The following is a 57,671-nucleotide window of genomic DNA, read 5'->3' on the forward strand; positions in this document are numbered from 1 at the left end:
GGCTGTTATGCGAGACGGGTGGTTGCTAACAGGTGATGTTGGCTATATGGATGATAAAGGTTATTTTTATGTAGTAGATCGAAAGAAAGATATTATTATTGCCGGGGGATATAATATCTATCCTCGAGAAGTTGAAGAAGTATTATATGAGCATGAAAAAATTCAAGAAGCTGTAGTGGTAGGTGTTCCTGACCCATATAGAGGAGAAACAGTGAAGGCTTACATTGTATTAAAAAATGGTGTAAGATGTACTGAAGAAGAGTTAAATGAGTTTTCTAGAAAGTATTTAGCTGCTTATAAAGTTCCGCGCCTTTATGAATTTCGAAATGAGCTTCCAAAAACAGCGGTCGGGAAGATTCTGCGACGAGCGCTGATTGAAGAAGAAAATGAAAAGCATAAAAAGGCGACGTAATCGATCGTCGCCTTTGATTTTTTTGCTGAAACATAATTGACAGATACTTGCGGTTTCTTTATTATAAAGATATGAATGAATAATCATTCATATTTTAAAGGAGCGTATAAGATTGAGAAGAAATAAACCAAAGTATAAGCAGATTATCGATGCAGCTGTAGTAGTAATAGCAGAAAACGGATACCACAATGCTCAGGTTTCTAAAATTGCTAAGCAGGCTGGAGTTGCAGACGGTACGATATATTTATATTTTAAAAACAAAGAAGATGTCTTGATTTCCTTATTTCAAGAGAAGATGGGACAGTTTGTAGAAAAAATTTATGAAGAACTGGCGGGAATTGAAACTGCGGCAGAAAAACTTCACGTATTAATTGACAAGCATTTTTCGTTTCTAGCGGAGGATCATCATTTAGCTACAGTGACACAGCTTGAACTGCGTCAATCGAACAAAGATTTAAGATTGAAAATTAACGATGTATTAAAAGATTATCTGACTCTCATTGATTCTATTTTACAGACAGGAATCGAAACGGGTGAGTTTTCTGAAAATATAGATATTCGTCTTGCGCGACAGATGATTTTTGGAACGATTGATGAAACTGTCACAACATGGGTAATGAACGATCATCGATATGGTCTAATAGAATCGGTAGATAAAGTCCATTCCCTGCTGTTAAACGGCTGCAGCGGCTCATAATCGTAAGTGAGCCTGCTGCTCCCTTGCGAGGGGAGAAGCGCAAGGTAATGAAAATAGAAAGAAAGGGTGGGGGAAACAAATGGAGATTATCCAGGTTGAAACTGTTGATGCAATAAGCTTCATTACGTTGAATAGACAACCTGCTAACGCTTTGTCTCAAGATTTATTAAAAGATCTTTCAAGTGTTTTAAAACATTTAGAAGATAGCAAAGAGACAAGGGTTATCGTCATTAAAGGCGAAGGGAAATTCTTTTGTGCTGGAGCTGATATAAAAGAGTTTACATCACTGCAGCAGGAAAAAGATTACGAGAAACTTGCTGTTAACGGCCAAGAGCTCTTTGAGTATATTGAAAATTACCCAAAACCAGTTATTGCAGCTATTCATGGAGCTGCTTTAGGCGGAGGATTAGAGCTTGCTATGAGCTGCCATATCCGTTTGGTAACAGAAAATGCTAAGCTGGGCTTGCCTGAACTTCAGTTAGGAATTATACCAGGGTTTGGAGGAACTCAGCGATTGCCTCGTTATGTAGGGGTTCATAAGGCTTGTGAGATGATGCTGACAAGTGATCCAATATCGGGCAGCGAGGCAGTGGAGTTAGGATTGGCAAACGCAGCTTTTGAAGAAAGTCAGCTTATCAATGAAACATTTTTACTTGCTAGAAAAATTGCCAAAAAAAGCCCAATCTCTGTTAAAGCTACCTTGCAGCTGCTTCAACATGTAAAAACAGATGCTTATTACAGCGGCATCAAAAAAGAAGCACAGTTTTTTGAAAGCGTATTCAAAAGCCGTGATGCTCAAGAAGGCGTAGCCGCTTTTATTGAAAAGCGCCAGCCTAAATTTTTAGGAAAATAAGCTTAGGAGGGGAATTGAATGAATATTTATGTGTTAGTAAAAAGAACGTTCGATACAGAGGAGAAACTTTCACTAAAAAATGGTCAAATTGTTGAAGATGGAGCTGAATTTATTATTAATCCTTACGATGAGTATGCAGTTGAAGAGGCTATTCAGCTAAAGGAAAAGCATGGCGGAGAGATTACGGTCGTGAGTGTAGGAGGGGAAGAATCAGAAAAAGAACTCCGAACAGCTTTGGCTATGGGAGCAGATAAAGCGGTTTTAATCAATACGGAAGATGACATAGAAGATGGCGATCAGTACACGACTTCTAGGCTGCTGGCACAGTACTTAAAAGAGCAATCTCCTGATTTAATCTTAGCAGGAAACGTAGCGATTGACGGAGGTTCAGGCCAGGTGGGACCGCGCGTAGCAGAACAGTTAGAAATCCCTTATATTACAACGATTACAAAGCTGGATATTGAAGGTGAAAAAGTGACGGTTGTACGCGATGTGGAAGGAGATTCGGAAGTTATTGAAACGTCGCTTCCTCTTTTAGTAACAGCTCAGCAGGGACTTAATGAGCCTCGCTATCCATCTCTTCCAGGGATTATGAAAGCGAAGAAGAAACCGTTGGTTGAAGTGGAATTAGACGATTTAGATTTAGATGAAGATGATGTAGAAGCAAAAACAAAGACAATTGAAATTTATTTACCTCCGAAAAAAGACGCGGGGCGCGTATTACAAGGAGATATAAAAGATCAAGTAACAGAGCTGGTCAATTTACTGCATAAGGAAGCAAAAGTCATTTAATAAGTCAAAAGTCAAAACAATGGGGGTATTGTAATGGGACGCAAAGTGTTAGTTCTTGGAGAAGCACGTGATGGGGGATTACGAAACGTATCGTTTGAAGCGATTTCCGCAGCGTCTACTGTAGCTGACGGGGGAGAAATTATTGCAGCGTTAGTAGGAAAGGACGTAAAATCTTTAAGTGAAGAACTTATTGCATACGGAGCAGATAAAGTTGTTGTGACGGAGCATGAAGATTTAGCTGCTTACACATCGGATGGTTACGCTCAGGCATTATTAGCCATCATTGAAAGTGAACAGCCTGAAGCTATCGTATTTGGGCATACGGCTCTTGGCAAAGATCTAGCGCCAAAACTGGCAGCTCGCTTAGATAAAGGACTTATCTCGGATGTGACGGATGTAGAAGTGGGAGGGGATCAAGTAGTCTTCACTCGCCCAATTTATTCTGGTAAAGCATTTGAGAAGAAAATCATGACCGATGCTTTTACGTTTGTCACGATTCGTCCAAATAATATTTCACCGCTTGCAAAAGATGAGGGGCGTACAGGTGATGTAGAGGATTTAAATGTTGAAATCAAAAACCTGCGTACTGTTGTAAAAGAAGTCGTACGCAAAGCAACGCAAGGGGTTGATTTGTCCGAAGCAAAAGTCGTGATTGCAGGTGGTCGAGGTGTAAAAAGCACGGAAGGTTTTGGACCTCTCCAAGAACTAGCGGACGTGTTAAATGGAGCTGTTGGAGCGTCTCGCGGAGCGTGCGATGCAGATTACTGCGACTATTCTCTTCAAATCGGTCAGACGGGCAAAGTAGTCACACCAGATTTATACATTGCCTGCGGAATTTCAGGTGCTATTCAGCATTTGGCAGGTATGTCAAATTCAAAAATTATTGTTGCAATCAATAAAGATCCTGAAGCGAATATTTTTAAAGTAGCTGACTACGGAATCGTTGGAGATTTATTTGAAGTAGTGCCTCTGCTAACGGAAGAATTTAAAAAGCTGAAAGTACAGTCTGCGTAAGATTCTCGGACAAAAGTATTTGAGACGAAGTGAAGAACGAACCGTTGATCAAGATTTTTGATTAGTGGTTCGTTTTTTTGTTAGGGTAAACGCAGGGTAGGTCTTTCTAGCAGGTGATTGGAGGGCAAGGCGAAGACTCCTGCTAGAAAAGCGAAGTCTTGCATGGAAATCAACTGCGGTGTCGCAAGCGGTTCAACCCATGTATACTATTTGTTCGTCTTTGGATTCATTTAGTCAGGTCTCAGCCTCATGGGAAACGAAATTTTCTACGCATATTTTTAGGCAAATTGTACAAACTAGAGCGGAGAATAAACAGTATAAATGTAAGCAAAAAGTTAGCAAACCTTATTTGAAGGTGATATACTGTGAGTAGAATTTGGATATTGCATATATTTAGGAGGAATTAAAATGGCTATTGCACATGCTACAGATAAAAACTTTACAGATGAAATTAAATCAGGCCTAGTGCTTGTTGACTTTTGGGCACCATGGTGTGGCCCTTGTAAAATGATTGCTCCAGTTCTTGAAGAAATTGATGGCGAACTTAACGATAAAGTTAAAATCGTAAAAGTAGACGTTGATGAAAATCAAGAAACAGCTGGAAAATTTGGTGTTATGAGTATCCCAACTTTAGTATTATTCAAAGATGGAGAGAAAGTTGATCAAGTAGTTGGTTTCCAACCAAAAGAAGCATTAACAGAATTAATTAATAAACACGCGTAAGTCAAAACCTAGCTCAGGCTAGGTTTTTTTCTTTTTCTCCACTTTTTCTCTTTTGGGAATACTTTTATTTAGCGAATATGCGTTCGTTTGTTTTATACTAGATGTAAGGAACACCGCCATAAATTCAGCTTATGTACATGTATTAAGACAGGAAAGAATGTAGGTTACGCTTCATAAGCGATTGTATAGATGGACAGAGTAAGAGAAGAGGAAGGAGAAAAGTATGAACGATTATTTAAAAGAAAAGCTGGCTATTTTACCGGATCAGCCCGGCTGTTACTTGATGAAAGATAAATATGGAACGGTCATTTACGTAGGAAAAGCAAAAGTATTAAAAAATCGAGTACGTTCCTACTTTACCGGATCTCATGACGGAAAGACGCTTCGACTTGTAAACGACATTGTCGACTTTGAATATATCGTCACATCTTCTAATTTAGAAGCGCTTATTTTAGAAATGAATTTAATTAAAAAGCATGACCCAAAATACAATATTATGCTTAAAGATGATAAGGGCTATCCGTTTATTAAGATTACAGCTGAAAAACAGCCCCGACTTGTTATTACAAGAAAAATAAAAAAAGATAAAGGGAAATACTTCGGTCCTTATCCTAATGTTCAAGCAGCAAATGAAACAAAGCGGCTTCTTGATCGCATTTATCCGTTAAGAAAGTGCTCCACTATGCCAGATAGGCCTTGTTTGTATTACCATATCGGGCAATGTCTAGCTCCTTGCGTAAAAGAGGTAAAAGAAGAGCAAAACAAACAAATTATTGAAAACATCACGCGGTTTTTAAATGGTGGATATGAGCATGTCAAAACAGAGTTAACTGAAAAAATGTTAAAAGCTTCAGAAGAACTTGACTTTGAACGGGCTAAAGAATACCGAGATCAAATTGCTCATATCGAAGCGACAATGGAAAAGCAAAAAGTAACGTTTAATGATTTTGTTAATCGAGATGTGTTTGGCTATTCTTACGATAAAGGCTGGATGTGTGTTCAAGTTTTCTTTATTCGCCAAGGGAAATTAATTGAGCGAGAAGTTTCTATGTTTCCTTTTTATAAAGAGCCAGAAGAAGATTTCTTAACTTTTATCGGTCAGTTTTATGCCAAAAATATTAAGCCAAAAGAAGTGATGGTTCCAGCAACGATTGATGCAGAGTTAGCTGAGAAGTTAGTAGAAGTAGAGGTTCAGCATCCAAAGCGAGGCAAAAAGAAAGAATTAGTAGAACTTGCGTGTAAAAATGCAAAAATTGCGCTCGGTGAAAAATTCTACTTAATTGAACGAGATGAAGAGCGTACAGTTGGCGCAGTTGAACGGTTAGGAGAAGAGCTTGGAATTGCCGCTCCTTATCGGATTGAAGCATTTGATAACTCAAATATTCAAGGAACAGACCCAGTTTCTGCGATGATTGTTTTTGTTGATGGGAAACCGGAAAAGAAAGAATATCGCAAATATAAAATTAAGACCGTAAAGGGACCAGATGATTACAGTTCCATGAGGGAAGTCGTTCGCAGACGGTATTCCAGAGCGTTAAAAGAAGGCCTTCCGCTTCCGGATTTAATTGTTGTAGATGGAGGCAAAGGGCATTTAGCTGCAGTCCAGGACGTTCTCGAAAATGAATTGGGACTTTTAGTGCCTACAGCAGGTCTTGTTAAAGATGATAAACACAGAACCTCCAACCTGATGATTGGTGAGCCTCCTCAAATCATACCGCTTGAACGCAATAGTCAAGAATTTTATTTGCTTCAGCGAATTCAAGATGAAGTTCACCGCTTTGCAATCACCTTCCACCGTCAAGTGCGCTCTAAGTCCGCTTTTCAGTCAGTTCTAGACGACATTCCGGGAGTGGGAGAAAAGCGTAAGAAAGCTTTGTTAAAGCATTTTGGTTCGGTGAAAAAATTGAAAGAAGCAACGGTTGAAGATATACGAAATTCAGGTGTTCCTCAAAACATTGCTGAAAAAATTTATGAAACATTACAAAAATAGTCTTGAAATAATAGAAAATATTTGATAAGCTATTAACTAATTTCATACGACACTTCATCAAATGAAGTGAAGATAGAGGTGCAAATTTAATCAGTACGCATCAGGAAGGGTATGAGCCCTTATGAACGATGCGGAAAGGGAAATTTGCCGAAGTGAACATTACCTCATAGTAATGATTGCTGGTTCTGCGTTGAATAAACGTAGGATTGTCAAGATGTAGATTCTTGGAGAGCTATCTCACGGCAGTGGACGGTTATGTTTTATAATTTTCGTTCGTTAAGCAATGAGAGCTCATCTCATTGCTTTTTTTATTGTCTGAGTAAAAAAATTTAGCTTCTCATCATCCTGCATATGCAAATTTATTGAAAAGGAATGAACAAAATTATGGCATTAATCGTTCAAAAATTTGGTGGAACATCTGTTGGTTCTGTTGAACGTATTCAACATGTAGCAAACCGTGTTATTCAAGAAGCAGAGCGCGGTAACCAAGTAGTAGTTGTTGTATCGGCAATGGGCAAAACCACAGATGCACTGGTGAAATTAGCAAGTGATATTACGGACAGTCCAAGTAAACGCGAAATGGATATGCTTCTTACAACTGGAGAACAAGTAACGATTTCCCTGTTAACAATGGCTCTTCAATGCAAAGGTCATGAAGCCACTTCGCTAACAGGTTGGCAAGCTGGTATCCAGACGGAAGCAGTTCACAGCAATGCACGAATCCAGCACATTGACACGACTCGTATTCAAAGCCAATTAGATAGAGGTCGAATCGTAGTAGTAGCTGGATTCCAAGGCTGTTCAGAAGATGGAAGCATTACAACATTAGGTCGAGGCGGCTCTGACACGACGGCAGTAGCTCTTGCCGCGGCACTAAAAGCTGCAAAATGTGATATTTATACAGACGTAACAGGAGTGTTTACGACGGATCCGCGCTACGTAGAAGATGCTCGTAAACTTCATTCTATTTCATATGACGAAATGTTAGAATTAGCCAATTTAGGAGCAGGGGTGCTGCATCCGCGCGCTGTTGAGTTTGCAAAAAATTATCAGGTACCGCTAGAAGTGCGTTCAAGCTTAGAAAACGAGAATGGAACGATTGTTGAGGAGGAAGTTTCAATGGAACAAAACTTAGTCGTAAGAGGAATTGCGTTTGAAGATAATATTTCACGGGTGACAATTGAAGGGTTAAACAACGAGTTACAAACTCTTTCTACTATTTTTACAGCATTAGCAAAAGAACAGTTAAATGTGGATATTATTATTCAAAACGTAACGGCTAATAATCGCCTCTCTATCTCATTTTCTATTAAAACTGTAGATGTAGAAGCTGCTCTTGCCGTCTTAAAAGAGTATAAATCTACCTTGGGGTATACGCGTATTGAACATGAAAGCAGTCTGGCTAAAGTATCGATTGTGGGATCTGGCATGATATCTAATCCAGGTGTTGCAGCCGAAATGTTTGAAGTGCTGGCAGGAGAGAAAATTGAAGTGAAGATGGTCAGCACGTCTGAAATTAAAGTATCTACAGTTGTACCGCATGCTGATATGGTAAAAGCTGTTGAGACGCTTCACGTAGCATTTGAATTAGAAGAGCAGCAGGCAGTGCAAGTATAAAGAAAAGAAAAAAGACGTGGTATCTCCACGTCTTTTATATATACGTATTTCTTACTTTTTATAACGCTCCGCACGGGTTTCGGTAGGTAAGATATCTTTTCGGTCCCACTGCACGGAAATCAGCACTTTTCCGTTCTTTTCTTTAGGTGTTAAGTAGGCTTCTGTTAGGCAGTTGTTTTGACGCTGAATCTGTTCAGCCACAAACCCTGACTCAAGATGAAATGAACAAGTTTCCTGCTGAAATCTTTTGCTGACCACATCACCTGATAACTCAAGCTCTAGTGAATATTTATCTTTTTTGGCAAGCGTCAGTGTTCCCCAGGAAGCTGCTTTAAAAAATGCGACGATTTCATCCATTGTATTTAATGGATATTTACGCGCAAGGTGTTTTCCTGCCCAGTATGAGATGGTATTCGTTTCGTCTCCAAGAAGCTCTGGAATTAACACGTCACGCAAAAGGCTGTATCCGAAATATGGAACGTGATCAAGAGCTCTCTCTGTTTCAGCTGCGGCATTAGGTTCTAATGTTTCCATCGTCTCTTCAAGTTCTTGCTGTGATTCTGTTTGTAAATTGCTCATGCTTTCCCCTCTTTCTTTACTACTATTATATACAAATCTAAAAAACCTCTCACGCATTTTTTTAATAAAATGTAAGAGGATCTTTATTATGGTAAAAAGAGTTAGATGTAAAGATAAAAAATCCATAAAATTACTTTTAAAAGGGTACTTTTACCTGTGTAAATGTTTTGTGAACTTGTTTACAATAAAAGTATAAAGTAAACGCTTACTTAACTGTGGCAAGCGATATTATAATAGAAAGAAAAAATCTTTAACATCAATGCAGTAAGCGTTAACAAATATAAAATTTTATAAATTTATATTTTATAGAAGATTTAAACATCTTGCCTTGACGCTCTTAATCGATGGGAGTAAAATTAACCTGTCACATACTTTATTAGGAAATGCAAAGGTTTTCATTTCCTGTATTCACGATTAATCTATTTGTCTAGTGGGAGTAAGAAAGTTCTTCACAAACTATGTTCATTTAACTAAGGGGGGTCTACGCAGATGGCGGCAAACAGAGAGTTTCAATATCGGAGAATCCATTCACTACTTGGAGTAATACCAATCGGGATTTTCTTAACACAGCATTTAGTTGTGAATCATTTCGCGACAAAGGGAGAAGAATCATTTAATCAAGCAGCTCACTTCATGGAGAGCTTACCTTTCCGCTATGCTCTAGAAATTTTCATTATTTTCTTACCAATCGTTTTTCACGCAATATACGGTCTTTACATCGCATTCACTGCTAAAACAAACGTTAACAACTATGGATTTTTCCGTAACTGGATGTTTATCCTTCAGCGTGTTTCAGGTGTAATCACACTTATCTTCATCACATGGCACGTATGGGAAACCAGAATACAAGCTGCGCTTGGAAAAGAAGTAGATTTTCAAATGATGGAACGAATTTTAAGCAACCCAGCAATGTTTGCATTCTACATAGTTGGTGTTGTATCTACAATCTTCCACTTTGCAAACGGTCTATGGTCATTTGGAGTTAGCTGGGGGTTAACTGTAACACCACGTTCTCAAAGAATTTCAACTTATGTGACATTAGCAATCTTCTTAGCACTTACATTCGTAGGTGTTCGTACATTATTCGCATTTGCATAAAATTAAGGTTTTGAAGGAGTGGGGTTCCGATGAGTAACGGAAAAATCATCGTAGTCGGTGGCGGTTTAGCTGGCTTGATGGCAACAATAAAAATTGCTGAGTCTGGCAAGCAAGTAGATTTATTTTCACTAGTTCCGGTAAAAAGATCTCACTCAGTTTGCGCGCAAGGTGGAATCAACGGAGCCGTAAATACGAAAGGTGAAGGAGATTCACCATGGGAACACTTTGATGACACAGTGTATGGCGGAGACTTTTTAGCCAACCAGCCACCTGTAAAAGCAATGTGTGAAGCAGCTCCTGGTATTATTCACTTACTTGACCGTATGGGTGTTATGTTTAACCGTACTCCTGAGGGTTTGTTAGACTTCAGACGATTTGGCGGAACGCAGCATCACCGTACGGCTTTTGCTGGAGCAACAACGGGTCAACAGTTATTGTACGCATTAGATGAGCAGGTTCGTCGCTATGAAGTTGCCGGACTTGTGACAAAGTACGAAGGATGGGAATTCTTAGGTGCTGTTCTTGATGATGAGCGCAGCTGTCGCGGAATTTCTGCACAGAATTTAAAATCAATGGAAATTAAAACGTTCCCAGCTGATGCGGTTATTATGGCTACAGGTGGACCTGGTATTGTCTTTGGAAAATCGACGAACTCAGTTATTAATACAGGTTCAGCGGCATCTATCGTGTATCAGCAAGGTGCATACTATTCAAACGGAGAGTTTATTCAAATTCATCCAACTGCTATCCCGGGAGATGATAAGCTTCGTCTTATGAGTGAATCTGCTCGTGGAGAAGGCGGACGCGTTTGGACATATAAAGACGGTAAACCTTGGTATTTCTTAGAGGAAAAATATCCGGCATACGGTAACTTAGTACCTCGTGATATTGCAACTCGTGAAATTTTTGACGTCTGCGTAGCGCAGAAGTTAGGAATTAACGGAGAGAACATGGTTTATCTGGACCTTTCACATAAAGATCCAAAAGAGCTAGACATTAAACTTGGAGGTATCATCGAAATCTATGAAAAATTCATGGGCGATGATCCGCGCAAAGTACCAATGAAGATTTTCCCAGCCGTACACTATTCAATGGGCGGTTTATGGGTGGATTACGATCAAATGACAAATATCCCTGGCTTGTTCGCAGCTGGTGAGTGTGATTATTCGCAGCACGGAGCGAACCGTTTAGGAGCAAACTCATTATTGTCAGCTATTTATGGCGGTATGGTTGCTGGTCCTAAAGCCGTTGAATACATCAATGGTTTAGAAAAGAGCGCAGATGCTATTTCTTCAAGCGTATATGATCGTCATGTGAAAGAAGAAGAAGAGAAATGGAACAATATCATGAATCTTCAAGGTACAGAAAATGCATACGTTCTTCATAAAGAGCTAGGGGAATGGATGACTGACAACGTGACAGTCGTACGATACAATGACAAACTGTTAAAAACAGATGAAAAGATTCAAGAATTAATTGAACGCTATGATCGTATTAACATTAATGACACGGCTAAATGGAGTAATCAAGCGGCAACATTTACTCGTCAGCTTCAAAACATGCTCCAGCTTTCACGTGTTGTAACGCTTGGAGCTTACAACCGTAACGAAAGTCGCGGTGCTCATTATAAGCCGGATTTCCCAGGTCGTAACGATGAAGAATTCTTAAAAACAACAATGGCATCTTTCGTTGATAAGAAAACGGCTCCTTCTTTCCATTATGAAGAGGTAGACGTATCGTTAATCAAACCGCGTAAGCGCGACTACACAAAGAAAAAAGATGAAAAACCAAAAAAACAACAAGAGGGGGTTCGTTAATCAATGAGTGAACAACAAACAGTCCAAAAGACAGTGCGCTTCATTATTACACGTCAAGATTCAGCTGAATCTGCTCCTTACAATCAGGAGTTTGAAATTCCGTATCGTCCGAATATGAACGTTATTTCAGCACTGATGGAAATCAGACGTAACCCTGTTGATGCTTCAGGTAAAGAGGTTGCTCCGATAAACTGGGAAATGAACTGTTTAGAGGAAGTATGCGGAGCCTGTTCAATGGTTATCAACGGTAAACCTCGTCAGTCATGTACAGCTCTTGTTGATAAACTAGAACAGCCGATTCGCTTGCAGCCAATGAAAACATTCCCTGTTGTTCGTGACTTGCAGGTAGACCGCAGCCGTATGTTTGATTCACTGAAAAAAGTAAAAGCCTGGGTTCCGATCGATGGCACATACGATTTAGGACCAGGACCGCGTATGCCTGAAAAGAAACGTCAGTGGGCGTATGAGTTATCCAAGTGTATGACATGCGGCGTTTGCTTAGAAGCTTGTCCAAACGTAAACGACAAGTCAAACTTCATCGGTCCAGCACCGCTTTCTCAAGTTCGCTTGTTTAATGCCCATCCAACCGGTGCGTTAAATAAAGGAGAACGTTTAGAGACGATTATGGGTGATGGAGGGCTAGCGAACTGCGGGAACTCTCAAAACTGCGTTCAATCATGTCCAAAAGGAATTCCATTGACTACTTCAATCGCAGCTTTGAACCGCGACACAACAATTCAAGCATTCAGAAGTTTCTTTGGTAGCGATCAAGTATAACCACTCAAAACCTCTCCACGTGGAGAGGTTTTATTTTGTCTATGACGAACGGAGGAAATACAGATGAATAATATTTCGTATATTGAAGACATGGATCACTGGAAAGAGTCATTTTCGTTTAAGCAGAAAATCAAGGTAAGATTTTCGGAAACAGATATGTTTGGGCACTTAAATAATACGGTTCCTTTTGTTTATTTTGAACAAATACGTACGGAATTCTTTCACCATATTGGCTTTATGCAAAAGTGGACGAGTGAGTATGAGGGAACGATACCGGTGGTGGCTGATTTGCAGTGCGACTATGTCAAACAAGTGTATTTTGGTAACGTGCTAGCTGTTTTTGTAAAGGCCCATAAAATCGGACGTTCTTCGGTTGATTTACACTATATGATTCAAAATGAGCAAGGAGAGGTTGTACTCACGGGGAGAGGAACAATGGTGCAAATTTCTAAAGAAACAGGAAAAAGCGTGCCTTGGAATGAAGAGATGAAAAGGTGTTTATCGACTATATAAAAATGGCTTGAAGGCTCTTTCTTCAGGCTTTTTTTCTTTTTCAAAGGTAAAAAAGAGTTTTTTGCATATTTTTTCTAAAACTAGTAACCGCGTAGGCATACCGCACATAAGATATGTTGACTAAATTTACACCCATCCGATAGTTCAACTCAGGATCAGGCAAGGAGGGTTACATTGAAAGAAAAAGAGTTTCAACCTAAACCGCTACTTACAAAGCGTGAACGAGAAGTATTCGAGCTTTTAGTACAGGACAAAACAACAAAAGAAATCGCGAGTGAACTATTCATTAGCGAAAAAACAGTTCGAAATCATATTTCTAATGCGATGCAAAAGCTTGGAGTCAAGGGGCGTTCTCAAGCAGTCGTAGAACTCCTTCGAATGGGAGAACTTGAACTATAACATGAGCTGGCTTTCTTTTTAGAAAGCCAGCTTTTTGTATATTTTTTTAAGTATCGCATATGTATCTAAAAAGAATATCATTAAGAAAATATTATAAAAAAGGTAAATCTTTATAAAAGAAACTTATTGCTTGAAATTGAATTTCAGAGTACGTATACTTTTAAGTAAGGAGATACTACTTCAAAAGAAAGAGAGGTGAGATGATGAAAAATGTATGGTTAGGGGTATTATTATGCATGATATTCTGCTTGCCTTTTGCGAGTTTGCCAGATAAATTTATTGATAATGACTTTGAAAAAGTAAAGGTCACAAAAAGTTCGGTACAGCATTACACGGATATCGTGCACATGTCTCCAGGAGCTAAGCACAGCGTCAAACAAATAGGATCTCTAATACAAAGTGTGATAGTAACTTTTGCTTTAGTATGGGTGAGTACCAAGCTCATCATTCCGACGCATCAAATTGCGTATTTTTTCCTCAAGAAAACACTTTTTTATCCAAAAATCTTTCAATCAAGTTACCTCAATTAAATAAAAAAGGTTGAAATTTCAGCAGCCTTTTCTTCAAACCTAAAATTACCTACTATTCTTAGGCTTATTTGTCATGGGGATTTTCTATACAAATAATGCAATGAAAATTTAATATTCTTCTTAAAAACTTTATAGGAGTGATCATTCAATGATGATTAAAGAAACGGAATTACCAGGAATCGGCCGTAAATTTGAAATTGAGACAAGCGGAGGAAACCGTGTGGTCGTTATTATTCATGATGATGGACGACGTGAAATCTACCACTTCGATCAAAAAGATTTAGAAGAAAGCATTTTTGACATTACGTTAACAGATACGGAATCAAGACAGCTAGCTGCAATTTTAGGCGGCATGATTTACAAGCCAAAAGCAATGGAAACCATTGAAGTGGCATTCAATGACTTAGTGATTGAATGGTACAAAGTTGAAAAACAGGCGAAAGCTCACAGTAAAACAATTGGCGAAATTGACGTTCGCAGCAACTATGATGTCACAATCATCGCTGTCATTAAAAACACGCAAAAAAAATTATCCACCCCAGGACCAGATACGTTAATTGAAGAAGGAGATACGCTTGTCATCTCTGGTGAAAGAGGAAATTTAAAAACGCTCATTAAAGAATTGCTTTCACAAGGAGGTAGTTCATAATTGGATCATTTAGTATTTGAAGTTGGGACAGCTTTGTTACTAGTCGCTTTAGCGGCTATACTAGCACATAAATTTAAATTTACGATTATTCCATTCCTCATTCTGCTGGGCATGGCGGTTGGTCCCCATGCTCCTGAGTTTGGCTCATTCAGTTTAAAGTTTATTGAAAGCCAAGAGATTATTGAATTTATGGGGAGAATTGGAGTTCTCTTTTTACTCTTTTATTTAGGGTTAGAATTTTCAGTTGGAAAGTTAATTAAATCAGGTAAGTCCATCGCGGTGGGAGGATCTATTTATATTTTAATTAACTTTACCTTAGGATTATTGTATGGATACCTGACAGGAAATCCTCTTCTTGAAGTGCTGATTATCGCTGGAATTATTACGATTTCGTCCAGCGCAATTGTCGCAAAAGTATTGGTTGATTTAAAACGAACGGCAAATCCAGAAACGGAATTGATATTAGGGATCATCATGTTTGAAGATATTTTCTTAGCGGTTTATCTTTCTGTCGTTTCAGGGTTGGTGCTTGGAGACCACGGATCGCTTGCTGGATCTTTAACATCTATTTTAATTGCGTTTGGCTATATGATGCTGTTCTTTATCATTGCTCGAAAAGCTACGCCTCTACTAAATAAACTTTTAAATATTTCATCGAATGAAATCTTTATAATCGTCGTTTTTGCGGTATTGTTTTTTGTGGCAGGCTTCTCAGAAACAATTCACGTGGCAGAAGCAATTGGAGCATTATTGCTTGGGCTTGTATTTTCTGAAACAGAACATCGCGATCGGATTGAACATCTTGTCGTACCGTTTCGTGATTTCTTTGGAGCCATCTTTTTCTTCAGCTTCGGATTAAGTATTGATCCTCTCACGCTCTGGGATGCAGGCTGGCTTGCCCTTGGAGCAGTTGCGCTTACGATTATTGGTAACTTTACAGCCGGTATGATTTCAGGAAGAAAAAGCGGGCTGTCACACAAGGCTTCGACCAATATTGGATTAACAATCATGTCACGAGGTGAGTTTTCAATCATTATGGCTAACATCGGAATTGAAGGAGGATTATCGGCCATCCTTCAGCCATTCGCTGCGCTTTATGTATTGATTTTAGCTATTATTGGTCCTTTGTTAACGAAGGAGTCTAAGCATATATACGGATTTTTAAACTCAATATTTAAATGGAAAAAACCAAATCCTCAAGAATCTAATGGATAAAATATATAAAACACAGTTGACAAATCGGATTAATATGATAAAATTCAAAATAATCCAATAACAAATCAGTTAACTATAGCAACGGGCTGATCGGTCAACCGAAAGCTCCTACCTTTTTTAGGTAGGAGCTTTTATGTTTTTAGGTGAAATAGCTTTTGATTTAAAAATTCAAGGAGGAGGAATTGCTGTGAGTGTCGTGATTCAATCGGTTAACCGCTCATTTCAAAAAGGAGAACAAGTAACTCAAGCATTGCGAAATGTAAATCTTACGATTAATAAAGGTGAATTTATTACCATTATTGGTCCGAGCGGATGCGGAAAAAGTACGCTGCTTAAAATGATCGCTGGACTTGATATAGATTATGAAGGGCGCATTGAAATCAACGGGAAGCACATAGCCGGACCTAGCATTAAACAAGGAATGATCTTTCAAGAACACCGCTTGTTCCCGTGGCTTAATGTGGAGCAAAATATAGCGGCTGACTTATCGCTGAAAGATTCGAACGTTCGGCGCCGCGTAGATGAGCTAATTGATATTGTCAGGCTGAAAGGATTTGAAAAAGCTTATCCTCGAGAACTATCTGGGGGGATGTCTCAACGAGTTGCGATTGCGCGTGCTCTTTTAAGAAATCCAGAGGTTTTATTGTTAGATGAACCGTTTGGTGCGTTGGATGCTTTTACTCGCACTCATCTGCAAGATGTGCTGTTAGACATATGGAAAAAAGAAAAAACAACCATGATTTTTGTTACCCACGATTTAGATGAATCCATTTACTTAGGAACTAAAATTGTGATTATGAGTGCCAGACCAGGAGAAATTAGTCGGGTTGTTCCAGTAGAAATTAGTCATCCGCGAAAAAAGACAGAACTACCTTTTCAGCAGCTAAGGCAGCAAGTGCTGAAAGAATTTGAAGAAGCAGGAGAACATTAAAGATTCAATCAGACAGAGAAGGAGACAGAACAGATGAAAAAGCTACTTTTAACTGCAGCTATTGTACTTGTTCTCGCATTGGCTGGGTGCGGGACGAAAGAAAAAGCGAGCGGCGAAGATTCGAAAAACGTTACGATCAATATTGGCATTCAACAAAGCCTAGGACCTTTAATGCTGGCACAAAACCAAAAATGGTTTGAAAAAGAATTTAAAAAAATAGGTGTAAACGTTAAATGGACAGAGTTTCAAAGCGGTCCTCCGCAATTTGAAGGGTTAGCATCTGGACACTTGGATTTCGGCCAAGTTGGAAACTCACCGGTTATTTCTGGTCAAGGGGCAGATATTCCATTTTTAGAAATTGCTAATTCGAGCGACGGATTAAAAGGAAATGCTATTTTAGTAGGAAAAAACAGCAAGATTAAAAGCGTAAAAGATTTAAAAGGTAAAAAGATTGCGGTTGCGAAAGGCAGCAGCGGTTTTAACTTATTGTACAGAGCTCTTGATCAAAATGGGTTGAAGCCAAGTGACGTAAAGATTATTCAGCTTCAGCCAGACGAAGCTCAGCCAGCATTTGAAAATGGGTCAGTGGATGCATGGTCAATTTGGGAACCGTTTATCTCCCTGCAAAACTTAAAAAATGAAGCTCGTATTTTAGCAGACGGCGATTCGTTAAAGGTTGCTTCACCAGGCTTTACTATTGTAAGAGAAGGCTTTGCAAAAGATCATCCAGAGTTAGTCGTTAAGTTTTTACAAGTTTATCAAAAAGCACTTGAATGGCAAAACGAACATTTTGAAGAATCTGTGGATATTCTAGCAAAACAAAAAAATCTAGATAAAGATGTAGTAAGACAAGTGTTAAAAAATAATCCTGCCTATAATCGCCCAACCTCTAAAGAAATTATTGCAGAACAACAGCGAACAGCTGATTTTCAACAATCTTTAGGCGTTATTAAAAAGAAAATTGATACAGGAGATGTCGTTGATAATTCATTTATTGAAAAAGCATTAAAAGAAAAATGAGGTGATGAAAATGAGTAAAACATCCGTGGTTTCAGGACATGTCCAGTCTTCAGCAGCTCACTTGCAACAAGTGAAAAAAAGAAAGGAAGAAGCGAAAAATAAGCAGGGAATTTTCCTTCGTTCTCTCGTCGTGCCAATTTTGCTTATCGTCGTGTGGCAAATCATTGGTTCTGCGGGCTATGTATCTAAAACCGTTCTTCCTACACCTGTTGATATTGTACTTTCTTTCAAACAGCTCATCGTATCGGGAGAACTCGGAGCTAATCTTCAAATCAGTATTTTACGTGCTGCCATAGGTTTTGCCGTTGGAGCTGGTCTAGGTTTACTATTTGGTGTTATTGTCGGTTTCTCAAAGAAAACGGAGCACTATATGGATCCATCCATTCAAATGCTTAGAACTGTTCCTCACCTTGCCTTGGCTCCTTTATTTATCTTATGGTTTGGCTTTGGAGAAATTTCAAAGATATTGCTAATTGCAAACGGTGCGTTTTTCCCAATCTATGTTAATACGTATTTAGGCATTCGCGGCGTTGATTCGAAATTATTTGATGTTGCGCGTGTTCTGCAATTTAGTAAATGGAAACAAATCACGAAACTCATTTTACCAGCCGCTCTTCCTAATATTTTACTTGGTGTCCGATTATCTTTAGGTATTGCATGGCTCGGACTGGTAGTAGCTGAATTAATGGGAGCAAGTGAAGGTGTAGGATATATGATTATGGATGCTAGGCAGTTTTCTCAAACAGATGTAGTTTTTGTCGGAATTATCATTTTTGCTGTTGTAGGCAAATTAACTGATTCATTTGTCCGAGTATTAGAAAAGCGTCTTCTTAAATGGAGAGACAGCTACGCAGGTGAAAAATAAAAGAAGGATTTATATACTTATTAATCCTTGTAAATCTATCAGTTTTATAAGTTAAAAGGAGAGATGATAATGAGTCAGTTTACAATTATTACGGGAAGCCCTTCAAAACAATCAAGGTCAGCTGCTTTAAGTGAGTATATTGCAGCATATCTGCAAAATGAAAAACATGAAGTAAAAACCGTGCATGTCCGCGATCTACCAGCTGAAGACTTACTATATGCTAACTTTTCTAGCCCTGCGATTCAAGAAGCTCAAAAGAAAGTGGCAGATGCTGATGCCGTTATTATTGTCAGCCCAATCTATAAAGCTAGCTACACAGGAATCTTAAAAACATTTTTAGATTTAATACCTGAAAAAGGTTTGCACAATAAAACCGTGCTGCCGATAGCTACAGGGGGAACCATTGCTCATCTACTGGCTCTTGATTATGTATTTAAGCCGACATTATCCGTTTTAGGAGCTACTGCTCTTATTCATGGAGTTTATATTGTTGATTCTGAGGTGGCCTATACGAAAGAAAATGAAATTGAGTTTATTGCGGAAGAAGCAGAAGCGAGAATTAAACGTTCATTAAAAGAGCTTGAATATCATCTAGAACAAACGAAAAGGAGTGTTGAATCATGAAAATGTTATGGTTTATTCCTTCCCATGGAGATGGAAGATATCTAGGGACAAATCGAGGAGGTCGTTCAGCAGACTATTCATATTTTCGACAAGTTGCTCAAGCAGCTGACCGGTTAGGATTTGAAGGAGTTCTGATTCCAACGGGGAAATCATGCGAAGACCCGTGGCTATTGGCTGCTTCACTTATACCTGAAACAGAGCGTTTGAAATTTTTAGTAGCTGTACGTCCGGGCATTATGGCTCCTTCCGTGGCAGCGCGCATGACTTCGACTCTTGATCGAATTTCAAACGGTCGTTTACTAGTTAACGTAGTAGCAGGAGGAGATCCAGCAGAATTAGCCGGAGACGGCCTTTTCTTATCACATGATGAACGTTATGAAGCTGCGGATGAATTTTTAGATGTGTGGAAAGGGTTATTGGCTGGAGATACGGTTAATTATGAAGGAAAACATATTCATGTAGAGAACAGTGAGCTGTTGTATCCACCTGTTCAAAAACCTTCTCCACCTATTTATTTTGGCGGATCTTCACCCGCAGGACAAAAAGTTGCAGCAAAACATTCTGACGTGTATTTAACGTGGGGAGAGCCTCCTGAACAAGTAAGAGAAAAAATAACGGCTGTGAGAAAGCAAGCAGAAGCAGAAGGCAGAACCGTTAAGTTTGGGATTCGTTTGCATATTATTGTACGGGAAACGGAAGAAGAAGCTTGGGAAGCAGCCGATCGATTAATTCAGCATTTGGACGACGACACAATTCAAGCTGCACAGCGTACTTTTGCAAGGTATGACTCAGTTGGGCAGCAGCGAATGGCGAGCCTTCATAGAGGAACCCGAGAGGAACTTACGATTAGCCCTAACTTATGGGCAGGTGTGGGGCTCGTCCGGGGAGGTGCAGGAACTGCCCTGGTAGGCAGTGCTGAAAATATAGCGAAACGAATAAAAGAATATGAAGCTTTAGGAATTGAATCTTTTATTTTATCAGGCTATCCGCATTTAGAAGAAGCTTATCACGTAGGAGAGTTATTGTTCCCGCTTTTAAATATTGATGAGGGTGAAGGAAAGAGTGAAAGCATCGGTGAGATTATTGCAAACGATAGGTTTCCAAAAGCTTCAACCTCGTAAAAGAAGAACCGGTGAATTTTTCACCGGTTCTTCTTTTACATTCATCTCAGCCGAGAGACGAGTCCGTTAAATTGTTGGTTTTGGTTTTTCAGGTGCAGCTTGTTTATCTTTTCGACTTTCTTGAATATATACTTTAAAGAGAAAAATATTTAAACAGCCCAGTGTGAGGAATAACGGTGCAAAATAATATTCTTGAGACATAAGTAGGACGAAAACGCTTCCAAAACAGAACAGAGAACTAAACATAAAGTAAAACTGTAAGAATCTTCTCATTTTAGTCGCCTCCTATTCTTTTTCTTCTTACACTTATTATATCAAATACTTTCCAAAAAAGACACAAAATATTCACAAAATGTTCAATTTTTTTCTTATTTACCTATTGATTTTTTTGTCGATATGTAAATTAAGTGGGTTGTAATACCAATTAATTCCTGGGTGTAACTTTCTGATGGAAAGTTTATGTAAAATTTTATATGATAGAAATGGTATTGAAAAAAGGGGGAAAATCATCATGAGACGAATTGGGTGGCTATTTTTTACTATGGCAATTCTCTTACTCATAACTGCCGGTTGCTCAAATGATCAACAGAAAGCACAGGATCGATTTGATAAATATGTAGCCATGTGGAATAAAGAAGATTTTGAAGGTATGTATGGATACTTGTCTAAAGATGCTAAAAAGACGATTTCAGAAAAAGACTTTGTAAATCGATATAAAAATATCTATGATGCAATTGAAGCGGACAAGCTTAAAGTGAAGGCAAGTAAAATAGAAGACTTAGAAATAAAAGACCATAAAGCTGTTTTACCTTTTGAAGTAAACATGAACTCTGTAGCCGGTGAAATCTCATTTAAAGAAAATGCTGCTGTGGTTCAAGAAAAACAAGGGGATACAGAGAATTGGTATATTAATTGGAAGCCTAATATGATTTTTAAAGGACTTGAGCAAGGAGAGCAAGTAAGAGTAGCTACTCAGTCAGCTGTGCGTGGAGAAATTATGGATCGTTCAGGGAAATATTTAGCTCAAAACGGAGAAGCGATTCAAGTTGGAGTTGTTCCCCAGCAGTTTTCTAAAGGCGGCGAGCAAGCGATACGACAATTAAGCAAGACTCTTGCTCTTTCGGAAAAAAGTATTAATCAAGCACTGAGCGCTTCTTGGGTGAAAGAGAATCAATTTGTTCCTATTAAAACAGTTAGTCAAAAAGACGCCTCTAATTTAGAGAATTCTTTGAAAAAAGTAGAAGGCATTCAACAAAAAAAGGTAAATGCGCGCGTATATCCTTGTGAAGAAGCGTGTGCTCATTTAGTTGGATACGTTGCGCCTGTCACAGCGGAATATTTAAAAGAGCATAAAGATGAAGGTTATAATGCTCAGTCTAAAGCTGGAATGATTGGCTTAGAGTCTTTGTATGAAGATAAGCTTCGTGCTCGAGACGGCGTCACGATTTATACTGTAGATAAAGATGGTAATAAAAAGAATGAAATTGCAAAAGTGAATCCAAAAGACGGGGAAAGCATTCAGGTTACGGTAGACACGAATGTTCAAAAATCCCTTTATGAACAGTTAAAAGATGAAAAAGGAGTAGCTACTGCTCTTCAACCTAAAACGGGAGAAATATTAGGTCTTGTAAGCACGCCAGCTTTTGATCCGAATTCTTTTTCTTTTGGAATCGATGCTAATACGTATCAATCCCTTTCAACGAATCCTAATAAGCCGTTAATGAATCGTTTTACCAAAACGTATTCTCCGGGATCTACATTTAAGTTAGTCACCGGAGCTTTAGCGGTTGATGAAGACGTGCTAAATCCAAATGAAAGTATATCAATCAGCGGGAAGAAATGGCAGAAAGATAAAAGCTGGGGAAATTTCTACGTAACACGAGTGGGCAGCAAACCGAATGTTAATTTACGTGATGCTTATGTTACATCTGATAATATTTATTTTGCGCAGACTGCTTTGAAGCTAGGTTTAGACAAATTTAACAGTGGTTTAAAACAGTTTGGGTTTAATCAAAAATTGCCTGTTAATTATCCTTTTGAAACGTCTAAAATTGCAGGTGATCAAGATATTAAAGATGAGGGAGTATTAGCAAACTCTGGCTATGGCCAGGGGAAACTGCAAGTGAATCCTCTCCACTTGGCATTGATGTATACATCGATTGTAAACGATGGAAATATAGTAAAGCCTATTCTTATGAACGGTGATGAGAGTGGAATATGGAAAAAACAAGTAATATCTAAAGAAACGGCGCAATTAATTCAAAATGATTTAGTTGATGTCATTGAAGATAAAAACGGTACGGGTCATGCAGCAAAGATAGATGGGTTAACCTTGGCTGGAAAAACGGGAACAGCAGAGCTAAAGAAAACTCAAGGTGAAAAAGGGCAGGAAAACGGATGGTTTGTAGCTGTGGACACAAAACAGAAAAACTTACTCGTTTCAATGATGGTTGAAGGGGTAGAGGATAAAGGCGGAAGTCATTACGTCGTGCCGAAAGTAAAAAATGTATTTCAGCAATATAATAAGTAAATAATAAAAGCCAGTTCTAAAAGAGCTGGCTTTTATTATTTACACAAGGGGAGTAATGTTAAGTTTTTGTAAATCCCAATTTTATACAAACTCTGAAAACCCTTATTTTAAAAGGAATCAACGTATTATTGTTAATGTATTGTAAAGAAGCCTAAAAAAATGTGTTTGAAAAGTTATTGACAATTAACAATAATAGGAGTAATTTTTGACTTGGCGTAAAAAAATGAATCGCATAACCTATAGGTGAAAGAACCACATTTTGGGACTTTTGCTCTGGTAAACGTTTGTTTTTTTAGAATTTTTTGATACACAAGAGAGGTGGTTTCTCTCGTTATAGTAATGAACAGCTAGGTTTTATCCATTACTTTAAATGAAAAAAGAAACTAGAACACATATAAAAAGATAGAGAGAAAAAACGAGTGGTAAAGTTTCGATAAATTGGATGGAGGATTGCAACGTGATCAAAAGAAAAAAAGACAAGTTTTCTGAAATGTTAATGGACATTGCCCAAAATATTAAGGACTCAGCGGAGTTTTTAGGCAGCTTTGAACTTCAAAATGTATCTGACCTAAAGGAATTTGCCAACGTTTTAAAAGCGTATGAATCAAAAGGTGATAAATACGTGCATACAGTGATTACTGAGTTGAACAAAGCATTTATTACTCCAATTGAGCGTGAAGATATTTTACAGCTAGCGATGAGCATGGATGATGTACTTGATGGCATCGATAGCTTTGCTGCTTTAATGGAAATTCATTCAATTACGACATTTGATGAATATGTAGCTGAATTTGTTAAAAATATTCAAGGCTGTGCTGAAGAAATTTTAATTACTATTAATTTGTTGTCTGAGAAAAAGCTTCTTCAAATTAGTGAGCATGCAATTAAAATTAAAGAGTATGAGTCACATTGTGATACATTATATCGTCGTGCACTAAAACAATTATTTGCAACATGTAAAGATCCAATTAAAGTTATTCAATATAAAGAAATTTATGAAACGCTAGAAGAAATCGCGGATTATTGTCAAACGGTTGCGAACAACTTAGAATCAGTTATTATGAAGAATGCGTAACGGGGCTATAGTATAATGGATTCAATGCTAATATTAACCATTCTAATTGTAGTTGGTGCACTTGGTTTTGACTTTATCAACGGCTTTCACGATACAGCTAATGCCATTGCGACTTCTGTTTCAACCAAAGCTTTAAAACCGCGACATGCAATTCTTTTAGCCGCAACCATGAACTTTGTCGGGGCTATGACGTTTACGGGCGTAGCCAAAACGATTACAAAGGATATCGTTGATCCTTATACGCTTCAAAATGGTTCTGTCGTTATTTTAGCAGCATTAATTTCTGCTATCGCGTGGAACCTAATCACATGGTATTTCGGTATCCCGAGTAGTTCTTCTCATGCAATTATTGGATCGATTGCAGGAGCAGCTATTGCAGCTGCTGGATTTGGTGCTTTAAATTACAAAGGTTTCATCAAAATCATCGAAGCCCTTCTAATTTCACCAGTTCTAGCCTTTGTAGTAGGTTATATTGTCTATACGATTATCAAGCTAACGTTTAAAAACCATAACTTGACGAAAACGAATAAGCGTTTTCGCCGCGTTCAAATCCTGACTGCAGCTCTACAATCTTACACACACGGTACGAATGATGCGCAAAAAGCAATGGGTATCATTACGCTAGCGCTTATTGCTAACAATATGCAAAGCGGTACTGAGATTCAGTGGTGGGTACAGCTGGCTTGTGCGGTCGCAATGGGGCTTGGAACGTCAATTGGTGGATGGAAAATCATTAAAACCGTTGGCGGTAAAATTATGAAAATTCGTCCTGTTAATGGAGTAGCTGCGGACTTAACGGGTGCTGCCATTATCTTTGGAGCAACATTTATTCATCTACCTGTCAGTACTACTCATGTTATTTCATCTTCTATCTTAGGTGTAGGTTCTGCTCACCGAGTGAAAGGTGTAAAATGGGGAACTGCACAGCGCATGGTGATTACATGGGTTATCACATTGCCAATTTCAGCTTCATTAGCTGCACTTATCTATATGATTTTAAATTTGTTCTTTTAATAAATGGGGAGCTTCTTTTAAAGAAGCTCCTTTTTTTATTTACATCCCCTCATTTGCACAGTACACTTAAAACATGAAAATAACACAATCGTTTTTAAAAGGGAGATGGGGAAATGTTTGGAAAAGTAGCTGCTGATGTATTGGGGCTAAGTGATATTGGTTCTGTTATTAAGCCAGTTGATTATGACAAGGTAGATGCAGACGATTACGTTATGCATGAAGAACAAGAAAAAATTTATTTTCTAATCAAATCAAAGTCAGATGAATATTGCTTTACCAATAAAGCGCTCATTCACCTTGATGGAACAAGTGCTACAAGTAAAAAGCGAATGCTTCGCCGCTATAACTACAGCACAAATCACATTTCAAACGTAATGCTAGAAACGGCTGGAACTGTCGATTTAGATGTGGAAATTAAATTTAAAATTGGCTCGGAAACTTTTTCTATCGATGTACACAAAAAGCATATAGAAGAGGTAAAAGATTTATATAAAGCGCTGTTTAAAATGTCTGAAATAACGCGTGAAAATGAAATTGCGCTCGATTTTGCTAAACAAAGCATTCAGCTAGCTTCTTCTACGCTAAGCAGTACAAGAAATACAAGTGGAAGTGTTGCTGGTGAATTTAAAGAAATTAACGAAGCCGCGTTTTCTTGGTTATTAGATAAAAAAACAGCCTACACAACAAAAGATTTCAGCTCAGTTTTCGAGCTGTATATCAATAATTAATAGAAACAGCTGCTCCTTTTATGGAGCAGCTGTTTTTTAATGCTGAACGTTGTAGAATCCTCATGTTAACCTTGAAAAATCACCGAAAAAAGAGCACAATATAAAATAGAAAAGAGAAACAATAGAGACGGGTTTAACTGAAAGAAATAATAGAAAATAAGACTTATAGGTGGAAAGGATTACGGTATGACAGCAAAAAATAATGAGGATACAGTGGCAGAATTAGAAAAGTCACTTCGACATATTGCAGCTATTGTGAAGCAAAAAGGAAGAGAAATTTTAGAAGACTATACGATTACGCCACCTCAGTTTATTGCTTTGCAGTGGCTGTTTGAACGTGGAGATATGACGATTGGCGATTTATCAAATCGGATTTTTCTCGCTTGTAGTACAACGACAGATTTAGTAGATCGTATGGAAAAAAATAAGTTGGTGGTTCGGGTCAAAGATCCGAAAGACCGCCGCGTAGTGCGTATTCATTTGCTTCCTGAAGGAGCACGTGTTATCGAAGAAGTAATTGAAAAGCGACAAACGTATTTAAATGGCGTACTGGCAAACTTCTCTCCTAGTGAAACAGAAGTTTTACGAGTAACGTTACGAAAATTACATGATGAAATGAAAGAAAAATGAGGCGATTGTTTTGAGTAGACCAATTGGTGTTATAGATTCAGGTGTGGGCGGATTAACGGTAGCAAAGGAAATTATGAGACAGCTTCCGAAAGAACAAATTATGTACATTGGAGATACAGCCCGCTGCCCATACGGTCCTCGTCCCAGTGAAGAAGTACGAGCTTTCACATGGGAGATGACTAATTATTTAGTAGATAAAGATATTAAAATGCTTGTTATTGCGTGCAACACGGCTACGGCAGTTGTACTAGATGAAATTCAAGAACAGCTCGATATTCCGGTTATAGGCGTCATTGAACCAGGATCACGAGCTGCGCTTAAAGTAACTAAAAATCATAAAATAGGCGTAATCGGCACAAACGGAACCGTTAAAAGCCAAGCCTATACACATGCACTCCGCGCTCTTCATACGAGAGTGGAAGTGGAAAATTTAGCATGCCCTTTGTTTGTACCTCTTGTAGAGAGCGGTAATTATGAAGGACCGGAAGCGCAGCGAATTGTAAAAGAAACATTAAAACCTTTTTATCATACAGATATGGATACCCTTATTTTAGGATGTACGCATTATCCGTTATTAAAGCCAGTTATTCAAGAAGCAATTGGGCCTCGAGTTCAGTTAATCAGTTCTGGTGAAGAAACGGCAATAGAGGTAAGTGCCATTCTTTCTTATAGCAATTTACTAGCTCCTAGAAGCATGGAGCCCGAACACTACTTCTATACAACAGGCTCAACAGAACTGTTTCAATCTATTGCATCTAAATGGTTTGAACACCCTGTATATAATGTTGAGCATATCAAGCTTTAAAACCGAGCATATTAAGCTCGGTTTTTTTTGTGGCCAAAAACTTGTTTGAGCTGGTCTAAAATGCAAATAAGCTCGTATACATAGTAGTACAAACAGTCTGAGGAGGGAAAGGAATGTCCAAAAAGACCAAATTTGTTCTCATATCCGCCGTGGTGACCACATCTGTGTTGTTATCCGGCTGTGGACTTTTCGGAGGGGATAACGCAGCAAAGGAAATTGATCCGCCAAAGGATGTCACCTATGTGAAAGATGAAAAATCATTAGCGACTGAAGCGAAAGTAACGGAAGCTAATAAAAAACAAAGTAAAGCGGCAGAAACATCTGCGCCTACCAAAAGAGAAATTTACTTAATTGATAAAAACGGGTACGTTGTTCCCCAGACGCTTGAAATTCCTAAATCAAAAGGTGTCGCTAAACAGTCTCTTGAATATTTAGTAGAGGGTGGACCAGTCACAAACTTATTGCCAAATAATTTCCGAGCGGTTCTTCCTGCTGATACAAGAGTTTTAGGGACAAAGCTGGAAAGTGACGGCACGATGGTAGCAGATTTTTCACCTGAATTTGCTGAATATAAAAAAGAAGATGAACTCCGTATCCTGCAGGCCGTAACGTGGACGCTGACGCAGTTTGAAGGCGTAAATAAAGTTAAAATTCGCATTAACGGCTATGATAAAGATGAGATGCCTGTAAATCATACACCAATCAGTAAAGGGTTGAGCAGAGCAGATGGTATTAACTTTGATAATACTGGAGTAGTTGACGTAACCCAAACGAAGCCAGTTACGATCTATTACTTAGCTCAAGAGGGCAAACAAACTTACTATGTTCCTGTTACAAAACGAATTGCTTCTGATGACAAAGATATGTACACTGCAATTGTGAACGAGCTTGTAGAAGGACCTGCGCCTGCATCAGGTTTAGTGACAGATTTTAATCCTGATGCAAAGCTCGTAGCAGCTCCAAAGTATGCGGACGGTCAGTTAACGCTGAACTTTAATAAAAACATCTTTGGAAATTTAAAAGGAACGGAAATTTCTCAGTATGTTCTCGACTCCTTGGTGTTATCGCTGACGGAACAAAAAGCCGTAGACAGCGTTGCCATTAAGGTGAATGGCAAAAAAACGCTAAAAGATGAAAAAGGGAAAAAGCTAACGGAGCCAGTTTCAAGACCTAAAAATGTGAACACAGGTAGTTTTTAAAAACAAATTTTTGTTATACTAGTAAAGGACTAAGTAGAAAGAGGTCTGCTGAAATAGCGACCTCTTTCCGCTGTTTTATAGTTAAAATGGAAGAAGCTATTACATATAAATGAATTAATAGGAGGACATGCTTAATGCGTTTGGACGGTAGGGAATTTAATGAATTGAGACCTGTATCTCTTCATACTTCATACTTAAAGCATCCAGAAGGATCTGTATTAATCTCGGTGGGAGACACAAAGGTTATTTGTACAGCAAGCATAGACGACAGAGTGCCTCCTTTTATGCGTGGACAAGGAAAAGGATGGATTACAGCTGAATATTCTATGCTGCCTCGAGCTACGGCACAAAGAAATATACGCGAATCAACAAAAGGTAAAGTCACAGGACGAACAATGGAAATTCAGCGTCTGATCGGACGAGCTCTTCGTTCTGTAGTCGACCTGGAAAAGGTCGGAGAAAAAACCATTTGGATTGATTGTGATGTTATTCAAGCAGATGGCGGAACAAGAACAGCATCGATTACAGGTGCATTTGTGGCTATGGTTTTAGCGTTTGGAAAGCTGGTTGAAGAGAACAAGCTGACAGAAATTCCTATTCGTGACTATTTAGCTGCGACTTCAGTAGGTATCCATGGAGAAAATTCGATTTTAGATTTAAATTATGAAGAAGATTCGACAGCGGAAGTTGACATGAATATTGTGATGACAGGAAGCGGACAGTTTGTAGAATTACAGGGAACGGGAGAGGAATCGACGTTTTCGAGAGAACAGTTAAACCATCTTCTGGATTTAGGGGAAAAGGGTGTTTATCAATTGATTGAACAGCAAAAGGAAGTTCTTGATCATCTGGCTGCTTACATTCCGGTTAAAGAAAGGTAAGGGATTAACGTGCGTGAAATCATTATTGCAACTAAAAATGCAGGCAAAGTAAAGGATTTTGAAACACTATTCTCACCGAAGGGATTTAAAGTAACATCGCTTCTTGATTTTCCTGAAATTGAGGACGTGGAAGAAACGGGCGTTACATTTGCAGAGAACGCCACGCTAAAGGCAGAAACCATTTCATCAGCATTAAATAAGCCGGTTATTGCCGATGATTCTGGGCTTGCTATTGATGCCTTAAACGGAGAGCCAGGCGTTTATTCCGCGCGTTATGCTGGTGAAAATAAAGATGATAATGCTAATATAGAGAAGGTACTTCAAAAATTACATGACGTGCCGTTTGAAAAACGCACGGCACGTTTTCATTGTACGCTTGCTATTGCAGTGCCTGGAAAGAGAACAGAGCTTGTAGAAGGCACGTGTGAAGGGCGCATCTTGGAAGAAAAAAGAGGCGAGAACGGCTTTGGATACGATCCTATTTTCTTTGTAGAAAAATGGAACTGCTCCATGGCAGAATTGTCTAAAGAACAAAAAAATCAAATTAGTCACCGAGCAAATGCGTTAGAAAAACTAGCACCGCTAATTGATGCGCAATTTTAGAAGGAGTGATGACGTGTGAAACTATTAATTGTAAGCGATAGCCACGGGTTACAAGAAGAACTGCTCACTATCAGAGAAAGACATGCTGATGTAGATAAGATGATTCATTGTGGTGACTCTGAGCTGCCACAAGACAGCAAAGAAATGTCTTCGTTTTTAGGCGTTCGAGGAAATTGTGATTATGATGCATCTTACGTCAATGATCGAGTAGAGTCGCTTGGAGAAGCCACGTGTCTGGTTACACACGGTCACTTATATAATGTTAAAATGTCTATGATGAATCTGCATTACAAAGCTAGAGAAGTGGGGGCAAACGTTGTTTGTTTTGGGCATTCTCACATAGCGGGAGCTGAGCTCATGGACGGAGTTTTATTTATCAATCCAGGAAGTATGTTACTTCCTCGTATGAGAAAAGAACGTACGTATGCTATACTAGTAATGGATGGTACAGAAGCTACCGTGCAGTTTTACGATATAAGCGGTAAACATATTCCTAGCATGCAGTTAACCTGTACACTTTCAGCATAATATAGCCAAATATAGGGAGAAGAGAAGGTTTTTTACCTCTCTTCTCATAAAATTTCAAAAAAACGTTGACTTTTAAATTATATTTGAATATAATAAGTATTGTCTTTGATACAGTTTAACATTATGTCCCAGTAGCTCAGCAGGATAGAGCAACGGCCTTCTAAGCCGTCGGTCGGGAGTTCGAATCTCTCCTGGGACGTCTAGAAAAAAATCCCGGCTTTTACTTTTTAGTAAAAGCCGGGATTTTTTTATTTATCTTAAAAGTGAATGTTTGTTCATTCAGTGTGTACAAATGAACGTTTCAGAAAAACTTTTTGAGTGGCTATAAACCCTTATTGCATCAATAATGAAAACGCATTCAAATATTCTATTTAGTCTAAATTGTCTAAAAAAATCTTGAAAAGTGGTTGACTATGCATAGAAATGGGCGTAAGATAGTCCTCAAATATAAGTTTTCTAAAAATTTTAATTAATTGTAATTAATTTAAAATATGATGTGTAAAGCATTGTTCAAAAAGCATATAGCGTTTTAAAACGTTGAAGAGGATAAGTAGTTTTGATGTTTAGGTATCAACAGAGAGTCGGGTTGCTGGAAGCCGGCGTTACCAAGTCAAAATGAACTCACCTCAGAGTGTCACCCTGAAATTCAGTAAGGGCGACCGAGTGTACTTCCAAAGCACTCGTTATCAAAAAGAATGTACAGTATACATTCATAAGGTAATCATTACGATTACAAACGAGGGTGGTACCGCGTAAAGTACAAAAGACTTTTCGCCCCTTGACCTATATCATTTGATAGGGTCTATTTAGGGGTGAGAAGTCTTTTTTCTTTTATCTAGAAAACGAAAGGATGAGAAAAGTGGGAGCCAATATGCAAACGAAAGAACCTGTAAGCGCTGGGGCACAAATGAATGGAGCTGACATGTTGATTGAATCTCTAAGAAGAGAAAACGTTGACGTCATCTTCGGTTACCCAGGGGGAGCCGTTTTACCGATTTACGATAAGCTATACGGTTCAGGAATGTTTCACGTACTTGCTCGTCACGAACAAGGTGGAATTCACGCAGCAGAAGGGTACGCAAGAATTTCAGGTAAACCCGGTGTAGTTATCGCAACAAGTGGTCCTGGTGCAACAAATATCGTAACAGGTTTGGCAGATGCGATGATTGACTCACTTCCTTTAGTTGTTTTTACTGGTCAAGTAGCTTCAAGTGTAATTGGTTCTGACGCGTTCCAAGAAGCAGATGTATTAGGAATCACAATGCCAATTACAAAACATAGCTATCAAGTACGCAATATCAGCGACATGCCGAGAATCATCAAAGAGGCATTTCATATTGCGACAACAGGAAGACCTGGTCCAGTCTTAATCGACATTCCAAAAGATATGGCACAGGGTGATGGAACATTTAATTACGAAGGAGAAATTGATTTACCTGGCTATCAGCCAACTTATTTTCCAAATCAGCTGCAGGTTAAAAAGTTAACAGACGCAGTAGCAGCTGCAAAGAAACCTGTTATTCTAGCAGGTGCGGGAGTATTATTGAGTAAAGGTTCAGAAGAATTAAAAAATTATGCTGAGCGTCAAAATATTCCGGTTATTAATACGCTTTTAGGGTTAGGTTGTTTTCCTGCAGATCATCCGCTTCATTTAGGAATGGCTGGCATGCACGGAACGTACACAGCAAACATGGCAATTTATGAGAGTGATCTTCTCATTAGTATCGGGGCGCGCTTTGATGACCGAGTAACAGGTAACTTAAAGCATTTTGCACCAAATGCAAAAATTGCTCACATTGACATCGACCCAGCGGAAATTGGAAAGAATGTTCCAACCAAGATTCCAATTGTTGGAGATGCAAAAGAAGTATTAAAGCAATTGCTTCTGCAAGAAGGAGAAGTTGGAGATTATACGAAATGGCATGAGAAATTAGCGGCGTGGAAACAAGAATATCCATTATGGTATCAGAACTCAGCGGACGTGTTGAAACCACAAAAAGTAGTTGAGTTGCTTCACAAATATACAAATGGAGATGCCGTTGTTACAACGGACGTTGGGCAACATCAGATGTGGGTAGCTCAATACTACACATTTAATAATCCAGATCGATGGGTAACTTCAGGTGGCCTTGGCACCATGGGCTTTGGATTACCTTCTGCAATCGGCGCTCAGCTGGCAAATAAAGATAAAACAGTTGTAGCAGTCGTTGGTGACGGTGGATTTCAAATGACGCTTCAAGAATTAGGGGTTATTAGAGAATTAAACTTACCTGTTAAAGTGGTTGTGCTTAACAATCAGTCGCTTGGAATGGTTCGTCAGTGGCAGGAAATCTTCTATGAAGAACGCTACTCGCACTCTTTAATTCCGAATCAGCCTAATTTAATGAAGCTTGCAGAAGCCTATGATATCAAAGGTTTACAAGCTTCTACTGAAGAAGAAGCGCATGCGGCTCTGAAAGAAGCAATGGAAACAGATGGACCTGTTTTACTAAACTTCTTTGTCGCACCTAAAGAAAACGTATATCCAATGGTTGCACCTGGAAAAGGATTACATGAAATGGTAGGGGTGAAACCATGAAGCGAATCATTACAGCAACTGTATTAAACCGTGCGGGCGTTTTAAATCGCGTAACGGGGTTATTTACAAAAAGAAATTTCAATATTGAGAGTATTTCGGTAGGACACACTGAATCTGAAGATGTATCACGCATGACGTTTGTCGTAAACGTAGAGCATGACAATGCTGCTGAACAAGTGATTAAGCAGTTAAACAAGCAGATTGACGTGTTGAAAGTTCAAGATATTACGGATCAAGCCGTGGTGTCAAGAGAGCTTGCTTTAATGAAAGTAGCATCTACACCTGCGAGCCGTAACGAACTTTATGCAGTAATTGAGCCTTTCCGTGCAACCATCATTGATGTAAGCCGCGACAGCTTAATTATTCAAGTAACAGGTGAATCCAGCAAGATTGAAGCGATGATTGATTTACTTCAGCCTTATGGATTAAAAGAAGTAACGCGTACAGGGACAGTAGCTGTTCCGCGCGGTACGCAAAAAGCAGCAGCCAAACTTTCATCAATCATTTAATTCTAGCTAGTTACTAAAAAAGTAAACTATATAAAACTATATAAACTAAGAGGAGAGATTTATTATGACAAAGGTATATTACAACGGAGATGCAAAGGATCAATTATTACAAGGTAAAACAGTAGCAATCGTAGGTTATGGTTCACAAGGTCACGCTCACGCACAAAACTTACGCGACAGCGGAGTAAACGTGGTAGTAGGATTACGTAAAGGTAAATCATGGGATCAAGCAGAACAAGACGGCTTCACTGTATTATCTGTAAAAGAAGCAGTTCAACAAGCAGAAGTAGTAATGGTATTACTTCCAGATGAGCATCAGCCAAAAGTTTATAACGAAGAAATTCTTCCAGGATTAAAACCAGGAAAATCTTTAGTATTTGCTCACGGTTTTAACATTCACTTTAATCAAATCGTAGCACCTGAATTCGTTGACGTATTCTTAGTAGCTCCAAAAGGTCCTGGTCACCTTGTAAGAAGAACGTATGAAGAAGGAGCTGGCGTACCGGCGTTATTCGCAGTATTCCAAGACGTAACTGGCGAAGCAAAAGACGTAGCATTAGCTTATGCTAAAGCAATTGGCTCAGCTCGTGCGGGTGTATTAGAAACAACGTTTAAAGAAGAAACAGAAACAGATCTTTTCGGTGAGCAAGCAGTACTTTGCGGCGGTTTAACTTCATTAGTTAAAGCTGGTTTTGAAACGCTTGTAGAAGCTGGCTACCAACCGGAAGTTGCATATTTTGAGTGTTTACACGAATTAAAATTAATTGTTGACCTTATGTATGAAGGCGGAATGGAAGGCATGCGTTATTCAATCTCTGATACAGCTCAATGGGGTGACTTCGTTTCAGGACCACGCGTTGTAGATGAGCGTTCAAAAGAACAAATGAAAAAAGTGCTTGAAGATATCCAAACAGGTAAATTTGCAAAAGGCTGGATCCTAGAAAACCAAGCAAATCGTCCAGAATTTACAGCTATCAATAACCGTGAAAACGAACATTTAATTGAAAAAGTTGGCGCTCAATTACGTGAAATGATGCCATTTGTTAAAAAACAAAAGAAAGAAGCGGTGATCGCTAGTGCAAAAAATTAAACTATTTGACACGACGCTACGCGATGGTGAACAGTCACCTGGAGTCAATTTGAACCTACAAGAAAAGCTTGAAATTGCTAAGCAGTTAGAGCGATTAGGTATCGACATTATTGAAGCCGGATTTCCAGCTTCTTCAAAAGGTGATTTTCAATCCGTAAAAGAAATTGCGTCTATTGTCAAAAATTCTTCTGTAACAGGCCTTGCAAGGTCTGTTACAAAAGATATTGACATTGCATGGGAAGCGTTAAAAGAAAGTGCAGAACCAAGACTGCATGTTTTTATCGCTACTTCCGAAATTCATATGCAGCATAAATTGAAAAAAACACCTGATGAAGTACTTGAAACAGCAGTGGAAATGGTGAAATACGCAAGTAAAAAATTCCCGGTTGTTCAATGGTCTGCTGAAGATGCATGTCGCACAGATTTACCGTTTTTAGCTAGAATTGTAGAAGCTGTTATCGATGCTGGTGCAAAAGTCGTTAATATTCCAGATACGGTAGGATTTATCACGCCTGGTGACTATCAATCCGTATTTAATTACTTAAAAGAACATGTATCAAATATTCATAAGGTCGATTTGTCAGCTCACTGCCACGATGACTTAGGGCTAGCTGTTGCTAATTCAATGGCTGCTATTGAAGCAGGAGCTACTCAAATTGAAGGAACGATTAACGGAATCGGAGAACGTGCCGGTAACGCTGCTCTTGAAGAAGTAGCACTTGCGCTTCATGTCCGTCAAGACTTCTATCAAGCGAGCACAGGTTTGATCTTGCCCGAAATCAAGCGTACGAGTGACATTATCAGTAAGCTTACCGGAATGAATATTGCGCCAAATAAAGCAATTGTCGGAAAAAATGCTTTTGCTCATGAATCAGGTATTCACCAAGATGGCGTCTTAAAAAATCCGTTAACATATGAGATTATTTCCCCAGAACTTGTGGGTGTTAAACAAAATCCGATTGTGCTGGGTAAACACTCAGGCCGTCATGCGTTCCGTACACGCCTAGTAGAGCTTGGGTTCACATTGGAAGATACAGAAGCAAACGTGCTTTTTGAGAAGTTTAAAGACTTAGCAGATAAGAAAAAAGACATTACCGACGATGATTTATTGGCATTAGTCATTCAAAAGCAAGTTAGCAAAGACAGTGAATATAAGCTTGAAAGTCTGCAAGTTCAGTATGGTACGAACAATATTCCTACGGCTACGATTACGCTTCGCAAAGAAAACGGCGAAGAGATTCAAGAAGCAGCTACGGGATCTGGAAGCGTGGAAGCTATCTATAATACGCTGCAGCGCTGTGTTGAGCAAGATGTCAAACTATTAGACTATCGTATTCAGTCTATTAACGGCGGTCCGGATGCACTGGCTGAAGTATTTGTGAAGGTTGAAAGCGAAGGAACTGAAGCAAGCGGACGCGGAGTAGCATTTGACGTATTAGAATCGTCAGCGAAAGCCTATTTAAATGCCATTAATCGATTAATCGCTATTCAGCAGCATCGTACAAAGCAAGAAGTAATGTGAACTGAAGGGAGAGACCACCATGACAAAAAAAGTCGCTGTATTACCAGGTGACGGCGTAGGAACAGAAGTAACCAAAGGCGCTGTTGCCGTTTTAAAAGCAATTGGAGAGCGCTTTGATCATCAATTCGAGTTTACGTATGGATTAATTGGCGGAGCTGCAATTGATGAGGCTGGCACACCTCTTCCAGAAAGTACAATTGAGATTTGTAAGCAGGCGGATGCCGTCTTACTTGGATCCGTTGGAGGGCCAAAATGGGATCGTAACCCTTCACATTTGCGACCAGAAAAAGGTTTGCTAGCTATTCGAAAAGAATTGGATTTATATGCTAACCTTCGTCCAGTGACGTTTTATGATAGCTTAGCAGATGCCTCTCCTTTGAAAAAAGAATACATTGAAGGTGTTGACTTCATTATCGTTCGTGAGCTAACAGGGGGCTTATATTTTGGTCAGCCTAGCGAGCGTCGAACAGAAGGAAATGAAGAGACAGTTGTCGACACGTTATTTTATAAGCGTACAGAAATAGAAAGGATTATTCGCCAAGCGTTTGAAACGGCTGTAAATCGACGTAAAAAGGTAACGTCGGTTGATAAAGCGAATGTGCTTGAGTCTAGTCGAGTGTGGCGTGAAGTAGCTGAAGAAGTAGCAAAAGACTACCCGGATGTAGAGCTTGAGCATATGCTTGTAGATTCAGCTGCTATGCAGTTAATTCGTAATCCGAAATATTTTGATGTAGTGGTAACTGAAAATATGTTTGGTGATATTTTGAGTGATGAGGCTTCTATGCTGACAGGATCGTTAGGGATGCTTCCATCTGCGAGTTTAACGGTTGATGGTCCATCTTTATACGAACCGGTTCACGGTTCTGCACCAGACATTGCTGGACAAAACAAAGCTAATCCGATTGCTGCTATTTTATCTGCAGCAATGTTGCTTAGACATTCATTTGGATTAGAAACAGAAGCAGCGGTGATTGAACAAGCGGTTGAAAGTGTATTACATGCAGGTCATCGAACAGCTGACTTAGCAGACGGTAATCATTATTTAGGTACCGATAAAATGGTGGATGCAATAACTGCGGTTATTGCCAACGATTCTGCCATTTCAAGCATTATGACAGCTTACAGTTAATCATGCGTTTCTCACGTTTTGTGAGAAACGTTTTTCATAATCAGAAAGGAGGAGCAGTATGAAACCAAAAACAATTATTGATAAGCTTTGGGAACAACATGTTGTACGTCGAGAAGAGGGGAAGCCGGACTTATTATATATCGATCTTCATCTTATTCATGAAGTAACGTCTCCTCAAGCATTCGAAGGTCTTCGCGTGGCAAATCGTCAAGTGAAGCGTCCGGACTTAACGTTTGCTACAATGGATCACAATATTCCAACGGTTGACCGTTTTAATATTAAAGATCCGATTGCAAAGAAACAAGTAGACAAACTATCTGAAAACTGTCATGAGTTTGGTGTGAAGCTTTTAGATTTAACAAGCGAAGAGCAAGGAATTGTGCATATCATTGGACCGGAATTAGGATTGACGCAGCCTGGAAAAACCATTGTGTGCGGAGATAGCCATACATCTACTCACGGTGCATTTGGAGCGCTTGCTTTTGGTATAGGAACGAGTGAGGTAGAACATGTTTTAGCAACGCAAACGCTATGGCAAGCGAAACCAAAAACGCTACAAGTGAAAGTAAATGGCAAAAAACAGCCTGGTGTTTATGCTAAGGACATTGTGTTAGCAATTATTCAAAAATTCGGCGTGAATTTTGGAACGGGTTCAATCGTAGAATTTACGGGCGAATGTATTCGCGACCTTTCAATGGAAGAGCGCATGACTATTTGTAATATGTCTATTGAAGCCGGTGCAAAAGCTGGTTTAATCAGTCCAGATGATGTTACTTTCTCTTATATTAAAGGGCGTCAGTATGCTCCTAAAGGAGAACAGTTTGAAAAAGCAGTGGAAGCTTGGGCAGCTTTAGCAACAGATGAAGGTGCAACATACGATGAAACGCTAGAAATTGATGCAGATACAATTGAGCCTGTTGTAACATGGGGAACAAACCCGGCGATGAGTTCTTATGTTAGCAAGCAAGTTCCTACATTAGAAGAGTGTACAACAGAAGCTGAGAAAAAGTCTTTGTCACGAGCACTTGAGTATATGGGCTTACAGCCCGGCATGGCAATAGAAGAGATCCCAGTTCAGCATGTATTTATCGGTTCATGTACAAATGCTCGTTTGTCTGATCTTCGTGACGTGGCAGCCTTTATTAAAGGAAAGAAAGTGTCACCAGATGTGCGAGCGATGATTGTACCAGGTTCTCAAAAAGTAAAGCGAGTGGCTGAAGAAGAAGGGTTATCTGCTATTTTTATTGAAGCAGGCTTTGAATGGAGAGACTCGGGCTGCAGCATGTGTCTAGGCATGAACTCTGACTTAGTTCCACAAGGCGAACACTGTGCGTCCACTTCTAATCGAAACTTTGAAGGACGTCAAGGAAAAGGTGCCAGAACGCATTTAGTAAGCCCGGTAATGGCAGCAGCGGCAGCGGTATATGGACATTTTGTTGATGTACGCAAACTACAAGAACAAGCGGTGCGATAAGGAGGAGAACACAGATGAATGCTTTTACAATCCATACAGGAAAAGTAGCAGGTCTCGACCGAGCAAACGTAGATACTGATCAAATTATCCCAAAGCAATTTTTGAAAAGAATTGAGCGTACTGGCTTTGGCCAATTTCTCTTTTTTGATTGGCGATATAATGAAGATGAAACGTTAAATGAAACGTTTGAACTAAATCAGCCTCAAAATCAAGGAGCAACAATTCTTGTAGCTGACGAGAACTTCGGGTGTGGTTCGTCACGTGAACACGCTCCATGGGCGCTTTTAGACTATGGGTTCCGTGCCATTATCGCACCGTCATTTGCGGATATTTTTAAACAAAACTGTCTAAAAAATGGTATTTTACCTATTGTTTTACCAAAAGAAGATGTTTCCTATTTAATGAAAGAGTCTCAAAGTGCTTCTTACGCCTGTACAATCGATCTTCATCAGCAAAAAATTACCGATGAAGCAGGTTTTGAACGTACGTTTGAGATCAATGGCCATTGGAAATATATGCTTGTTAACGGATATGATGAAATTGGCTATACGCTTTCTTTTGAAGACGACATTTCTGCTTATGAAGCAAAAACGGTAAGATATTAACCAAAAATCGAGCAAAATGATGATTTTGCTCGATTTTTTTGCGTTCCGTTAATTCAATTGCTAAACTGTAAAGCAAATGGACCGCGAAGTGGGGAGAAAACATGTCGAATGAACAACAAAACAAAATTGTAGCTTTTCCTCTATTAAAAGAACGGTTGGTTGAAAAAGCTACAGAACATATGCAGCACAAGCAATTTCAAGAAGCACTTCCTTTATTTGAGCAGGCCTACGAACTTGATAATAAGCATCATGAAATTTTGCTTGGCCTTGTTATTTGTCACGTGGAGCTCGGTGATGCAGGCATAGCTAAGGAATTATGTGAGCAAATGCTGAAAGAAGATATTGGCGATTATTATCATAATTTGCAAATGTACCTTATGGTGTTAATTCAGCTTGGTCATTATCATGAAGGATATGTCACTCTACAAGCAGTTATTCAAGAACACAAACTCCCTTCTGAACATGCTGAACAGCTTTATCAGCTATTGGAGTTCTGCAAAAATAGAATGAATCAAGAACAAGTCATAGAAGAACAAACAGAAGAAGAACAGATAGAGCAGTTTAAATCATTCACAGCTCTAGACAATATTCAAGATCAGCTTGAATGGGTTCATTCATTAAAAACAAAGAGAATTGAAAAGCAGCGCTTCTTTCTGGAACAGCTATTTTCATCTGAAGCTATTCACCCTATCGTAAAAACAGTCGCTTTAAAAACAGTCATGGAAGAAGAAGTAGACATTGATTTTATGATTAGTAAGTTTGGAGAGACGAAAAAAGTAAATGCGCTTCAGCTTCAACGAACAACACCGTATTTGTTTGCCGAGCAAGTAGAAGCGCAGCTGACGGAAAAGCTGGAGCATGAAAATCCTACATTGCTGCAGGTTGCCGTTGAAATATGGCAGCGTCATTTATTTATAACATTTCCGTTTTTACCGGGTGATAATGTAAAACTTTGGACAGAAGCGGTGTATGCTGTTAGTCTGATGATGCAAGGAGAAGAGTCAGATGCAGCTGTAGCAGAGGAAGACGGAAGTTTCTCCGCAGCTGAATTACGAAAGGCAATTAAAGAGCTAAAAGAAATTGAAGAAATTTCTTTTATATAAAATGTGGTGTTTAGTTGAAACGTCATTGTTGTATGTTATAATATAATGGTTGTAAAATGCACTTAAATACGTATAGTAGAATTTCATCTTTACATTACATTCCTACTTACTTTAAAGTAGTAGGGAGTTAAATAGATAATGATTGAGGTTTGAACTGATAGGCTATCTGCATTATCTAATTTAGAAATCACTACTTAAAATGATTTTGGAGGGAAACATTCATGTCTGCAAAATGGGAAAAACAAGAAGGAAATCAAGGCGTTTTAACAGTAGAAGTTGAAGCTGCTGAGTTTGATAAAGCCTTAGATAAAGCATTCACAAAAGTTGTAAAACAAGTAAACGTACCAGGGTTCCGTAAAGGTAAAATGCCTCGTCCACTTTTCGAAAAACGTTTTGGCGTAGAATCTTTATACCAAGATGCACTAGACATCTTATTACCTGAAGCTTACAGCAATGCAATCGTTGAAGCTGGTATCGAGCCGGTTGATCGTCCAGAAATCGATGTTGAAACAATCGAAAAAGGACAACCTCTAGTTTTCACTGCTAAAGTAACTGTTAAGCCTGAAGTTAAATTAGGCGAATACAAAAACTTAGAAGTAGAAAAAGTAGATACAACTGTAACAGATGAAGACGTTGAAGCTGAATTAAAAACACTTCAAGAGCGTCACGCTGAACTAGTTGTTAAAGAAGAAGGAACAGTAGCTGAAGGCGATACAGCTGTAATCGACTTTGAAGGTTTCGTTGATGGCGAAGCATTTGAAGGCGGAAAAGGCGAAAACTATTCTTTAGAAATCGGTTCTAACACATTCATCCCTGGCTTTGAAGAGCAACTAGTTGGTCTTGAAGTAGGCGCTGAAAAAGAAGTGGAAGTAACATTCCCTGAAGAGTATCACGCTGAAGAGCTAGCTGGTAAAGCTGCTAAATTCAAAGTGAAATTACACGAAATCAAATCTAAAGAGCTTCCAGCTTTAGACGATGAGTTTGCAAAAGACGTAGATGAAGAAGTAGAAACTTTAGAAGCGTTAAAAGCAAAAACAAAAGAAAAATTACAAAGCGATAAAGAAAACCAAGCAGAATCAGCTCTTCGCGACACTTTAGTAGAAAAAGCTGCTGAAAATGCTGAAGTAGAAATTCCAGAAGCAATGTTCAACACTGAAATGGATCGTATGATGCAAGAGTTTGAACAACGTTTACAAATGCAAGGTCTTAACCTTGAACTTTACTTCCAATTCTCAGGTCAAGATGAAAAAGCTCTTCGCGACCAAATGCGTCCGGATGCTGAAAAGCGTGTGAAAATCAACTTAACGCTAGAAGCTATTTCAAAAGCTGAAAATCTTGAAGTAAGCGAAGAAGAAGTAGAAAAAGAATTAGAAAACATGGCAGGAATGTACAACATGCCTGTCGAAGAAATTAAGAAAGTGCTTGGCAGTCTTGATAGCATTAAAGAAGACATGAAAGTACGTAAAGCAGTTGAATTTCTTGTAGAAAACAGCAAAGCTGTTGCATAATAGTAAGTAAGAAACAAGGCGCGACTTGATCGTGCCTTGTTTTATAAACTTCAATAGTTTTTTTATATCATAACCAACACCGTAGAAGCAGCTTTAACCCATTGTTTGAAATCCGTGGTTATGAAATAGGCCCAATAAGAGGACACTATATAATAGCAGATCTTCATTCTGTTATGCTCATCAACAACATATACATAAAACGTTTTAGTATCTATTCAAGAAAATGTATGGTAAAATGCAATACAAATCTTTTCATAGCGCTTTTACTATGTGATAAAGAGGGGCATTTACCTACAAATAGATGAGTTGTTCATGTTGTTGGGCTATAGCGCGGATAGAAATCAGCTTCGAGCACTTTAGTAAATACTACAAGGGGTGAAAATTATGTTTAAATTTAACGATGAAAAAGGGCAGTTAAAATGCTCATTTTGTGGTAAAACACAAGAACAAGTACGCAAGTTAGTTGCGGGTCCAGGTGTTTACATATGCGATGAATGTATTGAACTTTGCACGGAAATCGTAGAAGAAGAGTTAGGTACAGAAGAAGAAGTAGAATTTAAAGATGTACCAAAACCAAAAGAAATTCGTGACATTTTAGATGAGTATGTAATTGGTCAAGAGGATGCGAAAAAATCGTTATCTGTTGCAGTATACAACCATTACAAACGAATCAATTCAAACAGTAAAATTGATGACGTTGAGTTATCAAAAAGTAATATTGCATTAATTGGACCTACAGGAAGCGGTAAAACTTTACTAGCTCAAACATTGGCTCGTATTTTAAACGTACCGTTTGCGATTGCAGATGCAACATCTCTAACAGAAGCGGGTTATGTAGGAGAAGATGTTGAAAACATCTTATTAAAATTAATTCAATCAGCTGATTACGATGTGGAGAAAGCTGAAAAAGGTATCATCTACATTGATGAAATTGATAAAGTAGCGCGTAAGTCTGAAAACCCATCTATTACACGTGATGTATCAGGTGAAGGTGTGCAGCAGGCTCTTCTTAAAATCTTAGAAGGTACTGTAGCAAGTGTTCCTCCTCAAGGTGGACGCAAACACCCTCATCAAGAATTTATTCAAATTGATACAACAAATATCTTATTTATTTGCGGTGGTGCGTTTGACGGAATCGAACCTATTATTAAGCGCCGTCTAGGTAAAAAAGTAATTGGTTTCGGTTCAGAAACAAAACAACAAGACTTTACAGAAAAAGAGTTACTAGCAAAAGTATTACCGGAAGATTTATTAAAATTTGGTTTAATTCCAGAGTTTATTGGTCGTTTACCGGTTACTGCTAGCTTAGTGCCTCTTGATGAAGAAGCGCTAGTTGAGATTTTAACAAAACCGAAAAATGCACTAGTGAAACAATATCAAAAAATGCTTGAACTTGATGACGTTGAACTTGAGTTCGAAGACGAGGCTTTAGTAGAAATTTCTAAAAAAGCAATCGAGCGTAAAACAGGTGCTCGTGGTCTACGTTCAATCATTGAAGGTATTATGTTAGATGTAATGTTTGATCTTCCTTCACGTGATGATATTACAAAATGTATTATCACAGGTGAAACAGTTCGTGATCAAGCGGCTCCTAAGTTCGTATTAGAAGACGGATCTACTATTCAAGAAGGCAGCAAAACATCAGCATAAAAAAAGCCGGGTACTCAATTTGAGTACCCGGCTTTTTTCTGTTGATGAAGGACAACTAAATTTTACTTTTTACTAGAATCTTGTTTATTCCTACTGCTGCAGGGAGATAATAACTGATAATTATCTTACTAAACTGCGCAGGAGGTTTATCTATGAACTGGACGAATATTGCCTTAATGGTCCAACTCTTTTTTGGTATCATCATTGGCTTATATTTTTGGAATTTATTACGCAATCAGCGTACGCAAAAAGTCTCAATTGACCGGGATTCAAAGAAAGAAATGGAGCAACTGCAGAAGATGAGAGCCATCTCTTTAACTGAGCCGCTTGCCGAACGTGTGAGGCCGTCTAGCTTCTCTGATATTGTCGGACAAGAAGATGGAATTCGGTCACTAAAGGCTGCCCTTTGCGGTCCTAATCCACAGCACGTTATTGTATACGGGCCGCCTGGAGTAGGAAAAACAGCAGCAGCACGTTTAGTGTTAGAAGAAGCAAAGAAAAATAAAAAATCACCTTTTAAACAAGCAGCTGTATTTGTAGAGTTAGATGCAACTACGGCGCGTTTTGATGAGCGAGGCATTGCAGATCCTTTAATTGGATCAGTGCATGACCCCATTTACCAAGGCGCAGGCGCTATGGGCCAAGCTGGAATTCCGCAGCCAAAACAAGGAGCAGTTACAGATGCACACGGGGGAATTTTATTTATTGATGAAATTGGAGAACTCCATCCTATTCAGATGAATAAGCTGTTAAAGGTTCTAGAAGATCGAAAAGTGTTTATGGAAAGCGCCTATTATAGCGAAGAAAATACACAAATTCCAACACATATTCACGATATTTTTCAAAATGGTTTACCAGCCGACTTTCGCTTGATTGGTGCGACGACTAGAACGCCTAATGAAATTCCGCCTGCCATTCGTTCCAGATGCGTAGAGGTATTTTTCCGTGAGCTTGATCGCGACGAAATTATTACAGTTGCAAAAAAAGCAGCAAATAAAGTCAGAATGGATATATCAGAAGAAGGTTTATCTCTGTTTTCTACATATGCACGCAATGGACGTGAAACGGTTAATATGATGCAAATTGCGGCTGGACTAGCGATATCAGAGGAACGAACGGACATTAAAAATGAAGATATTGAATGGATTGTTCATTCTAGTCAACTATCTCCAAGACACGATCCGAAAATTGCAGATGAGGAAAAAGTGGGGCTTATTAATGGATTAGCCGTGTACGGGCCCAACTCTGGAGCACTTTTAGAAATTGAGGTCAAAGCGATTCCTGCAAAAGAGAAAGGGAACATTATTATTACGGGTATCGTTGAAGAGGAAAGTATAGGGACTCAAGGGAAGTCTATTCGTCGTAAAAGTATGGCTAAAAGCTCAATTGAAAATGTCATAACGGTTCTTCGCTCAATGGATGTGCCAGCCGATGAGTATGATATCCACGTGAATTTTCCGGGAGGTGTGCCAATCGATGGACCTTCTGCTGGTATTGCTATGGCAACAGGGATCTACTCAGCAATTTATGAAGTCCCAATCAAACACACGGTAGCAATGACAGGAGAAATTGGTCTGCACGGCAACGTAAAGCCAATTGGCGGCGTAATTCCAAAAATCAAGGCAGCAAAACAAGCAGGCGTTCAGACGGTGATTGTGCCAAAAGAAAATATGAATGCAATGGTAGAAAAGGTAAAAGGTATCGATATTATTCCTGTCCATCATTTAACAGAGGTGTTTGAACAAGCACTATTGTCTGTACATGAGCATGTTGCACATTTGTCGGTAGATCCAGCTATTCCAAATAGAGAATCTAGCTAATTCTATCATGATAATTAAAAATTAATGGTCAGATGAATATTCATCGCCTTTTTCGCGTATAAAACCTTTATACACAGCCAACGAAAAAGGCGTTTTTTTATGAAAAGAGCTTAAAAAGATATATTTTGCCTTTTAATTCTTTCTCATGATACAATTAGTAATTACTATTGTTAGACAATGTGTATACAAATGAGATAAAATTGTTAAAAGAATTCACACTTTACATACTTTAATTGACGAGCATTGGAGGTGTTCATTGCATGGCAGAAAAAGAAAAATTGACAATGCCGCTACTGCCTTTACGAGGTTTGATCGTCTATCCGACAATGGTGCTTCATTTAGATGTTGGGCGAGACAAATCTGTGCAAGCATTAGAAAAAGCAATGATGGATGATCACTTAGTTTGTTTAGTATCACAAAAAGATATGGGTATCGATGAACCAACAAAAGAGGATTTATATAGAACCGGTACGTTGGCAAAAATTAAACAAATGCTAAAGCTGCCGAATGGAACGATGCGCGTCTTAGTAGAAGGACTAAATCGCGTAACCGTTACAGAATTTGAAGACAGCGAAGAATATTTTGTTGTACACGTGGAAAAGCAAAATGAAGAACATCAGGTTGATGTAGAAGATAAAGCGCTGATGCGCACGCTTTTAGACTATTTCGAACAATACATAAAACTTTCCAAAAAGGTGTCCGTTGAAACTCTTTCAACCGTAAGTGACATTGAAGAACCAGGAAGATTAGCAGATATTGTAGCCTCTCATTTACCAATAAAAATTCAGCTTAAACAAGAAATTTTAGAAACAACTGATGTGAAAGAAAGATTAAATACGATCATTTCTCATATTCAAGATGAGCAAGAAGTTTTGCAGCTGGAGAAAAAAATTGGACAGCGTGTAAAGAAATCAATGGAACGCACTCAGAAAGAGTATTATCTTCGTGAGCAAATGAAGGCGATTCAAAAAGAGCTTGGAGACAAAGAAGGAAAGACAGGAGAAGTAGCAACGCTTCGCGAAAAAATTGAAGCAAGTGGGATGACGGACCATGTCAAACAAGTGGCGTTTAAAGAATTGGATCGCTATGAAAAAATTCCTGCTACCTCCGCTGAAAGCTCAGTCATTCGAAATTATATCGAGTGGTTGATTGCGCTACCTTGGACAAACGAAACGGAAGATACGCTCAATATTCATAATGCTGAACAAGTGCTGAACGATGAGCACTATGGCCTTGAAAAAGTGAAGGAACGCGTATTAGAATATCTAGCCGTGCAGCAGTTGACAAAATCTCTTAAAGGCCCTATTTTATGTTTAGCAGGACCTCCTGGCGTAGGGAAAACATCCCTAGCCCGCTCAATTGCTACGTCTCTAGATCGTCATTTTGTACGAGTATCTCTAGGCGGTGTGAGAGATGAGTCAGAAATCCGCGGTCATCGTCGCACGTACGTGGGAGCTATGCCTGGACGCATTATTCAAGGAATGAAAAAAGCAGGAACGATTAACCCTGTATTTCTGCTTGATGAAATCGATAAAATGTCAAATGATTTCCGAGGAGACCCGTCTTCTGCTTTGTTAGAAGTATTGGATCCTGAACAAAATCATAATTTCAGCGATCACTATATAGAAGAAACGTATGATTTATCAAAAGTGATGTTCGTGGCTACAGCTAATAACTTAGCTACGATTCCGGGGCCGCTGCGCGATCGAATGGAAATTATTCAAATTGCTGGTTACACGGAGCTGGAAAAGCTTGAAATCGCGAAGCGTCACCTATTGCTGCGCCAGCTAGAAAATCACGGATTGCAAAAGGGCAATTTGCAGATTCGCGATGACGCCTTAACAGCAATCATACGTTTATATACGAGAGAAGCTGGTGTTCGTAACCTTGAACGCGAAATTGCTTCCATTTGTCGAAAAGCAGCTCGTATCGTAGTCTCTGGTGAGAAAAAGCGCGTGGTGGTGACGGCCAAAACGCTTGAAGAATTCCTTGGTAAGCCTAGGTTCCGCTACGGACAGGCTGAGACGGAAGATCAAGTTGGCGTTGCTACAGGTCTTGCTTACACAACTGTAGGAGGAGACACGCTGGCCATTGAAGTAAGCTTATCCCCTGGTAAAGGAAGACTAGTGCTAACCGGAAAGCTTGGAGACGTGATGAAAGAATCAGCTCAGGCGGCATTTAGCTACGTGCGTTCAAATGCAGAGAAACTAGGAATTGATGAGAAGTTTTATGAAAAACATGATATTCATATCCATGTTCCAGAAGGAGCTGTACCAAAGGATGGACCTTCTGCAGGAATTACCATTGCCACTGCTCTAGTATCAGCACTAACGGGTAAACCAGTGCGTAGAGAAGTAGGAATGACAGGAGAAATTACACTAAGAGGTCGCGTATTACCAATCGGTGGTTTAAAAGAAAAGTCACTTAGTGCACACCGTGCCGGATTAACTAAAATATTAATCCCTCACGATAATGAACGTGATATTGAAGATATCCCTGACAGTGTACAAGAGGAATTAGACATCGTTCTTGTGTCACATGTGGACCAAGTATTGGAACATGCGCTAGTAGGAGAGGTAAAATGAAAGTAACTCAAGCCGATATTGTTATCAGTGCCGTACGCCCTGAACAATATCCTAAAGAAAACCTGCCAGAATTTGCGTTAGCAGGCCGTTCAAATGTAGGAAAATCATCTTTTATTAATAAGATGCTCAATCGCAAAAGCTTAGCGCGTACGTCGTCTAAGCCTGGAAAAACTCAAACGCTTAACTTCTTTTTAATTAATGAAATCCTTCACTTTGTAGACGTACCTGGCTACGGATTTGCAAAAGTGTCTAAAAAAGAGCGTGAAGCATGGGGGAAAATGATTGAAACGTATTTAACAAATCGTGAGCAGCTTAAAGCTGTGTTAATGATTGTTGATCTACGCCATGCTCCTTCAAAGGATGACGTTATGATGTATGAGTTTTTGAAGCACCATGACCTTCCCGTTATGGTTATTGCGACGAAAGCCGATAAAATTCCTAAAGGAAAATGGCAGAAGCACTTAAAAGTAGTGAGAGAAACGCTGGATTTAGATCCAAATGATGAATTAATTCATTTCTCATCTGAAACAGGTGAAGGAAAAGATAAAGCGTGGAAATCTTTGCAGTATCGCATGACTCACTAAACAAAGGAATAGAAGCTAAAAAAATGGAACGTTTATCATCACTCTACCAGGAAGTGAGTCAAACGTTCCATTTTTTTAACTTGTTTACATAGATTACTTTCGTTTGAAAAATAATAAATATAGCCCAACTAGTAACAATAAAATAGGCCAGAAGGTTGTTAAATAATTTACGCCATCTTCAACTTTTGGCAAAAATAGTTTAAGACGGTCTGAAAACATCATTAAAATGGCAATAATTAAAAGGGTGCCGCCTTGGAAAAAGCCCGATTTGGCTTTTCTAGCACTGAGTAAAAAGCTAATGGCCACCATAAAAACGACCATGCTAATATTCGTAGGCCAAAAGGGAATTTGTTCACTTACATAGAAATGAATACCTAAAGTGATTAATATGTAACTTGCAAGCAAGTTTGAATGATCTTGAGATAAAGCAGACTCAGTTAACAGTGCCGCTCCTATTAAAATTAACAGTACAGGCCACGTGTATACCTTTGCTGCAATGCTCATATGTAGTTCATTCAGTAAGAAAAAGATTCCAAATCCAACTAGTAAGACACCAAAAAACATTGATTGCTTTTTCATAGTAACCTCCAGGTGTTTCAAAACAGAAAACGTGATAAAACGCTGCTTTTTTGATACAATTTATTACGGAATAACAGTTAATATCTTAACACATGTTTTCAAAGACTGTTCACATTTTTTTTTCGAATGACTTATAGAACATGTTATAATAGTTAGAGATAAGGCGAAGATTACATCTGTGTAATGTCCGCCGGATTTTACGAATAGTAGAATGAAGAACGCCGGATTTTACGGGCAGTTATCTCACTGTAGCTCTTTGGAAATTTAGGGGTTACTGCCCGTCAAATTCGGATAAATAAGCACATTTCAATTATAGGGGGTATGTACAAATGCATATTATAGCAGTCGGCTTAAACTTTCGAACAGCCCCTGTTGAAATAAGAGAAAAGCTTAGTTTTAATGAGCAAGAATTAGCATCTGCCATGAAAACGTTAAGCGGCCAAAAAAGCATTTTGGAGAACATCATTGTTTCAACATGCAATCGTACGGAAATTTATGCTGTTGTTGATCAATTACACACGGGCCGTTATTATGTAAAAGCATTTTTAGCTGAATGGTTCGGAATAGATAAAGAAGAGTTTTCGCCTTATTTAACGATCTATGAAAATGATGGAGCCATCGAACACTTATACCGAGTAGCATGTGGATTAGATTCAATGGTGATTGGTGAAACACAAATTCTTGGACAAGTGCGTTCAAGCTTTTTGCTTGCTCAAGAAGAAGAAACAATTGGAACGGTTTTTAATCAGCTGTTTAAACAAGCTGTGACATTAGCAAAAAAAGCTCATCATGAAACAGAAATTGGTGCGAATGCAGTTTCTGTCAGCTATGCAGCCGTAGAGCTTGCTAAAAAGATTTTTGGAGACTTATCATCTAAACACGTATTGATTCTTGGTGCGGGAAAAATGGGTCAGCTGGCCGTGCAGAATTTATATGGCAGCGGAGCTAAAAAAGTAACGGTAGTGAATCGAACATTTGAAAAGGCACAGGAGCTAGCAAACCGTTTTTCTGGAGAAGCCAAACCATTTGCTGATCTTCAACATGCTTTAAGCGAAGCTGATATTTTAATTAGTTCAACAGGAGCTAATGACTATGTAGTAACGAAACGAATGATGAGTGAAGCAGAGCGTACGCGTAAAGGTCGTCCATTGTTTATGGTAGACATCGCCGTTCCGCGTGACTTAGATCCAGAACTAGATGAGCTAGAGACGGTCTTTTTATACGATATCGACGATTTAAACGGGATTGTAGAATCTAATTTGCAAGAGCGTCAAAAAGCTGCGGATGAAATTGAAATTATGCTTGAAGCTGAAATTGTTGCTTTCAAGTCTTGGCTTGGTACATTAGGCGTTGTACCTGTTATTTCTGCACTTCGTCAAAAAGCACTTACCATTCAAGCTGAAACGATGAAAAGCATTGATCGTAAGCTCCCAGATTTATCTGAGCGTGAGCGCAAAGTGTTAAATAAACATACAAAAAGTATAATTAATCAACTTCTTCGCGATCCAATTTTACACGCGAAAGAATTGGCTGGAGAGAAACATGCTGAAGAGTCTTTAGAGCTGTTCATGAAGATTTTTAATATTGAACAGGAAGTTGCTTTGCAAAAAGAAAAAGAAGAGCAGCTTCATACATCGATTACGTCTCATTCAGTAGCTTATCAGTCTTAAGTGAGGATTGAATAATGGTTGATATGGAATTAACCAGAATCTATGAATTGATTGTGATTTTATACGCGGTGAGCGTTTTATTATATTTTATTGATTTTGTACAAAATAACCGGAAGGCAAACTCGATAGCCTTCTGGTTACTTTCTATTGTATGGGTTTTGCAAACAGCCTTTTTAATTTTACGAATGTTTGAGACGGGAAGGTTTCCTATTCTTACTGTTTCTGAAGGGCTGTATTTTTACGCGTGGGTGTTAATTACTCTTTCACTTGTGATTAATCGCCTGTTCCGCGTTGATTTTATGGTGTTTTTTACAAATGTGATTGGTTTCTTAATTATGGCTATTCATACGTTTGCTCCACTTGAAACATACACGGCTGTCCAGTCGGAGCGCCTTGTGTCAGAATTATTAATCATCCATATTACCATGGCTATTTTATCTTACGGCGCTTTTTCAGTTTCTTTTGTTTTTTCTGCACTGTATCTTGTTCAGTATAATTTATTGAAAAAGAAGAAATGGGGCAAGCGCTTGCTAAGAATTGAAGATTTAACAAAGCTAGATTACATGTCCTATGTATTAATTTTAATTGGTGTACCGCTGTTATTGCTTTCGTTAATCTTAGGAATCATATGGGCTTATATTAAATACGTAGATTTTCATTGGTACGATACAAAAGTGTTAGGTTCATTTTTAATGTTTGTTGCATACAGCGCTTACTTGTATGCTAGACTGCGTAGAGGTATTCAAGGAAAGGCAATCGCGATGTGGAATATTGGATTGTTCTTAGTCTTACTTATTAATTTCTTTTTATTTGGCAGTTTATCGAATTTTCACTTTTGGGGTTCGTAATTAGGAGGACAACATGCGAAAAATTATTGTCGGCTCTCGTCGAAGCAAACTTGCGTTAACACAGACCAAGTGGGTCATTGAACAGTTAAAAAAACAAGGTCTTCCTTTTGAGTTTGAAATTAAAGAAATGGTGACAAAAGGGGACAAAATTTTAAATGTAACGCTGTCCAAAGTAGGCGGTAAAGGTCTTTTTGTAAAAGAAATTGAACAAGCCATGTTAGATAAAGAAATTGATATGGCCGTTCATAGTATGAAAGATATGCCGGCTGTTTTGCCAGAAGGATTAACGATTGGATGTATTCCTTTACGAGAAGATCACCGTGATGCGCTTATTTCAAAAAATGGTGAGCGATTTGAGGAGCTGCCAAGCGGTGCTGTGATTGGGACAAGCAGCTTGCGTCGAGGGGCACAGCTTCTATCTATGCGTTCAGATATCGAAATTAAATGGATTCGAGGAAATATCGATACACGCCTAGAGAAATTAAAAAATGAAGATTACGATGCGATTATCTTGGCCGCTGCAGGACTATCTCGTATGGGCTGGTCGAGAGATACGGTCACTCAGTACCTAGAGCCGGAAATAAGTGTTCCTGCTGTAGGACAAGGAGCTTTAGCTATCGAATGCCGAGAAAATGACGATGAATTATTATCGCTTCTTCAAACTCTAAATCATGATGAAACGGCTCGTGCTGTTAGAGCTGAACGCGTATTTTTAAAAGAGATGGAAGGCGGATGCCAAGTGCCGATTGCGGGATATGGGCGTATAGTAGACGGTGGAAATATTGAGCTAACGTCGCTAGTCGCATCTCCTGATGGCAAAACGATTTATAAAGAGCACATTACGGGAAAAGACCCCGTTGCTATCGGTTCAGAAGCTGCTAGTCGCTTAACATCTCAAGGAGCTAAGCTTTTAATTGACCGCGTAAAAGAGGAGCTGGACAAATAATGAGTCATGAGGCTCCTCTTTTTTTGAAAAAAGTTTTGATTACAAGAGAAGCGAAGCAGGCTCATTCATTTGCAGCACAGATTAAAAAGCTTGGAGGCATACCTTTAAGCTTACCAGTCCTCACGTTTGCACGTTCTAACAATGAAAAAGAAGTGGAAGATGTCCTGCTGTCGATTGACTGTTTTGATTGGATTGTTTTTACAAGTCAAAACGGCATTTCTTTTTTCTTTGAATGGCTAAAAGAGTTAAATATCAGTCGGAGTGCTTTAAAAAGATTAAAAGTGGCTGCGGTTGGAGAAAAAACCGCAAAATTGCTGGAAAAATACGATGTTAACGTGCAACTTGTTCCAAAAGAATACGTTGCCGAATCACTTCTTGAGTCGTTAAAAGCAAATGTGTTACATCACGAGCGAGTTCTCCTTGTACGAGGACAATTAGCCCGCTCTGTTTTAAAAGATGGGTTAAAAGAGTGTGAGGTAACGGATTTAGTTGTATATCAGACCATTCGAAATCAAGGCTCTGAACGCTTGGTTAAGCAACATTTAGAAACAGGAATTGATGCCATTACTTTTACAAGTTCTTCTACAGTGAGATTTTTTGTCGAGTCAGTTAAAGATATTCCGAATTGGCTTGAGCTTATAAATGAAACCAAAGTTGTTTGCATCGGTCCTATTACGAGTCAGACAGCGAGCGAATATGGAATTAAGCATCTTGTTCCTAACACATACACAATAAATGGTATGATAGATATGTTGGTTAGTTGTTTTGAATAATAAAGGAGGATTTTAACATGAAAGATTTACAATTTACACGTCATCGTCGTCTTCGTAATTCTGTAAATATGCGTGCGCTTGTACGTGAAACACATTTACATCCGGAAGACTTTATATATCCTATTTTTATTGTAGAAGGTGAACAAAAAAGAAATGCTGTAAAATCAATGCCAGGTGTGGATCAAATTTCTTTAGACTACTTGAATGATGAAATCCAAGAATTAGTCGATTTAGGAATCAAGTCAGCTATGGTATTTGGTGTTCCCGCTGAAAAAGATGCGGTCGGCTCACAGGCATACCATGACCACGGAATTGTCCAAAAAGGTATTCGTCAAATTAAAGAAAATTTTCCAGATTTTGTTGTTATCGCAGATACATGCTTGTGTCAATACACAGATCATGGCCACTGTGGTGTAATTGAAGACGGAAAAATCTTAAACGATCCTAGCCTTGACTTATTAGCGCGTACAGCGGTTAGTCAAGCTAAAGCAGGAGCGGATATTATTGCGCCTTCAAACATGATGGACGGTTTCGTGGCAGCTATTCGCCACGGTCTAGACGAAGCTGGATTTGAAGATGTGCCGGTGATGTCTTATGCTGTTAAATATGCATCTGCTTTTTACGGACCATTCCGTGATGCAGCGCATTCTTCTCCTCAATTTGGAGACCGTAAAACATATCAAATGGACCCAGCTAATCGCTTAGAGGCACTTCGAGAAGCGGAATCTGATGTCGAAGAAGGAGCAGATTTCTTAATTGTAAAACCAGCTCTATCATATTTAGATATTATGCGCGATGTTAAAAATACGTTTAATTTACCTGTAGTGGCTTATAATGTGAGCGGTGAATATTCAATGATTAAAGCGGCAGCTCAAAACGGCTGGGTAAATGAAAAAGAGATTGTTCTTGAAAAATTAATTAGCATGAAGCGTGCAGGAGCGGATTTAATTGTAACGTATCATGCTAAAGACGCAGCACGCTGGTTATCTGACAAGTAATTAAGGAGGCTTACACATGAGAAGTTATGAAAAGTCAAAAGCAGCTTTTTTAGAAGCGCAGCAACTAATGCCGGGTGGAGTAAACAGTCCTGTTCGTGCATTTAAATCAGTAGATATGGATCCTATTTTTATGGAACGAGGAAAAGGCGCTACGATTTACGATATTGACGGCAACAAATATATTGACTACGTCTTATCATGGGGACCTTTAATTCACGGACATTCCAACGATCAAGTAGTTGAAGCAGTAAAAAAAGTAACGGAATCTGGTACAAGCTTTGGTGCACCAACATTAATTGAAAATGAGCTCGCTAAAGTTGTGATTGAGCGCGTTCCTTCAATCGAAATCGTCCGTATGGTGAGTTCAGGTACGGAAGCAACGATGAGCGCACTGCGTTTAGCGCGTGGCTATACGGGCCGCAACAAAATTTTAAAATTTGAAGGCTGTTACCATGGACACGGTGACTCTCTTCTCATTAAAGCTGGCTCAGGCGTTGCAACGTTAGGCCTACCAGATAGCCCGGGAGTGCCTGAAGGAATCGCTAAAAACACGATTACAGTGCCGTACAATGATTTAGAAAGCGTACAATATGCTTTTAAAGAATTCGGAGATGACATTGCCGGAGTAATCGTTGAACCGGTAGCAGGAAATATGGGTGTGGTACCACCTCAGCCCGGTTTCTTACAAGGGCTTCGTGATATCACATCAGAATATGGCTCACTGCTCATTTTTGATGAAGTAATGACAGGGTTCCGCGTAGCGTACAACTGTGCACAGGGCTACTACAACATTACGCCTGACTTAACTTGCTTAGGAAAAGTAATCGGTGGTGGTTTACCAGTAGGTGCTTACGGTGGTAAAGCTGAAATTATGGAGCGAGTTGCACCAAGCGGCCCGATTTATCAAGCAGGTACATTATCAGGTAATCCGCTTGCGATGACAGCTGGATACGAGACATTAACACAGCTGACACCTCAATCCTACGATGAGTTCATTCGTAAAGCAGATCGCTTAGAAGAAGGATTGATGGCAGCAGCTGAAAAATATGATGTGCCGTTTACCGTAAACCGAGCTGGTTCAATGATCGGTTTCTTCTTCACAAACGAACAGGTCATAAATTACGAAACAGCGAAAACATCGAATTTAGATTATTTTGCAGCTTACTATCGTCAAATGGCTAATGAAGGCGTGTTTTTACCTCCTTCTCAATTCGAAGGAATGTTTTTATCAACTTCTCATACAGATGCAGACATTGAACATACAATTGCAGCAGCTGAAAAAGCTTTTTCAAAGTTGCGTGGATAAACAGCTAAATAGAAATAACTTTTATAAAGAAGCTTACGGAGGATTCCGTAAGCTTTTTTAGTTTTCAAGACATATTTTAATTTATTTGTTCATACATCTTTAATGACCGCGCTATTACCTGGCGGGTGTTGGAAGGGGGAGAACAATTTGTCGCAGGATAATTTATCATGTCTGCGTTTTTCCGTAGAAGAATCAGTATGGTTTCAAAAAGGACAGGAAGTCTCACAACTTTTGTCTATCTCCTTAGAGCCTCAAGTATCTATTCAAGAATATGACCAATATGTGTCTATTCGAGGAGCATTACAATTAACAGGTGAATACGAAACGTACGAGGGAGAGCACTCGTTACGCGAATATACAAATGAGAATCAAGTGCAATCTATCTCTGTCCGTGAAGACGGAACGGCTGAATTATCACATCAATTTCCTGTTGATATTACCATTCCTAAAAATCGTATTCAAAGTATTGAAGATGTATATGTATCTATTGATTTATTTGATTATGAATTACCAGGCACAAATCAGCTGCAGCTAATGGCTGACTTGTCCATCACAGGATTGTACGGGGAACAGCATGAAGAACAAGAACGAGAAGAAGAGGAAGAGTTTGCGGAAGAACAGCACATCGTCTCCTATGAAGAAGCAGACGATGCTGAAGAGGTATATACTGAAAACTTTGCTCAAGAAGAAGAGAAACAAGAGGAGCAAGAGTTTGACGTAAGCTATCGTGAAGCTCCCGCACTTTTAGAGGCAGAGGCTATTGAAGAAGATCATTCAGAAAAGCCTCCTAGTTATTTTTCATCTGTATTTAAAAAAGAATCTCGTGCTGAGCCGGTCGTGGAATATGAAGAGGAAGCATATGAACCATTTGAAGTCGAAGTGAAAAAAGAGGCACCAATCGAGGAAGAAAGAGAAGACAACGTGATTGAGCTCTTTCAGCTTCGTCAAGAGCAAGAAAGCTTCGAAGAATCGCAAGCTAGTGAATTAAATACGTATGCTGACGTTCAACAAGAGGCTGAGCAAGAAAAGGAAAAGATTATTGTTGAATTTCGGAAAGAAGAAAATGAAAGCGGCCGAAATGAAAACGCCCTTTATTTAACAAAGCTCTTTTCGCGGGAAGAAGAAGCTTTTTCAACGTGGAAGCTTTGTATTGTTCAAGACGGAGATTCGCTTGATACGATAGCAAACCGCTATAATACGAATGTACAAAACATTTTACGAGTGAATAATTTAGGAGATGAATATGAGCTGGAAGAAGGAAGCATCTTAAATATTCCCGTTCGTTAAAGTCGGAAAGAAAACAGTTTTGACGCATATAATGTCTTAACTGTTTTCTTTATTTTTTACGAGGAAGGAGAATATAGATGCAGCGGACAGTAGCAGACTACAAAGTATTGTTAAAAGAATATGACTTAGATGTTGACTTTATCGAAGACTACGGAAAAGTAAAAAAAGTCTATACAAAAACTGGCGTATTTGCGCTTAAAGAAATGGCGAATCATCAAGAGCGAAATCAGAACTTCATTCAAAAGTTGCAGAACGTGTATCAAAAAGGGTGGATGGGCTTTGTCCCTATTTATCAAACGAAGCGTTCTCAGCCCATTGTTTCAGATGAAAGCGGCTCGTATTACTTAATGCCGTGGCTCCCAAATAACCCAACCGAAGAGCGTGATATTCGATATCATAAATTATTTCAAGAGCTTGCTAAGCTTCACGGTGCTTCGGCGCAGGAAGTAGAAGTAAAAAAAGAAGATATAGAAAATCATTATACATCGATGAAAGAAACGTGGGAAAAACGTCAGGAAGAGCTGAAGCAGTACGTAGTAGAATGCGAGAAGAAAGTGTATATGTCCCCGTTTGAATTGCATTACTGTACATTTTATTATGAAATGACAAGAGCGCTTGAGTTTGGTTTTGGAAAGCTCGATCAGTGGAACGATGAAATGGAAGAAAAGGAAAAGATCCGGCTAGTTACGTCTCATGGAAAGCTATCGGCTAAACATTTTATCTATGACGAACGGGGAAATGGTTTTTTTATTAACTTTGAACATGCAAAAGATGCTTCACCGATTTATGATTTGGTCTCATTTTATTTCCGTACTCTTCGCACGTACCCAGTAACTACCTATGACAGCTATGAGTGGTTTAGTACGTATGAAAAACAT

Annotated in this window: 55 protein-coding genes, 1 tRNA gene, 1 riboswitch and 1 other annotated feature (2 of these 58 running past the window's edge); of the genes, 53 read left to right on the plus strand and 3 right to left on the minus strand. The window is 38.9% G+C overall.

Annotation, left to right across the window (positions count from 1 at the left end; translation table 11 throughout):
* The 8 genes from ACMX9J_RS18415 to ACMX9J_RS18450 all read left to right on the plus strand — a co-directional run.
* Nucleotides 1-412, plus strand: partial view of an AMP-binding protein gene (locus tag ACMX9J_RS18415; protein ID WP_098626995.1) — the end only. 1,280 nt of this gene lie to the left of the window's left edge; 412 of the gene's 1,692 nt are visible here — the last part of the coding sequence; the start codon falls outside the window, past its left edge; it ends in the stop codon at nt 410-412.
* 112 nt (nt 413-524) lie between these two features.
* Nucleotides 525-1,109 (plus strand): TetR/AcrR family transcriptional regulator, encoded by a 585-nt coding sequence (locus ACMX9J_RS18420; RefSeq protein WP_013059408.1) that lies wholly within the window; start codon nt 525-527, stop codon nt 1,107-1,109.
* A gap of 79 nt (nt 1,110-1,188) precedes the next feature.
* The gene (locus tag ACMX9J_RS18425; RefSeq protein WP_416226087.1) at nt 1,189-1,962 is read left to right on the plus strand and encodes an enoyl-CoA hydratase; all 774 of its coding nucleotides are present in this window, start codon (nt 1,189-1,191) and stop codon (nt 1,960-1,962) included.
* A gap of 18 nt (nt 1,963-1,980) precedes the next feature.
* Nucleotides 1,981-2,754: an electron transfer flavoprotein subunit beta/FixA family protein gene (locus tag ACMX9J_RS18430; RefSeq protein ID WP_016765685.1), complete on the plus strand. Its 774-nt coding sequence runs from the start codon at nt 1,981-1,983 to the stop codon at nt 2,752-2,754.
* A gap of 33 nt (nt 2,755-2,787) precedes the next feature.
* Nucleotides 2,788-3,768, plus strand: a complete 981-nt coding sequence (locus tag ACMX9J_RS18435) for an electron transfer flavoprotein subunit alpha/FixB family protein (protein WP_033579632.1) — start codon at nt 2,788-2,790, stop codon at nt 3,766-3,768.
* A 408-nt stretch (nt 3,769-4,176) separates the two neighbouring features.
* The gene (gene trxA / locus ACMX9J_RS18440) at nt 4,177-4,491 is read left to right on the plus strand and encodes a thioredoxin (protein ID WP_013059404.1); all 315 of its coding nucleotides are present in this window, start codon (nt 4,177-4,179) and stop codon (nt 4,489-4,491) included.
* A 223-nt stretch (nt 4,492-4,714) separates the two neighbouring features.
* Nucleotides 4,715-6,481 carry an excinuclease ABC subunit UvrC gene (uvrC, locus tag ACMX9J_RS18445; protein WP_014458075.1) on the plus strand — a complete coding sequence of 589 codons (1,767 nt, stop codon included), beginning with the start codon at nt 4,715-4,717 and terminating at the stop codon, nt 6,479-6,481.
* A 65-nt stretch (nt 6,482-6,546) separates the two neighbouring features.
* Nucleotides 6,547-6,724: riboswitch (Lysine riboswitch) on the plus strand.
* A 141-nt stretch (nt 6,725-6,865) separates the two neighbouring features.
* Nucleotides 6,866-8,098, plus strand: coding sequence for an aspartate kinase (locus ACMX9J_RS18450; RefSeq protein WP_047749793.1), 1,233 nt, complete (start codon nt 6,866-6,868; stop codon nt 8,096-8,098).
* Between the two features lie 51 nt (nt 8,099-8,149).
* On the opposite strand, the gene ACMX9J_RS18455 is transcribed toward ACMX9J_RS18450, so the two are convergent.
* On the minus strand, nt 8,150-8,677 hold the full coding sequence (locus ACMX9J_RS18455; protein ID WP_028411755.1) for a YslB family protein: 528 nt from the start codon (nt 8,675-8,677) through the stop codon (nt 8,150-8,152).
* 489 nt (nt 8,678-9,166) lie between these two features.
* On the opposite strand from ACMX9J_RS18455, the gene ACMX9J_RS18460 reads away from it, so the two are divergent.
* From ACMX9J_RS18460 to ssuD, 13 genes are all read left to right on the plus strand, one after another.
* Nucleotides 9,167-9,775 (plus strand): succinate dehydrogenase cytochrome b558 subunit, encoded by a 609-nt coding sequence (locus tag ACMX9J_RS18460; RefSeq protein WP_028411754.1) that lies wholly within the window; start codon nt 9,167-9,169, stop codon nt 9,773-9,775.
* 29 nt (nt 9,776-9,804) lie between these two features.
* Nucleotides 9,805-11,592 carry a succinate dehydrogenase flavoprotein subunit gene (gene sdhA / locus ACMX9J_RS18465; protein WP_416226088.1) on the plus strand — a complete coding sequence of 596 codons (1,788 nt, stop codon included), beginning with the start codon at nt 9,805-9,807 and terminating at the stop codon, nt 11,590-11,592.
* 3 nt (nt 11,593-11,595) lie between these two features.
* A complete protein-coding gene (gene sdhB, locus ACMX9J_RS18470) occupies nt 11,596-12,369 on the plus strand; it encodes a succinate dehydrogenase iron-sulfur subunit (protein ID WP_013059398.1) in 774 nt (257 codons plus the stop codon).
* 63 nt (nt 12,370-12,432) lie between these two features.
* A complete protein-coding gene (locus tag ACMX9J_RS18475; protein ID WP_028411753.1) occupies nt 12,433-12,882 on the plus strand; it encodes an acyl-CoA thioesterase in 450 nt (149 codons plus the stop codon).
* 174 nt (nt 12,883-13,056) lie between these two features.
* A complete protein-coding gene (gene gerE, locus ACMX9J_RS18480; RefSeq protein ID WP_013059396.1) occupies nt 13,057-13,281 on the plus strand; it encodes a spore germination transcription factor GerE in 225 nt (74 codons plus the stop codon).
* Nucleotides 13,282-13,484: 203 nt separating this feature from the next.
* On the plus strand, nt 13,485-13,811 hold the full coding sequence (locus ACMX9J_RS18485) for a hypothetical protein (RefSeq protein WP_028411752.1): 327 nt from the start codon (nt 13,485-13,487) through the stop codon (nt 13,809-13,811).
* A gap of 148 nt (nt 13,812-13,959) precedes the next feature.
* Nucleotides 13,960-14,460: a cation:proton antiporter regulatory subunit gene (locus ACMX9J_RS18490; RefSeq protein WP_013085158.1), complete on the plus strand. Its 501-nt coding sequence runs from the start codon at nt 13,960-13,962 to the stop codon at nt 14,458-14,460.
* Nucleotides 14,461-15,675: a cation:proton antiporter gene (locus ACMX9J_RS18495; RefSeq protein ID WP_028411751.1), complete on the plus strand. Its 1,215-nt coding sequence runs from the start codon at nt 14,461-14,463 to the stop codon at nt 15,673-15,675.
* Nucleotides 15,676-15,808: 133 nt separating this feature from the next.
* Nucleotides 15,809-16,606 carry an ABC transporter ATP-binding protein gene (locus ACMX9J_RS18500; RefSeq protein ID WP_080754460.1) on the plus strand — a complete coding sequence of 266 codons (798 nt, stop codon included), beginning with the start codon at nt 15,809-15,811 and terminating at the stop codon, nt 16,604-16,606.
* 33 nt (nt 16,607-16,639) lie between these two features.
* The gene (locus tag ACMX9J_RS18505; RefSeq protein ID WP_028411749.1) at nt 16,640-17,626 is read left to right on the plus strand and encodes an aliphatic sulfonate ABC transporter substrate-binding protein; all 987 of its coding nucleotides are present in this window, start codon (nt 16,640-16,642) and stop codon (nt 17,624-17,626) included.
* A gap of 10 nt (nt 17,627-17,636) precedes the next feature.
* A complete protein-coding gene (locus tag ACMX9J_RS18510; RefSeq protein ID WP_028411748.1) occupies nt 17,637-18,491 on the plus strand; it encodes an ABC transporter permease in 855 nt (284 codons plus the stop codon).
* A 69-nt stretch (nt 18,492-18,560) separates the two neighbouring features.
* The gene (ssuE, locus tag ACMX9J_RS18515; RefSeq protein WP_028411747.1) at nt 18,561-19,115 is read left to right on the plus strand and encodes an NADPH-dependent FMN reductase; all 555 of its coding nucleotides are present in this window, start codon (nt 18,561-18,563) and stop codon (nt 19,113-19,115) included.
* Nucleotides 19,112-20,236 (plus strand): FMNH2-dependent alkanesulfonate monooxygenase, encoded by a 1,125-nt coding sequence (gene ssuD, locus ACMX9J_RS18520; RefSeq protein WP_033579638.1) that lies wholly within the window; start codon nt 19,112-19,114, stop codon nt 20,234-20,236. The genes ssuE and ssuD overlap by 4 nt, the downstream gene beginning before the upstream one ends.
* Nucleotides 20,237-20,302: 66 nt before the next feature.
* Here ssuD and ACMX9J_RS18525 read toward each other — a convergent pair whose 3' ends face one another.
* Nucleotides 20,303-20,509, minus strand: coding sequence for a hypothetical protein (locus ACMX9J_RS18525; protein WP_013059387.1), 207 nt, complete (start codon nt 20,507-20,509; stop codon nt 20,303-20,305).
* A 238-nt stretch (nt 20,510-20,747) separates the two neighbouring features.
* On the opposite strand from ACMX9J_RS18525, the gene ACMX9J_RS18530 reads away from it, so the two are divergent.
* The 24 genes from ACMX9J_RS18530 (at nt 20,748) to yihA (ending at nt 48,386) form a co-directional block, all read left to right on the plus strand.
* On the plus strand, nt 20,748-22,766 hold the full coding sequence (locus tag ACMX9J_RS18530; protein ID WP_047749796.1) for a penicillin-binding transpeptidase domain-containing protein: 2,019 nt from the start codon (nt 20,748-20,750) through the stop codon (nt 22,764-22,766).
* Nucleotides 22,767-23,208: 442 nt separating this feature from the next.
* Entirely contained in the window at nt 23,209-23,841 is a 633-nt protein-coding gene (locus ACMX9J_RS18535) for a DUF47 domain-containing protein (RefSeq protein WP_029711160.1), read from the plus strand.
* A 15-nt stretch (nt 23,842-23,856) separates the two neighbouring features.
* Nucleotides 23,857-24,855, plus strand: coding sequence for an inorganic phosphate transporter (locus tag ACMX9J_RS18540; RefSeq protein WP_028411744.1), 999 nt, complete (start codon nt 23,857-23,859; stop codon nt 24,853-24,855).
* 113 nt (nt 24,856-24,968) lie between these two features.
* Nucleotides 24,969-25,583 (plus strand): PH domain-containing protein, encoded by a 615-nt coding sequence (locus ACMX9J_RS18545; RefSeq protein WP_013059383.1) that lies wholly within the window; start codon nt 24,969-24,971, stop codon nt 25,581-25,583.
* Between the two features lie 186 nt (nt 25,584-25,769).
* Nucleotides 25,770-26,213 (plus strand): MarR family winged helix-turn-helix transcriptional regulator, encoded by a 444-nt coding sequence (locus ACMX9J_RS18550; protein ID WP_013059382.1) that lies wholly within the window; start codon nt 25,770-25,772, stop codon nt 26,211-26,213.
* 10 nt (nt 26,214-26,223) lie between these two features.
* The gene (gene racE, locus ACMX9J_RS18555; RefSeq protein ID WP_028411743.1) at nt 26,224-27,018 is read left to right on the plus strand and encodes a glutamate racemase; all 795 of its coding nucleotides are present in this window, start codon (nt 26,224-26,226) and stop codon (nt 27,016-27,018) included.
* A gap of 113 nt (nt 27,019-27,131) precedes the next feature.
* Entirely contained in the window at nt 27,132-28,217 is a 1,086-nt protein-coding gene (locus ACMX9J_RS18560; RefSeq protein ID WP_033579640.1) for a GerMN domain-containing protein, read from the plus strand.
* 134 nt (nt 28,218-28,351) lie between these two features.
* A complete protein-coding gene (gene rph / locus ACMX9J_RS18565) occupies nt 28,352-29,098 on the plus strand; it encodes a ribonuclease PH (RefSeq protein ID WP_033579641.1) in 747 nt (248 codons plus the stop codon).
* 9 nt (nt 29,099-29,107) lie between these two features.
* Nucleotides 29,108-29,701, plus strand: a complete 594-nt coding sequence (locus ACMX9J_RS18570) for an XTP/dITP diphosphatase (protein WP_028411740.1) — start codon at nt 29,108-29,110, stop codon at nt 29,699-29,701.
* 15 nt (nt 29,702-29,716) lie between these two features.
* Nucleotides 29,717-30,229: a metallophosphoesterase gene (locus tag ACMX9J_RS18575; RefSeq protein WP_028411739.1), complete on the plus strand. Its 513-nt coding sequence runs from the start codon at nt 29,717-29,719 to the stop codon at nt 30,227-30,229.
* Nucleotides 30,230-30,354: 125 nt separating this feature from the next.
* Nucleotides 30,355-30,428, plus strand: a tRNA-Arg gene (locus ACMX9J_RS18580).
* Between the two features lie 329 nt (nt 30,429-30,757).
* Nucleotides 30,758-31,011 (plus strand) — a binding site (T-box leader).
* A gap of 68 nt (nt 31,012-31,079) precedes the next feature.
* Nucleotides 31,080-32,807 carry an acetolactate synthase large subunit gene (gene ilvB / locus ACMX9J_RS18585; RefSeq protein ID WP_205689536.1) on the plus strand — a complete coding sequence of 576 codons (1,728 nt, stop codon included), beginning with the start codon at nt 31,080-31,082 and terminating at the stop codon, nt 32,805-32,807.
* Nucleotides 32,804-33,316: an acetolactate synthase small subunit gene (gene ilvN / locus ACMX9J_RS18590; protein WP_013059375.1), complete on the plus strand. Its 513-nt coding sequence runs from the start codon at nt 32,804-32,806 to the stop codon at nt 33,314-33,316. The genes ilvB and ilvN overlap by 4 nt, the downstream gene beginning before the upstream one ends.
* 64 nt (nt 33,317-33,380) lie before the next feature.
* Entirely contained in the window at nt 33,381-34,406 is a 1,026-nt protein-coding gene (gene ilvC, locus ACMX9J_RS18595) for a ketol-acid reductoisomerase (protein ID WP_028411737.1), read from the plus strand.
* Complete coding sequence (locus ACMX9J_RS18600; RefSeq protein ID WP_025750618.1) at nt 34,393-35,928, plus strand: 2-isopropylmalate synthase; 1,536 nt, start codon at nt 34,393-34,395, stop codon at nt 35,926-35,928. Before ilvC ends, ACMX9J_RS18600 begins: the two co-directional genes overlap by 14 nt.
* Before the next feature lie 19 nt (nt 35,929-35,947).
* Nucleotides 35,948-37,057, plus strand: a complete 1,110-nt coding sequence (gene leuB, locus ACMX9J_RS18605) for a 3-isopropylmalate dehydrogenase (protein ID WP_028411736.1) — start codon at nt 35,948-35,950, stop codon at nt 37,055-37,057.
* Nucleotides 37,058-37,115: 58 nt separating this feature from the next.
* Complete coding sequence (gene leuC, locus ACMX9J_RS18610; RefSeq protein ID WP_028411735.1) at nt 37,116-38,531, plus strand: 3-isopropylmalate dehydratase large subunit; 1,416 nt, start codon at nt 37,116-37,118, stop codon at nt 38,529-38,531.
* 14 nt (nt 38,532-38,545) lie between these two features.
* Complete coding sequence (leuD, locus tag ACMX9J_RS18615) at nt 38,546-39,136, plus strand: 3-isopropylmalate dehydratase small subunit (protein WP_028411734.1); 591 nt, start codon at nt 38,546-38,548, stop codon at nt 39,134-39,136.
* 101 nt (nt 39,137-39,237) lie between these two features.
* Entirely contained in the window at nt 39,238-40,239 is a 1,002-nt protein-coding gene (locus ACMX9J_RS18620) for a tetratricopeptide repeat protein (RefSeq protein WP_033579642.1), read from the plus strand.
* 221 nt (nt 40,240-40,460) lie between these two features.
* Nucleotides 40,461-41,747: a trigger factor gene (gene tig / locus ACMX9J_RS18625; protein WP_016765666.1), complete on the plus strand. Its 1,287-nt coding sequence runs from the start codon at nt 40,461-40,463 to the stop codon at nt 41,745-41,747.
* A gap of 384 nt (nt 41,748-42,131) precedes the next feature.
* Nucleotides 42,132-43,397 carry an ATP-dependent protease ATP-binding subunit ClpX gene (gene clpX, locus ACMX9J_RS18630; RefSeq protein WP_013059367.1) on the plus strand — a complete coding sequence of 422 codons (1,266 nt, stop codon included), beginning with the start codon at nt 42,132-42,134 and terminating at the stop codon, nt 43,395-43,397.
* Between the two features lie 152 nt (nt 43,398-43,549).
* Nucleotides 43,550-45,217, plus strand: a complete 1,668-nt coding sequence (gene lonB, locus ACMX9J_RS18635) for an ATP-dependent protease LonB (protein WP_028411731.1) — start codon at nt 43,550-43,552, stop codon at nt 45,215-45,217.
* 260 nt (nt 45,218-45,477) lie between these two features.
* Nucleotides 45,478-47,802, plus strand: coding sequence for an endopeptidase La (gene lon, locus ACMX9J_RS18640; protein ID WP_014458105.1), 2,325 nt, complete (start codon nt 45,478-45,480; stop codon nt 47,800-47,802).
* A complete protein-coding gene (gene yihA, locus ACMX9J_RS18645; protein ID WP_013059364.1) occupies nt 47,799-48,386 on the plus strand; it encodes a ribosome biogenesis GTP-binding protein YihA/YsxC in 588 nt (195 codons plus the stop codon). Before lon ends, yihA begins: the two co-directional genes overlap by 4 nt.
* A gap of 93 nt (nt 48,387-48,479) precedes the next feature.
* Here yihA and ACMX9J_RS18650 read toward each other — a convergent pair whose 3' ends face one another.
* On the minus strand, nt 48,480-48,965 hold the full coding sequence (locus ACMX9J_RS18650) for a LiaF transmembrane domain-containing protein (protein ID WP_013059363.1): 486 nt from the start codon (nt 48,963-48,965) through the stop codon (nt 48,480-48,482).
* Nucleotides 48,966-49,294: 329 nt separating this feature from the next.
* Here ACMX9J_RS18650 and hemA point away from each other — a divergent pair, with 329 nt between their 5' ends.
* The 8 genes from hemA to ysxE form a co-directional block, all read left to right on the plus strand.
* Nucleotides 49,295-50,635: a glutamyl-tRNA reductase gene (hemA, locus tag ACMX9J_RS18655; RefSeq protein ID WP_033579644.1), complete on the plus strand. Its 1,341-nt coding sequence runs from the start codon at nt 49,295-49,297 to the stop codon at nt 50,633-50,635.
* A 14-nt stretch (nt 50,636-50,649) separates the two neighbouring features.
* On the plus strand, nt 50,650-51,483 hold the full coding sequence (locus tag ACMX9J_RS18660; RefSeq protein WP_013059361.1) for a cytochrome C assembly family protein: 834 nt from the start codon (nt 50,650-50,652) through the stop codon (nt 51,481-51,483).
* A gap of 13 nt (nt 51,484-51,496) precedes the next feature.
* A complete protein-coding gene (gene hemC / locus ACMX9J_RS18665; RefSeq protein WP_028411729.1) occupies nt 51,497-52,429 on the plus strand; it encodes a hydroxymethylbilane synthase in 933 nt (310 codons plus the stop codon).
* Nucleotides 52,429-53,202 carry a uroporphyrinogen-III synthase gene (locus tag ACMX9J_RS18670; RefSeq protein WP_049166235.1) on the plus strand — a complete coding sequence of 258 codons (774 nt, stop codon included), beginning with the start codon at nt 52,429-52,431 and terminating at the stop codon, nt 53,200-53,202. Before hemC ends, ACMX9J_RS18670 begins: the two co-directional genes overlap by 1 nt.
* A 17-nt stretch (nt 53,203-53,219) precedes the next feature.
* On the plus strand, nt 53,220-54,200 hold the full coding sequence (gene hemB, locus ACMX9J_RS18675) for a porphobilinogen synthase (RefSeq protein WP_014458109.1): 981 nt from the start codon (nt 53,220-53,222) through the stop codon (nt 54,198-54,200).
* Between the two features lie 16 nt (nt 54,201-54,216).
* Nucleotides 54,217-55,506, plus strand: a complete 1,290-nt coding sequence (gene hemL, locus ACMX9J_RS18680; protein WP_416226089.1) for a glutamate-1-semialdehyde 2,1-aminomutase — start codon at nt 54,217-54,219, stop codon at nt 55,504-55,506.
* A 147-nt stretch (nt 55,507-55,653) separates the two neighbouring features.
* Entirely contained in the window at nt 55,654-56,793 is a 1,140-nt protein-coding gene (spoVID, locus tag ACMX9J_RS18685; RefSeq protein ID WP_028411727.1) for a stage VI sporulation protein D, read from the plus strand.
* A gap of 77 nt (nt 56,794-56,870) precedes the next feature.
* On the plus strand, nt 56,871-57,671 hold the 5' portion of the coding sequence (ysxE, locus tag ACMX9J_RS18690; RefSeq protein ID WP_013085128.1) for a spore coat protein YsxE. Its footprint extends 249 nt past the window's final position; only the first 801 of its 1,050 coding nucleotides appear in the window; the start codon lies at nt 56,871-56,873; its stop codon lies off the right edge, out of view.

This window comes from Priestia sp. RMT2NF4 (genome assembly GCF_047872835.1).
Lineage (GTDB): Bacteria > Bacillota > Bacilli > Bacillales > Bacillaceae_H > Priestia > Priestia zanthoxyli.

Coding starts and splice junctions, on each gene's coding strand:
- ACMX9J_RS18425 (WP_416226087.1), top strand. CDS start 1,189: ATGGAGATTATCCAGGTTGAAACTGTTGATGCAATAAGCTTCATTACG.
- ACMX9J_RS18430 (WP_016765685.1), top strand. CDS start 1,981: ATGAATATTTATGTGTTAGTAAAAAGAACGTTCGATACAGAGGAGAAA.
- ACMX9J_RS18435 (WP_033579632.1), top strand. CDS start 2,788: ATGGGACGCAAAGTGTTAGTTCTTGGAGAAGCACGTGATGGGGGATTA.
- trxA (WP_013059404.1), top strand. CDS start 4,177: ATGGCTATTGCACATGCTACAGATAAAAACTTTACAGATGAAATTAAA.
- uvrC (WP_014458075.1), top strand. CDS start 4,715: ATGAACGATTATTTAAAAGAAAAGCTGGCTATTTTACCGGATCAGCCC.
- ACMX9J_RS18450 (WP_047749793.1), top strand. CDS start 6,866: ATGGCATTAATCGTTCAAAAATTTGGTGGAACATCTGTTGGTTCTGTT.
- ACMX9J_RS18455 (WP_028411755.1), bottom strand. CDS start 8,677: ATGAGCAATTTACAAACAGAATCACAGCAAGAACTTGAAGAGACGATG.
- ACMX9J_RS18460 (WP_028411754.1), top strand. CDS start 9,167: ATGGCGGCAAACAGAGAGTTTCAATATCGGAGAATCCATTCACTACTT.
- sdhA (WP_416226088.1), top strand. CDS start 9,805: ATGAGTAACGGAAAAATCATCGTAGTCGGTGGCGGTTTAGCTGGCTTG.
- sdhB (WP_013059398.1), top strand. CDS start 11,596: ATGAGTGAACAACAAACAGTCCAAAAGACAGTGCGCTTCATTATTACA.
- ACMX9J_RS18475 (WP_028411753.1), top strand. CDS start 12,433: ATGAATAATATTTCGTATATTGAAGACATGGATCACTGGAAAGAGTCA.
- ACMX9J_RS18485 (WP_028411752.1), top strand. CDS start 13,485: ATGAAAAATGTATGGTTAGGGGTATTATTATGCATGATATTCTGCTTG.
- ACMX9J_RS18490 (WP_013085158.1), top strand. CDS start 13,960: ATGATGATTAAAGAAACGGAATTACCAGGAATCGGCCGTAAATTTGAA.
- ACMX9J_RS18500 (WP_080754460.1), top strand. CDS start 15,809: ATGTTTTTAGGTGAAATAGCTTTTGATTTAAAAATTCAAGGAGGAGGA.
- ACMX9J_RS18505 (WP_028411749.1), top strand. CDS start 16,640: ATGAAAAAGCTACTTTTAACTGCAGCTATTGTACTTGTTCTCGCATTG.
- ACMX9J_RS18510 (WP_028411748.1), top strand. CDS start 17,637: ATGAGTAAAACATCCGTGGTTTCAGGACATGTCCAGTCTTCAGCAGCT.
- ssuE (WP_028411747.1), top strand. CDS start 18,561: ATGAGTCAGTTTACAATTATTACGGGAAGCCCTTCAAAACAATCAAGG.
- ssuD (WP_033579638.1), top strand. CDS start 19,112: ATGAAAATGTTATGGTTTATTCCTTCCCATGGAGATGGAAGATATCTA.
- ACMX9J_RS18525 (WP_013059387.1), bottom strand. CDS start 20,509: ATGAGAAGATTCTTACAGTTTTACTTTATGTTTAGTTCTCTGTTCTGT.
- ACMX9J_RS18530 (WP_047749796.1), top strand. CDS start 20,748: ATGAGACGAATTGGGTGGCTATTTTTTACTATGGCAATTCTCTTACTC.
- ACMX9J_RS18535 (WP_029711160.1), top strand. CDS start 23,209: ATGGAGGATTGCAACGTGATCAAAAGAAAAAAAGACAAGTTTTCTGAA.
- ACMX9J_RS18540 (WP_028411744.1), top strand. CDS start 23,857: ATGGATTCAATGCTAATATTAACCATTCTAATTGTAGTTGGTGCACTT.
- ACMX9J_RS18545 (WP_013059383.1), top strand. CDS start 24,969: ATGTTTGGAAAAGTAGCTGCTGATGTATTGGGGCTAAGTGATATTGGT.
- ACMX9J_RS18550 (WP_013059382.1), top strand. CDS start 25,770: ATGACAGCAAAAAATAATGAGGATACAGTGGCAGAATTAGAAAAGTCA.
- ACMX9J_RS18560 (WP_033579640.1), top strand. CDS start 27,132: ATGTCCAAAAAGACCAAATTTGTTCTCATATCCGCCGTGGTGACCACA.
- rph (WP_033579641.1), top strand. CDS start 28,352: ATGCGTTTGGACGGTAGGGAATTTAATGAATTGAGACCTGTATCTCTT.
- ilvB (WP_205689536.1), top strand. CDS start 31,080: ATGAGAAAAGTGGGAGCCAATATGCAAACGAAAGAACCTGTAAGCGCT.
- ilvN (WP_013059375.1), top strand. CDS start 32,804: ATGAAGCGAATCATTACAGCAACTGTATTAAACCGTGCGGGCGTTTTA.
- ilvC (WP_028411737.1), top strand. CDS start 33,381: ATGACAAAGGTATATTACAACGGAGATGCAAAGGATCAATTATTACAA.
- leuB (WP_028411736.1), top strand. CDS start 35,948: ATGACAAAAAAAGTCGCTGTATTACCAGGTGACGGCGTAGGAACAGAA.
- leuC (WP_028411735.1), top strand. CDS start 37,116: ATGAAACCAAAAACAATTATTGATAAGCTTTGGGAACAACATGTTGTA.
- leuD (WP_028411734.1), top strand. CDS start 38,546: ATGAATGCTTTTACAATCCATACAGGAAAAGTAGCAGGTCTCGACCGA.
- ACMX9J_RS18620 (WP_033579642.1), top strand. CDS start 39,238: ATGTCGAATGAACAACAAAACAAAATTGTAGCTTTTCCTCTATTAAAA.
- tig (WP_016765666.1), top strand. CDS start 40,461: ATGTCTGCAAAATGGGAAAAACAAGAAGGAAATCAAGGCGTTTTAACA.
- clpX (WP_013059367.1), top strand. CDS start 42,132: ATGTTTAAATTTAACGATGAAAAAGGGCAGTTAAAATGCTCATTTTGT.
- lonB (WP_028411731.1), top strand. CDS start 43,550: ATGAACTGGACGAATATTGCCTTAATGGTCCAACTCTTTTTTGGTATC.
- lon (WP_014458105.1), top strand. CDS start 45,478: ATGGCAGAAAAAGAAAAATTGACAATGCCGCTACTGCCTTTACGAGGT.
- yihA (WP_013059364.1), top strand. CDS start 47,799: ATGAAAGTAACTCAAGCCGATATTGTTATCAGTGCCGTACGCCCTGAA.
- ACMX9J_RS18650 (WP_013059363.1), bottom strand. CDS start 48,965: ATGAAAAAGCAATCAATGTTTTTTGGTGTCTTACTAGTTGGATTTGGA.
- hemA (WP_033579644.1), top strand. CDS start 49,295: ATGCATATTATAGCAGTCGGCTTAAACTTTCGAACAGCCCCTGTTGAA.
- ACMX9J_RS18660 (WP_013059361.1), top strand. CDS start 50,650: ATGGTTGATATGGAATTAACCAGAATCTATGAATTGATTGTGATTTTA.
- hemC (WP_028411729.1), top strand. CDS start 51,497: ATGCGAAAAATTATTGTCGGCTCTCGTCGAAGCAAACTTGCGTTAACA.
- ACMX9J_RS18670 (WP_049166235.1), top strand. CDS start 52,429: ATGAGTCATGAGGCTCCTCTTTTTTTGAAAAAAGTTTTGATTACAAGA.
- hemB (WP_014458109.1), top strand. CDS start 53,220: ATGAAAGATTTACAATTTACACGTCATCGTCGTCTTCGTAATTCTGTA.
- hemL (WP_416226089.1), top strand. CDS start 54,217: ATGAGAAGTTATGAAAAGTCAAAAGCAGCTTTTTTAGAAGCGCAGCAA.